Annotated in this window: 47 protein-coding genes, 1 rRNA gene and 2 pseudogenes (1 of these 50 cut by a window edge); 16 read left to right on the plus strand and 34 right to left on the minus strand. The window is 61.6% G+C overall.

Translation table 11 applies throughout. From position 1 onward, the window contains the following. Nucleotides 1-1,134, plus strand: the 3' portion of a protein-coding gene (locus BM416_RS24095; protein WP_092489702.1) for a glycosyltransferase family 4 protein. It extends 45 nt beyond the left edge of the window; the window shows 1,134 of its 1,179 coding nt (coding positions 46-1,179); its start codon lies off the left edge, out of view; its stop codon occupies nucleotides 1,132-1,134. 855 nt (nucleotides 1,135-1,989) lie between these two features. Here BM416_RS24095 and BM416_RS24100 read toward each other — a convergent pair. The 7 genes from BM416_RS24100 to rplU all read right to left on the minus strand — a co-directional run bounded on the left by BM416_RS24100 (nucleotide 1,990) and on the right by rplU (nucleotide 7,558). Next, complete coding sequence (locus tag BM416_RS24100; RefSeq protein WP_065925973.1) at nucleotides 1,990-3,093, minus strand: NADH:flavin oxidoreductase; 1,104 nt, start codon at nucleotides 3,091-3,093, stop codon at nucleotides 1,990-1,992. A gap of 147 nt (nucleotides 3,094-3,240) precedes the next feature. Further along, nucleotides 3,241-3,723 carry a glutathione peroxidase gene (locus BM416_RS24105; protein ID WP_065925972.1) on the minus strand — a complete coding sequence of 161 codons (483 nt, stop codon included), beginning with the start codon at nucleotides 3,721-3,723 and terminating at the stop codon, nucleotides 3,241-3,243. Between the two features lie 101 nt (nucleotides 3,724-3,824). Beyond that, nucleotides 3,825-4,289 (minus strand): CreA family protein, encoded by a 465-nt coding sequence (locus tag BM416_RS24110; protein ID WP_034100556.1) that lies wholly within the window; start codon nucleotides 4,287-4,289, stop codon nucleotides 3,825-3,827. 16 nt (nucleotides 4,290-4,305) lie between these two features. Beyond that, a complete protein-coding gene (gene proB, locus BM416_RS24115; protein WP_065939004.1) occupies nucleotides 4,306-5,424 on the minus strand; it encodes a glutamate 5-kinase in 1,119 nt (372 codons plus the stop codon). A 109-nt stretch (nucleotides 5,425-5,533) separates the two neighbouring features. After that, complete coding sequence (gene cgtA / locus BM416_RS24120) at nucleotides 5,534-6,757, minus strand: Obg family GTPase CgtA (RefSeq protein WP_015885843.1); 1,224 nt, start codon at nucleotides 6,755-6,757, stop codon at nucleotides 5,534-5,536. Nucleotides 6,758-6,951: 194 nt separating this feature from the next. Beyond that, a complete protein-coding gene (gene rpmA / locus BM416_RS24125; protein WP_003176049.1) occupies nucleotides 6,952-7,209 on the minus strand; it encodes a 50S ribosomal protein L27 in 258 nt (85 codons plus the stop codon). A gap of 34 nt (nucleotides 7,210-7,243) precedes the next feature. Continuing rightward, on the minus strand, nucleotides 7,244-7,558 hold the full coding sequence (gene rplU, locus BM416_RS24130; RefSeq protein ID WP_003176051.1) for a 50S ribosomal protein L21: 315 nt from the start codon (nucleotides 7,556-7,558) through the stop codon (nucleotides 7,244-7,246). A 239-nt stretch (nucleotides 7,559-7,797) separates the two neighbouring features. On the opposite strand from rplU, the gene BM416_RS24135 reads away from it, so the two are divergent. The 3 genes from BM416_RS24135 (at nucleotide 7,798) to BM416_RS24145 (ending at nucleotide 9,715) form a co-directional block, all read left to right on the plus strand. After that, nucleotides 7,798-8,766 carry a polyprenyl synthetase family protein gene (locus BM416_RS24135; RefSeq protein WP_027607652.1) on the plus strand — a complete coding sequence of 323 codons (969 nt, stop codon included), beginning with the start codon at nucleotides 7,798-7,800 and terminating at the stop codon, nucleotides 8,764-8,766. Between the two features lie 190 nt (nucleotides 8,767-8,956). Next, the gene (locus BM416_RS24140) at nucleotides 8,957-9,298 is read left to right on the plus strand and encodes a zinc ribbon domain-containing protein YjdM (RefSeq protein ID WP_003230858.1); all 342 of its coding nucleotides are present in this window, start codon (nucleotides 8,957-8,959) and stop codon (nucleotides 9,296-9,298) included. Between the two features lie 159 nt (nucleotides 9,299-9,457). Next, nucleotides 9,458-9,715, plus strand: coding sequence for a PA4570 family protein (locus BM416_RS24145; protein WP_057724031.1), 258 nt, complete (start codon nucleotides 9,458-9,460; stop codon nucleotides 9,713-9,715). 60 nt (nucleotides 9,716-9,775) lie between these two features. On the opposite strand, the gene BM416_RS24150 is transcribed toward BM416_RS24145, so the two are convergent. Next, the gene (locus BM416_RS24150; protein ID WP_003176055.1) at nucleotides 9,776-10,393 is read right to left on the minus strand and encodes a BamJ family beta-barrel-assembly machinery protein; all 618 of its coding nucleotides are present in this window, start codon (nucleotides 10,391-10,393) and stop codon (nucleotides 9,776-9,778) included. A gap of 261 nt (nucleotides 10,394-10,654) precedes the next feature. On the opposite strand from BM416_RS24150, the pseudogene BM416_RS31260 reads away from it, so the two are divergent. Together BM416_RS31260 and BM416_RS31265 are read left to right on the plus strand one after the other, a co-directional pair. Beyond that, nucleotides 10,655-11,719 (plus strand): annotated as a pseudogene (locus BM416_RS31260) (methyl-accepting chemotaxis protein); the annotation flags it as partial. Between the two features lie 261 nt (nucleotides 11,720-11,980). After that, a pseudogene (locus BM416_RS31265) lies at nucleotides 11,981-12,574 on the plus strand (methyl-accepting chemotaxis protein); the annotation flags it as partial. A gap of 606 nt (nucleotides 12,575-13,180) precedes the next feature. Here the strand turns inward: BM416_RS31265 and BM416_RS24160 are convergent. Genes BM416_RS24160 through BM416_RS24175 form a run of 4 tightly spaced genes read right to left on the minus strand, consistent with a single transcriptional unit; the run spans nucleotide 13,181 to nucleotide 17,266 of the window. Beyond that, entirely contained in the window at nucleotides 13,181-13,549 is a 369-nt protein-coding gene (locus BM416_RS24160) for a glyoxalase superfamily protein (protein ID WP_092489704.1), read from the minus strand. 29 nt (nucleotides 13,550-13,578) lie between these two features. Further along, the gene (locus BM416_RS24165) at nucleotides 13,579-15,042 is read right to left on the minus strand and encodes an N-acyl-D-amino-acid deacylase family protein (protein ID WP_092489705.1); all 1,464 of its coding nucleotides are present in this window, start codon (nucleotides 15,040-15,042) and stop codon (nucleotides 13,579-13,581) included. Nucleotide 15,043: 1 nt separating this feature from the next. Then, nucleotides 15,044-15,904: a MurR/RpiR family transcriptional regulator gene (locus BM416_RS24170; RefSeq protein WP_027607656.1), complete on the minus strand. Its 861-nt coding sequence runs from the start codon at nucleotides 15,902-15,904 to the stop codon at nucleotides 15,044-15,046. Between the two features lie 12 nt (nucleotides 15,905-15,916). After that, nucleotides 15,917-17,266 carry a GntT/GntP/DsdX family permease gene (locus BM416_RS24175; protein WP_256577586.1) on the minus strand — a complete coding sequence of 450 codons (1,350 nt, stop codon included), beginning with the start codon at nucleotides 17,264-17,266 and terminating at the stop codon, nucleotides 15,917-15,919. 247 nt (nucleotides 17,267-17,513) lie between these two features. Here BM416_RS24175 and BM416_RS24180 point away from each other — a divergent pair, with 247 nt between their 5' ends. Then, complete coding sequence (locus BM416_RS24180; protein ID WP_092489707.1) at nucleotides 17,514-17,894, plus strand: lysozyme inhibitor LprI family protein; 381 nt, start codon at nucleotides 17,514-17,516, stop codon at nucleotides 17,892-17,894. Between the two features lie 2 nt (nucleotides 17,895-17,896). Here BM416_RS24180 and BM416_RS24185 read toward each other — a convergent pair whose 3' ends face one another. The 5 genes from BM416_RS24185 to BM416_RS24205 form a co-directional block, all read right to left on the minus strand. After that, on the minus strand, nucleotides 17,897-19,342 hold the full coding sequence (locus BM416_RS24185) for a SulP family inorganic anion transporter (protein WP_092489708.1): 1,446 nt from the start codon (nucleotides 19,340-19,342) through the stop codon (nucleotides 17,897-17,899). 126 nt (nucleotides 19,343-19,468) lie between these two features. Then, nucleotides 19,469-20,362, minus strand: a complete 894-nt coding sequence (locus tag BM416_RS24190; RefSeq protein ID WP_092489709.1) for an NAD-dependent epimerase/dehydratase family protein — start codon at nucleotides 20,360-20,362, stop codon at nucleotides 19,469-19,471. Nucleotides 20,363-20,465: 103 nt separating this feature from the next. Continuing rightward, nucleotides 20,466-21,362, minus strand: coding sequence for a LysR family transcriptional regulator (locus BM416_RS24195; protein WP_065947220.1), 897 nt, complete (start codon nucleotides 21,360-21,362; stop codon nucleotides 20,466-20,468). 30 nt (nucleotides 21,363-21,392) lie between these two features. Then, nucleotides 21,393-21,983 (minus strand): NADPH:quinone oxidoreductase MdaB, encoded by a 591-nt coding sequence (locus BM416_RS24200; protein WP_027607662.1) that lies wholly within the window; start codon nucleotides 21,981-21,983, stop codon nucleotides 21,393-21,395. 118 nt (nucleotides 21,984-22,101) lie between these two features. After that, nucleotides 22,102-22,866, minus strand: a complete 765-nt coding sequence (locus tag BM416_RS24205) for a sulfite exporter TauE/SafE family protein (protein ID WP_092489710.1) — start codon at nucleotides 22,864-22,866, stop codon at nucleotides 22,102-22,104. 107 nt (nucleotides 22,867-22,973) lie between these two features. Between BM416_RS24205 and BM416_RS24210 the strand changes: the two genes are divergently transcribed. Next, the gene (locus BM416_RS24210) at nucleotides 22,974-23,870 is read left to right on the plus strand and encodes a LysR substrate-binding domain-containing protein (RefSeq protein ID WP_092489711.1); all 897 of its coding nucleotides are present in this window, start codon (nucleotides 22,974-22,976) and stop codon (nucleotides 23,868-23,870) included. On the opposite strand, the gene BM416_RS24215 is transcribed toward BM416_RS24210, so the two are convergent. Together BM416_RS24215 and kynU are read right to left on the minus strand one after the other, a co-directional pair. After that, entirely contained in the window at nucleotides 23,816-25,222 is a 1,407-nt protein-coding gene (locus BM416_RS24215) for an amino acid permease (RefSeq protein WP_092489712.1), read from the minus strand. The genes BM416_RS24210 and BM416_RS24215 overlap by 55 nt on opposite strands. A 162-nt stretch (nucleotides 25,223-25,384) precedes the next feature. After that, nucleotides 25,385-26,635 (minus strand): kynureninase, encoded by a 1,251-nt coding sequence (gene kynU / locus BM416_RS24220; protein ID WP_092489713.1) that lies wholly within the window; start codon nucleotides 26,633-26,635, stop codon nucleotides 25,385-25,387. 144 nt (nucleotides 26,636-26,779) lie between these two features. Between kynU and BM416_RS24225 the strand changes: the two genes are divergently transcribed. After that, entirely contained in the window at nucleotides 26,780-27,253 is a 474-nt protein-coding gene (locus BM416_RS24225) for an Lrp/AsnC family transcriptional regulator (RefSeq protein WP_003176072.1), read from the plus strand. Nucleotides 27,254-27,332: 79 nt separating this feature from the next. Here the strand turns inward: BM416_RS24225 and catA are convergent, their stop codons facing one another. Genes catA through BM416_RS24240 form a run of 3 tightly spaced genes read right to left on the minus strand, consistent with a single transcriptional unit; the run spans nucleotide 27,333 to nucleotide 29,734 of the window. Then, on the minus strand, nucleotides 27,333-28,262 hold the full coding sequence (gene catA / locus BM416_RS24230) for a catechol 1,2-dioxygenase (RefSeq protein ID WP_092489714.1): 930 nt from the start codon (nucleotides 28,260-28,262) through the stop codon (nucleotides 27,333-27,335). 41 nt (nucleotides 28,263-28,303) lie between these two features. After that, entirely contained in the window at nucleotides 28,304-28,594 is a 291-nt protein-coding gene (gene catC, locus BM416_RS24235; RefSeq protein ID WP_092489715.1) for a muconolactone Delta-isomerase, read from the minus strand. A 12-nt stretch (nucleotides 28,595-28,606) separates the two neighbouring features. Then, entirely contained in the window at nucleotides 28,607-29,734 is a 1,128-nt protein-coding gene (locus BM416_RS24240) for a muconate cycloisomerase family protein (RefSeq protein WP_092489716.1), read from the minus strand. A 114-nt stretch (nucleotides 29,735-29,848) separates the two neighbouring features. On the opposite strand from BM416_RS24240, the gene BM416_RS24245 reads away from it, so the two are divergent. Continuing rightward, nucleotides 29,849-30,724, plus strand: a complete 876-nt coding sequence (locus BM416_RS24245) for a LysR family transcriptional regulator (protein ID WP_092489717.1) — start codon at nucleotides 29,849-29,851, stop codon at nucleotides 30,722-30,724. Between the two features lie 45 nt (nucleotides 30,725-30,769). Here the strand turns inward: BM416_RS24245 and BM416_RS24250 are convergent, their stop codons facing one another. Further along, nucleotides 30,770-31,762, minus strand: coding sequence for an AraC family transcriptional regulator (locus BM416_RS24250; RefSeq protein ID WP_092489718.1), 993 nt, complete (start codon nucleotides 31,760-31,762; stop codon nucleotides 30,770-30,772). 312 nt (nucleotides 31,763-32,074) lie between these two features. Here BM416_RS24250 and antA point away from each other — a divergent pair, with 312 nt between their 5' ends. From antA to BM416_RS24270, 4 genes are read left to right on the plus strand one after another with little or no spacing between them, the layout of a single operon-like run. Continuing rightward, nucleotides 32,075-33,466 carry an anthranilate 1,2-dioxygenase large subunit gene (antA, locus tag BM416_RS24255; RefSeq protein ID WP_092489719.1) on the plus strand — a complete coding sequence of 464 codons (1,392 nt, stop codon included), beginning with the start codon at nucleotides 32,075-32,077 and terminating at the stop codon, nucleotides 33,464-33,466. Then, nucleotides 33,466-33,957, plus strand: coding sequence for an anthranilate 1,2-dioxygenase small subunit (antB, locus tag BM416_RS24260; RefSeq protein WP_092489720.1), 492 nt, complete (start codon nucleotides 33,466-33,468; stop codon nucleotides 33,955-33,957). The genes antA and antB overlap by 1 nt, the downstream gene beginning before the upstream one ends. Before the next feature lie 27 nt (nucleotides 33,958-33,984). Beyond that, on the plus strand, nucleotides 33,985-34,992 hold the full coding sequence (antC, locus tag BM416_RS24265) for an anthranilate 1,2-dioxygenase electron transfer component AntC (protein WP_092489721.1): 1,008 nt from the start codon (nucleotides 33,985-33,987) through the stop codon (nucleotides 34,990-34,992). Nucleotides 34,993-35,049: 57 nt separating this feature from the next. Beyond that, nucleotides 35,050-36,453: an amino acid permease gene (locus BM416_RS24270; RefSeq protein WP_027607675.1), complete on the plus strand. Its 1,404-nt coding sequence runs from the start codon at nucleotides 35,050-35,052 to the stop codon at nucleotides 36,451-36,453. Between the two features lie 106 nt (nucleotides 36,454-36,559). On the opposite strand, the gene kynA is transcribed toward BM416_RS24270, so the two are convergent. Then, nucleotides 36,560-37,417 (minus strand): tryptophan 2,3-dioxygenase, encoded by an 858-nt coding sequence (gene kynA, locus BM416_RS24275; protein ID WP_027607676.1) that lies wholly within the window; start codon nucleotides 37,415-37,417, stop codon nucleotides 36,560-36,562. Continuing rightward, complete coding sequence (gene kynB, locus BM416_RS24280) at nucleotides 37,414-38,064, minus strand: arylformamidase (RefSeq protein ID WP_092489722.1); 651 nt, start codon at nucleotides 38,062-38,064, stop codon at nucleotides 37,414-37,416. The genes kynA and kynB overlap by 4 nt, the downstream gene beginning before the upstream one ends. 300 nt (nucleotides 38,065-38,364) lie before the next feature. Between kynB and BM416_RS24285 the strand changes: the two genes are divergently transcribed. Further along, a complete protein-coding gene (locus tag BM416_RS24285) occupies nucleotides 38,365-38,709 on the plus strand; it encodes a cupin domain-containing protein (protein ID WP_003230905.1) in 345 nt (114 codons plus the stop codon). Nucleotides 38,710-38,773: 64 nt separating this feature from the next. Here BM416_RS24285 and mmsB read toward each other — a convergent pair whose 3' ends face one another. After that, the gene (gene mmsB / locus BM416_RS24290; protein WP_092489723.1) at nucleotides 38,774-39,661 is read right to left on the minus strand and encodes a 3-hydroxyisobutyrate dehydrogenase; all 888 of its coding nucleotides are present in this window, start codon (nucleotides 39,659-39,661) and stop codon (nucleotides 38,774-38,776) included. Between the two features lie 14 nt (nucleotides 39,662-39,675). Beyond that, a complete protein-coding gene (locus BM416_RS24295; protein ID WP_092489724.1) occupies nucleotides 39,676-41,193 on the minus strand; it encodes a CoA-acylating methylmalonate-semialdehyde dehydrogenase in 1,518 nt (505 codons plus the stop codon). 131 nt (nucleotides 41,194-41,324) lie between these two features. Here BM416_RS24295 and BM416_RS24300 point away from each other — a divergent pair, with 131 nt between their 5' ends. Continuing rightward, nucleotides 41,325-42,272 (plus strand): LysR family transcriptional regulator, encoded by a 948-nt coding sequence (locus tag BM416_RS24300; protein ID WP_065925944.1) that lies wholly within the window; start codon nucleotides 41,325-41,327, stop codon nucleotides 42,270-42,272. A gap of 144 nt (nucleotides 42,273-42,416) precedes the next feature. On the opposite strand, the gene BM416_RS24305 is transcribed toward BM416_RS24300, so the two are convergent. The 7 genes from BM416_RS24305 to rrf form a co-directional block, all read right to left on the minus strand. Continuing rightward, nucleotides 42,417-42,908 carry an outer membrane lipoprotein YfiB gene (locus BM416_RS24305; protein WP_065938979.1) on the minus strand — a complete coding sequence of 164 codons (492 nt, stop codon included), beginning with the start codon at nucleotides 42,906-42,908 and terminating at the stop codon, nucleotides 42,417-42,419. Between the two features lie 4 nt (nucleotides 42,909-42,912). After that, a complete protein-coding gene (locus BM416_RS24310) occupies nucleotides 42,913-44,175 on the minus strand; it encodes a diguanylate cyclase DgcN/YfiN (protein ID WP_092489725.1) in 1,263 nt (420 codons plus the stop codon). Then, nucleotides 44,172-44,738 carry a regulatory sequestration protein YfiR gene (locus tag BM416_RS24315; protein ID WP_092489726.1) on the minus strand — a complete coding sequence of 189 codons (567 nt, stop codon included), beginning with the start codon at nucleotides 44,736-44,738 and terminating at the stop codon, nucleotides 44,172-44,174. Before BM416_RS24315 ends, BM416_RS24310 begins: the two co-directional genes overlap by 4 nt. Before the next feature lie 12 nt (nucleotides 44,739-44,750). Further along, nucleotides 44,751-46,856, minus strand: coding sequence for an exodeoxyribonuclease V subunit alpha (gene recD / locus BM416_RS24320; RefSeq protein ID WP_092489727.1), 2,106 nt, complete (start codon nucleotides 46,854-46,856; stop codon nucleotides 44,751-44,753). Continuing rightward, nucleotides 46,853-50,527, minus strand: a complete 3,675-nt coding sequence (gene recB, locus BM416_RS24325; protein ID WP_092489728.1) for an exodeoxyribonuclease V subunit beta — start codon at nucleotides 50,525-50,527, stop codon at nucleotides 46,853-46,855. The genes recD and recB overlap by 4 nt, the downstream gene beginning before the upstream one ends. Beyond that, entirely contained in the window at nucleotides 50,524-53,973 is a 3,450-nt protein-coding gene (recC, locus tag BM416_RS24330; RefSeq protein ID WP_092489729.1) for an exodeoxyribonuclease V subunit gamma, read from the minus strand. The genes recB and recC overlap by 4 nt, the downstream gene beginning before the upstream one ends. Before the next feature lie 136 nt (nucleotides 53,974-54,109). Then, nucleotides 54,110-54,225 (minus strand): 5S ribosomal RNA (gene rrf / locus BM416_RS24335). Between the last annotated feature and the right edge of the window lie 125 nt (nucleotides 54,226-54,350).

A 54,350-nucleotide genomic window follows, 5' to 3' on the forward strand; every position in this document is an offset into this window, starting at 1 on the left:
CCGCCAGAGATCAACGGGGTGGCCAATACCCTTGGCCGCCTGTGCGAAGGTTTGCGCGCGCGCGGCCATCAAGTCGAACTGGTCCGCCCGCGTCAGGGCGCCGATGCCAGCCGGCCCAGCGATGATGGCTTGCTGCTCTGCCGCGGCTGGCCGCTGCCGGGTTACCCAGGCCTGCAATGGGGCCAGTCGTCGATGCACAAGTTGCTGCGCCGCTGGACACGCCAGCGCCCCGACGTGCTCTACATCGCCACCGAGGGCCCGCTGGGGCTGTCGGCGCTGCGGGCGGCGCGGCGCCTGGGAATCAGTGTGGTCAGCGGTTTTCACACCAATTTCCAGCAGTACTCCAACCAGTACGGCTTGAGCCTGTTAAGCCGTATGGTCACGCATTACCTGCGCTGGTTTCATAACCGCTCGACCTTGACCCTGGTGCCCAGCGCCAGCCAACGCCTGGAACTGGAGCGTCGGCATTTCGAGCGCCTGGGGATGCTGGCGCGCGGGGTGGACAGCCAGTTATTCCACCCGGCCAAGCGTGACAACGCACTACGGGAAAGCTGGGGCCTGGAAAACGACGATATTGCCGTGCTGCACGTGGGGCGCCTGGCCCAGGAGAAAAACCTCGGGCTGCTCAAGCGCTGCTTTGACGCGCTGCTGGCGACCTATCCACAGCGTCGGCTGAAGCTGATCATCGTCGGCGATGGCCCGCAACGCCCGATGCTCGAGCGCGACCTGCCCGACGCGGTGTTCTGTGGCACCCAGCGCGGCGAAGAACTGGCGCGGCATTACGCATCAGGGGATGTGTTCCTGTTCCCCAGCCTGACCGAAACCTTCGGCAATGTGGTGCTCGAAGCCATGGCCTCCGGGCTGGGTGTGGTGGCGTACGACCAGGCGGCGGCGACCCAGCATATCCGCCATGGTTACAACGGTGTGCTGGCCATGCCGGGTGATGAGGACGCGTTTTGCGATGCGGCCAGATGGTTGCTGGAAGACAGCGAACATTTGCGCAGGGCCCGCCTCAATGCACGCCAACATGCGAGCCGCCAGGGCTGGCCGGCGATTATCGAGCAGTTCGAGAACCAGTTACGCGATGTGTGCGCAGAACATTTGGCAGCTCCAACACTGCCTGACATTCGTTGAACGCTCTACGAATGACGTAGGCCAATTCCCCGTCCTGCCTGCCTACCCCTTGAATATTGGTTTCAACGGTAGGAATCCCTGCCTGAGATTGCCTGAATCGGCACGCCACAACAGGATATTTCCGGAACGTCGAGGGAATTATCACCACTGATATGACACCTGCCGTAAGAGGGGGTGTGTCCCTGTGAAACACACTCGAACGAGGCAGGTCATTCATGCTGAAAAACTAATAGAGAGCACTATGTCGACACTGATAAATGGATCAATGGCGCTGAGATTCCAACCCTTCAACCACTCGGCATGGGCATCCCCATCCGGAAGCGGTCACAACCACCAGAACCACGCAAACACTGGCTGGAACCGCCCGCAACCTTCGCGCCCGCAAAACAACTGGCAAACGGCGCAGAATGACTGGCAACACCCATCGCACAACCATGACAACCGCCCGCAGTCCACACGCCCGCAAAACGCCTGGCGGCCGGCGCAGAACGACTGGCAACGCCCACCGCACAACCATGACAACCGCCCACAGTCCACACACCCGCAAAACGCCTGGCAGCCGGCGCAGAACGACTGGCAACGCCCGCAGCCCACTGACCGCCTTCCACTACCTGGGGGTACGCGCCCAAACCAGGAGCAATGTTCCGTCAGGCAACCTCAATGGGCACGTTCCGACCAGACGGACAGCACTTCTAGCTTTAATCCATATGGACCAAGGACAAGGCAATAAGCATTAAGGCGAATGATGGTCTGAACACAAGCGGAAGGCCGGGTACTCAATACCCGGCCTTTTGCCTGAAACAGCGAAACCCTCACGCTCAGCCGTCGATAGTGAACGCAGGCCTGGGCTCCCCCCTACACCAGGGTCGTCAACGCCTCGCGACTGAACGGCAGAATGTCGCCTTCACGACCTTCACGCACCTTGACCGCCCAATCCGGGTCTACCAGCAGCGCACGACCAACAGCGACCAGGTCGAACTCGTCGTTGTTCAAGCGCTCCAGCAGTTTTTCCAGACTGGCCGGTTGCGCAACCTTGTCGGTGTTGACCATGAACTGCAGGAATTCACCATCCAGGCCGACACTGCCTACGGTGATCGTCGGTTTGCCCGTGAGTTGGCGGGTCCAGCCGGCGAGGTTGAGGTCAGAACCTTCGAACTCCGGCTCCCAGAAACGACGGGTGGAGCAGTGGAAAATATCCACACCTGCGTCAGACAACGGCTTGAGGAATTCACCCAAGGCCTCGGGGGTTTGCACCAGGCGTGCGGTGTAGTCCTGCTGCTTCCACTGGGAGAAACGCAAGATGATCGGGAAGTCCGGGCCGACGGCGGCGCGGGTGGCCTGGATCAGTTCGATGGCAAAGCGCGAACGGTTGGCCAGGCTGCCGCCGTATTCGTCGGTGCGCTGGTTGCTGCCTTCCCAGAAGAACTGGTCGACCAGATAGCCGTGGGCGCCATGGATCTCCACGCCGTCCATGCCGATGCCCTGGGCATCCTTGGCGGCTTGGGCGAACGCGGCAATGACATCCTTGATGTCCTGGGTGGTCATGCCGTGGACGACCACGTTGCCATCCTTGAGTTTTTCCATCGGGCCGTAGGCCGGCACACTGGCGTCAGGCTCGGTACCGATGCGGCGCACACTGCCCACGTGCCAGAGCTGCGGGACAATCTTGCCACCTTCGGCGTGCACGGCATCGACGACCTTCTTCCAGCCGGCCAGCGCCGCCTCGCCGTAGAAATGCGGGACATTCGGGTAGCCGTTGGAGGCCGGGTGACCGACCACGGTGCCTTCGGTAATGATCAGGCCCACGCCGGCAGCGGCACGGCGGCGGTAGTACTCGATGACCTTGGAATCAGGCACGCCACCTGGGGAAAACGAACGGGTCATCGGCGCCATGACCACACGGGTCGACAGCTGCAGTGCACCGAGCTGGAACGGTTTGAACAAGGCTTGGACAGGCATGGGAGCACTCCGCGGAAGACGAGGTTTATGATGCGGATAATATGGGGAGTGCAGAGCGCTGAACAGCACTATTGATTTGGGTGATTAAGGGGTATGAAAGCAGCAGCCAGCTTCAAATCTGAAACTTGAAGCTGGGCCTGCAGTTGCTCAATTCAGGGCTTTTTCGATGGCCTGCACGACCGTCGGATCATCCGGTGCAGTGCGCGGCGAGAATCGCGCGAGGACCCGGCCATCCTTGCCCAGCAGGAATTTCTCGAAATTCCAGGTGATATCCCCTGGAAACTCGGCGCCCTCGCCCGCCAGCAAACGGTACAGCTGGTGACGCTCAGGGCCGTTCACATCGAGCTTGCTGCCCAGGGGGAAGGTCACGCCGTAGTTCAGGCTGCAGAACTCGCGGATTTCCTCCTCGGTGCCCGGTTCCTGGCCAGCAAACTGGTTGCACGGCAGGCCAAGCACAGTAAAACCCTGGTCCTTGTACTGCTGATAGAGGTTTTCCAACGCAGCGTATTGCGGGGTCAGGCCACATTTGGAGGCTACGTTGACCACCAGCACAACGTGCCCCTTGAAGGGCGCCAGCGGCAGCTCTTGTCCGTCCAAAGCTTTGAGTTTCAGGTCGTGGAAAGCACTCATGACGAACTCCAGATTTCCCATGTTCTTAGCAAAGCAGCGCTTCGAGATTACAACCCGCAAGCCTGCAATCATAGACGCCGATTGCAAAACTTGCCTGCGGATTACTGAGCGGTCGGCCACGGCAGAATAGGAATCGCCGTCACCGCGTTCTGCGGGCTGCCTTCGATCAAGCGGTCACTGTAGACCAGGTACACCAGGGTATTGCGCTTCTTGTCGAGGAAACGCACCACCTGCATGGTCTTGAACACCAGCGAGGTGCGCTCCTTGAACACTTCGTCGCCGTCCTTGAGCTCGCCCTTGAAGCGAATCGGGCCGACCTGACGGCAGGCGATCGAGGCTTCGGCACGGTCTTCGGCCAGGCCCAGGCCGCCTTTCACGCCGCCGGTCTTGGCGCGCGACAAATAGCAGGTCACGCCGTCGACCTTGGGGTCATCGAACGCTTCGACCACAATCCGGTCGTTGGGGCCGACGAACTTGAACACCGTCGACACCTGGCCAACTTCTTCGGCCGAAGCCAGCAGCGGCATGGCCAACAGCAGGCCGAGCAATCCCTTCATCACGCGCATCGTGTATTCCCTTTGTTTAGACCAGGATCAGGTTATCGCGGTGAACCAGTTCCGGTTCCGCCATGTAACCCAAGAGTCCGACAATCGCGTCAGACGATTGTCCAATGATTTTCTGCGCTTCCAGGGCGCTGTAGTTGGCCAGGCCACGGGCGATCTCACGACCGTCGGGCGCCACGCATACCACCATCTCGCCACGGCGGAAGCTGCCTTGCACCAACTTGACGCCCACCGGCAGCAGGCTCTTGTTGCCCTGGGACAACGCCGACACCGCGCCATCGTCGAGCACCAGGGTGCCACGGGTTTGCAGGTGCCCGGCCAGCCATTGCTTGCGCGCTGCCAGCATGCCGCGTTCGGGCGACAGCAACGTACCGATGCGCTCACCGGCCTTGAGGCGATCCAGTACACGCTCCAGGCGCCCACCGACGATGATGGTGTGGGCCCCGGAACGTGCTGCCAGGCGTGCTGCGCGCAACTTGGTCTGCATGCCGCCACGCCCCAGGGCGCCGCCGACGCTGCCGGCCACGGCGTCGAGCGCCGGGTCATCGGCGCGCGCTTCGTAGATCAGTTGGGCATCGGGGTTGTGGCGCGGGTCGGCGTCGAACATGCCGTCGCGGTCGGTGAGGATCACCAGCAGGTCGGCCTCCACCAGGTTGGCCACCAGCGCGGCCAGGGTATCGTTGTCGCCGAAACGGATCTCGTCGGTGACCACGGTGTCGTTCTCGTTGATCACCGGGATGACCTTGAGCTCCACCAGCGCACGCAAGGTGCTGCGGGCGTTGAGGTAGCGCTTGCGGTCGGACAGGTCATCGTGGGTCAGCAGGATCTGCGCCGTGTGGCGGCCATGCTCGGCAAAGCTGGATTCCCAGGCTTGCACCAGGCCCATCTGGCCGATGGCTGCGGCGGCTTGCAGCTCGTGCATCGCGCTGGGTCGCGCGGTCCAGCCGAGGCGGCTCATCCCGGCGGCAACCGCCCCGGACGACACCAGCACCAACTCGACACCTGCTTCATGCAAGGCCACCATCTGCTCGACCCAGACGCTCATGGCTGCACGATCCAGGCCTTTGCCATCCGCCGTCAGCAGCGCACTTCCGATCTTTACGACCCAGCGCTGCGCACCTGTCACTTTGCTCCGCATCATCTTCAACCTTAGATTGAGGGCCGCGCGACCCAGCGCCGCCCATAACGTTATACCCGGATACCAAAACGCCGCTCCAGGGAGCGGCGTTCAAGTTTATCGCAACGGATCAGTCGCGCACGTAAATGATTTCCGGACCGTCTTCGTCATCCACGTCTTCTTCGTCCCAATCATCGTCGCCGATGTCATGGACCGACTTCACGCCGCTGCGGCGCAGGGCACGTTGGTCATCCAGGGCCTGCAACTGGGCACGGGCCTCGTCTTCGATCTGCTGATCGAGTTCGGCGAGTTCGGCCTTGAATACCGGGTCGGCCGCCAGACGGTCGGCACGGTCTTCCAGGTAGCGCATGATGTCGCGGGTCAAGCGCTCGGTGCCTTCTTTGGCGATCGCCGAGATCACGTAGACCGGGCCGGTCCATTCCAGGCGATCGACGATTTCCTTGACGCGCTCCTCGTGCTCTTCTTCGAGGATCTGGTCGCATTTGTTCAGCACCAACCAGCGATCGCGCTCGGCCAGGGCCGGACTGAACTTGGTCAGTTCGCTGACGATCACTTCGGCGGCGTCCGGTGCACTGGTGTCATCCAAGGGCGCCATGTCGACGAGGTGCAGCAGCAAACGGGTACGGGACAAATGCTTGAGGAAGCGAATCCCCAGGCCTGCGCCGTCGGAAGCCCCTTCGATCAGGCCGGGAATGTCGGCGATCACAAAGCTTTTCCAGCGGTCGACGCTGACCACGCCCAGGTTTGGCACCAGGGTGGTGAACGGGTAGTCGGCGACTTTCGGCTTGGCGGCCGACACCGAGCGGATGAAGGTACTTTTGCCGGCGTTCGGCAGGCCCAGCAGGCCCACGTCAGCCAGTACCTTCATTTCCAGTTTCAGGTCGCGCTGCTCGCCCGGCTTGCCGGGCGTGGTCTGGCGCGGTGCACGGTTGGTACTGGACTTGAATCGGGTGTTACCCAGACCGTGCCAGCCGCCCTGTACAACCATCAGTTTCTGGCCGGCCTTGGTCAGGTCGCCAATCACTTCCTGGGTCGCGGAGTCGATGATCGTGGTGCCGACCGGTACGCGCAGTACCAGGTCTTCGCCTTTTTTACCGGTGCAGTCGGTGCTGCCGCCGTTGGAGCCACGCTCGGCATCGAAATGCCGGGTGTAACGGTAGTCCACCAAGGTGTTGAGGTTTTCGTCGGCCATCATGTAGATGGAGCCGCCGTCACCGCCGTCACCGCCGTTGGGGCCACCGTTTTCGATGAATTTTTCGCGACGGAAACTCATGCAACCGTTACCGCCGTCGCCTGCTTTTACTCGGATGGAAACTTCATCAACGAACTTCATAACAAAACGCCTCTCGCCGCATGGACGAGCTTAAGAAACCAAGACATAAGACTCTTGCAAAAATGAGCGCAGCGACCTCAATCAACAGCCGCAAATCCAGCTGCTCGAGCCCATTACAAACAGCTTTGCAAGAGACTCACTCCACAAACGAAAAAGCCCCGTCGCAAGACAGGGCTTTTCCAGCGATCGCGCAATTAAGCGGCGACAACGCTCACGTAACGGCGGTTGAACGCGCCTTTTACTTCAAACTTGATCACGCCTTCGATTTTCGCGAAGAGGGTGTGATCTTTACCCATGCCAACACCGTAACCGGCGTGGAATTGGGTGCCGCGCTGACGCACGATGATGTTGCCCGGAATGATTTTCTGGCCGCCATACATCTTAACGCCAAGGCGTTTGGCTTCTGAGTCGCGACCGTTACGGGTACTACCACCAGCTTTTTTGTGTGCCATGAGTCAATTCTCCTAGTGAGGAATTAGGCTGAAATTAAGCCTGAATACCGGTGATTTTGATCTCGGTGTACCACTGGCGGTGGCCCATACGCTTCATGTGGTGCTTACGACGACGGAACTTGATGATGCGGACTTTATCGTGACGACCTTGGGAGATCACTTCAGCCACAACGGTAGCGCCAGCAACAACTGGAGCGCCGATGTTCACGTCATCGCCATTGGCGACCAACAGAACGCGATCAAAGGTAACGGATTCGCCGGTAGCGATTTCCAGTTTTTCGATCTTCAGGTATTCACCTGGGGCGACCTTGTATTGCTTGCCACCAGTAACAATTACTGCGTACGACATGGTATTTCTCCGATAATCCTGCTCACCCAGCGCTTTATAAGAAGAGGTATTGGCTGGCATGGCTGCATGGGATGGACGTCCCGAATGCAATTGCGTAAGGCAGGTGCTGCCCAGGAAGTTCAGGGTGCGCGATTGTACGCAAGGTAAATGGGTGTTGCAAGTGGCCGTCTATCGCGCCTTGACACCCGGGGGTCAGGGTCCTAGCATGCCGCGCAACCCTTCTGGAGCGACTGTCGCTGATGCAACCCCAAGCTTTCTACCGCGCGGTCGCGGACGATTTTAGCGCCGTCGACGGCATCATCAAGCAGCAGCTGACGTCTAAAGTGCCGCTGGTCTCCAAAATTGGCGACTACATTACGTCGGCGGGCGGTAAACGCCTGCGTCCTTTATTAGTGCTGCTGTGTGGCAAGGCCCTGGGCCGCGAAGGCGATGATCTGCGCCTGCTGGCCGCCACCATCGAATTCCTGCACACCGCGACCCTGCTGCATGACGACGTGGTCGACATGTCCGGCATGCGCCGTGGCCGCGAGACCGCCAATGCGATGTGGGGCAATGCCCCGAGCGTGCTGGTGGGCGACTTCCTGTACTCGCGCTCGTTCGAAATGATGGTCGAGCTGGGCTCGATGCCGGTGATGAAGATTCTTTCCCAGGCCACGCGCATCATCGCTGAAGGCGAAGTGCTGCAGCTGTCCAAGGTTCGCGACGCCAGCACCACCGAAGAAACCTATATGGAAGTGATTCGCGGCAAGACCGCGATGCTCTTCGAAGCCTCCACACACAGTGCCGCCGCGCTCTGTGGCGCGACCGCCGAGCAGGCCGAAGCCCTGCGTACCTTCGGTGATCACCTGGGCGTGGCGTTCCAACTGGTAGACGACCTCCTCGACTACCGTGGCGATGCAGAAACCCTGGGCAAGAACGTCGGCGACGACCTGGCCGAAGGCAAACCGACCTTGCCGCTGATCTACACCATGCGCGAAGGCACGCCGGAACAGGCGGCACTCGTGCGCAAGGCGATCCAGAAAGGCGGGATCGAAGACCTGGAGGCCATCCGCGCTGCCGTGGAAGCTTCCGGTTCCCTGGAGTACACCGCGCAACTGGCGCGTGACTACGTAGCCCGTGCGATCCAGTGCCTGCAAGCCCTGCCGGCCAGCGAGTACCGGGATGCCCTGGTTGAGCTGAGTGAGTTTGCGGTCGCCCGTACTCACTAAAACATACCTGCAAGACCAATGTGTGGGGGGGCTTGCTCCCGATGGCGGTGGATCGGCCAGTCGATATATCGGCTGGAACACCGTCATCGGGGCAAGCCCCTCCCACATTTGGATTTCATACAGCCTGCAACATCACAAAACCCTATATAATGTGCGACTTTTAGTCATCCCTGAATCTCAAGGAGCTTTAGTGAGCACGTTGCCACCCTGCCCGAAATGCAATTCCGAATACACCTATGAAGACGGCGCCCAGCTGATCTGCCCGGAATGCGCCCATGAGTGGTCCGCCAATGGCGAGGCCGAAGTGGCCGGCGATGAAACCGTGAAGAAAGACTCTGTGGGCAACGTCCTGCAGGACGGCGACACCATCACCGTGATCAAAGACCTCAAGGTCAAGGGCACGTCCCTGGTCGTGAAGGTCGGCACCAAGGTCAAGAACATCCGCCTGTGCGACGGCGACCACGATATCGATTGCAAGATCGACGGTATCGGCCCGATGAAACTCAAGTCCGAGTTCGTGCGCAAAGTCTGAACCTGCTGCATCCATCCCGCGCCCGCGCGGGATGGCGTTTTGCCCTCCCCGTTGACCCCTCGCAATATCCACACAGAAAAACCAGGAAACTGCCAATAGGCACTTGCTATTCTACGAATAAGAATTATTCTCATTGAAACCCATCAAGGAGATGTACCCATGACTTATTTGATAGATGCCTGGCTCGACCGCCCACACCCTTACCTGCGCATCCTTCATCGGGAAACCGGCGAAGTCTGTGCGGTGCTGGAAGAAGAAGCGTTGAATGAACTGCAGGACCAGGGTGACCTGGATGTCAACGGCCTGAGTTCGAGTGAACCAGGAGTGCTCAAGGAAGTGGTGCGTAATCTGTTTCTGTTCTGCTATGCCCGAGCGTTGCGCCCGGCGACGGAGCTCAGTGGCAAATTCCACCCATGAACACACCGGCAAAACACTGTGGGAACGAACGGACGCGTTCCCACAGGTAAGCAGCAGGTCTTACAGAACGTCGAGCAGTTCGACGTCGAATACCAGCACGCTGTGCGGCGGAATGCTGCCAACGCCTTGAGCGCCGTAAGCCAATTCGCTCGGCACGTACAGGCGCCATTTGCTGCCGGCATTCATCAGTTGCAGGGCTTCGGTCCAGCCGGCGATCACGCCGCCTACCGGGAATTCTGCAGGCTGGCCACGCTCGTAGGAGCTATCGAACACAGTGCCGTCGATCAAGGTGCCGTGGTAGTGAGTACGAACCTGGTCTTCACGGGTCGGTTTGGCGCCGTCACCAGCGGTCAGCACTTCAAATTGCAGGCCGGAAGCCAGGGTGGTGATGCCATCACGCTTGGCGTTTTCAGCCAGGAACGCCAGGCCAGCGCCTGCGGCGGCTTCAGCCTTGGCAGCAGCCTCGGCTTGCATGATTTCGCGGATGACCTTGAAGCTGGCGGCCATTTGCTCCTGGTCAACACGGCTTGGTTTGCCGGCGAATGCATCGGTCAGGCCAGCCAGGATCGCGTCCAGGCTCACACCCGGTGGTGGGTTGTCGCGCAGTTGGTCGCCCAACTGACGGCCGATACCGTAGCTGACGCGGGTTTCGTCGGTGGACAGATTAACTTCGGACATGAAGAGGCTCCGCTGTAGGGCAGCACTGGAAACAGTGATGTGCGCGCCGCCCTGAACTAAAAGGGCCAGCAGACTAGCACACAAGACCTGCTCGTGATGAGCCCTGCACGGTAGCGCGACACCGGGATCGCGACGCTTCGTCGCACACGCAATAAAAGCACTTCAGATTCACAGCCCGTCGCCGATACAGCGCTACACACTTTGGCTGGCTCAAATAACAACACCGTCCAGCAGACAGACATCACCTTTGCGGAGCATTAGATGAACAGCTGGTTCGGTAACATCAGCGTCAACCTCAAACTGGGCCTGGGCTTCGGCCTGGTACTGGTCCTCACCTCGATCCTGGCCTTCACCGGCTGGACCAGCCTGGGCAGCCTGATCGACCGCAGTAACTGGATGAGCGACATTACCCAGCTCAACGCGTCGCTGACCAAACTGCGCATCGTGCGCCTGCAATACATGTTGGCCAACGGCGATGAAGCCGTGGCGCAGAACGTGCAGACCAGCCTGGATGCCTTTGCTGCCCAGCAACAGAAACTCCTGGACAGCTTCAAGAGCCCGGAAAACGTCAAGCTGCTCAACGAGCAGAAAGCCATCATCACGGCTTATCAGCAATCCCTGAACAAAATGCGCGAGGCTTACCGTAACGGCAACGCTGCTCGCCAGGTCATGGGGGACAAGGCCGATATCGCCAACGCCCAGATCGATGCGCTGGACACCAGCGTGCAGCAGATGCCCGACAGCTCGGAGCGCTTCACTCAGTTCCAGGCGGTGACCAACGCCAAGCAAGCGTTCCAGTTAGCCCGCTACGAAGTGCGTGGCTACACCAATAACGTCAACCCGGACACCGAAGCCCGCGCTGCGGCACAAATCGAGAAAGCCATCGGCGGCTTGAAAGGCCTCAGTGTCGCATTCGGCGCCAGCCAGCAAAGCGCGCTGAGCGCCCTGGAAACCGCCCTGGGCGCCTATCGCACAGCCGTTCAAAACTACAAGACGGCCAACGCCAACATCGTGGCTGCCCGTGCCGAAATGACCACCCAAGGCGCCGACATCGTCACCATCAGCGACAAGCTCTACGACATCCAGCTGGATCGTCGCGACGCCGAAAGTGCCCAGGCCCGCAGCCTGCAGTTGATCAGCACGCTGCTGGCGCTGCTGGTGGGTATCATTGCGGCACTGGTGATCACCCGCCAGATCACCCGTCCACTGCAGGAAACCCTGGCCGTGGTTGAGCGCATCGCCTCCGGCGACCTGAGCCACAATATCCAGGTCACCCGTCGCGATGAGCTGGGCGTACTGCAACAAGGCATCCAGCGCATGGGCACCACCTTGCGTGAACTGATCAGCGGGATTCGCGACGGCGTGACCCAGATCGCCAGCGCCGCCGAAGAGTTGTCGGCCGTCACCGAGCAGACCAGCGCCGGTGTGAACAGCCAGAAGATCGAGACCGATCAGGTCGCCACGGCAATGCACGAAATGACCGCCACCGTGCAGGAAGTCGCACGCAACGCCGAGCAAGCCTCTCTGGCCGCCGCCGACGCTGACGGCCAGGCCCGCGCAGGCGATAAAGTGGTGGCCGAGGCCATCGCCCAGATCGAACGCCTGGCCGCCGAAGTGGAACGTTCCACCGATGCCATGGCGCACCTGCAACAAGAGAGCAACAAGATCGGCAGCGTGATGGACGTGATCAAGGCCGTTGCCGAACAGACCAACCTGCTCGCGCTCAACGCGGCGATCGAAGCGGCGCGTGCCGGTGAAGCCGGCCGCGGCTTTGCCGTGGTCGCCGACGAAGTGCGTGGCCTGGCCCAGCGCACGCAGAAATCCACCGAAGAAATCGAAGGCCTGGTCGCCGGCTTGCAGAACGGCACCCAGCAAGTTGCCAACGTGATGAACAACAGCCGCAGCCTCACCGACAGCAGTGTCGAACTGACGCGCAAGGCCGGTGTGTCCCTGGAAAACATCACCCGCACGGTGTCGAACATCCAGTCGATGAACCAGCAGATCGCCGCCGCTGCCGAACAACAAAGCGCCGTGGCCGAAGAGATCAGCCGCAGCATCGTGAATGTGCGTGATGTGTCGGAACAGACCGCCACCGCCAGTAATGAGACCGCTAAATCCAGTGTGGAACTGGCGCGACTGGGTAGCCAGTTGCAGCAGATGGTCAGTCACTTCCGGGTGTAAGAAATCAAAAAGCCGCCTCGGCATATACCGAGGCGGCTCCACCTCTCAGACGTTAGCAGTCATCGAAGCTGTCCCGCAGGAACTTCCATACGTGATAAGCACGTAGGCAGTTCACTACGAGGTTCCATGTACGTCGTGCAAACCTAGACATACTCGGCCCTCCGTAAGTTGGGCCTTACCTCCAGCACACTTACCGGAACATGTGGGCCTTTGGACGCACGTCAGTGCTCCTGTGAGGCGGCTGGGTTGATGGTCCTCCCGCATTAATCCGGCACGGATTGCAAGCCCGTGGCAGTCGGTCCAAAATTTGCGCGCGAACCCAGCCAACCTTCCTCACGATGAACACAGAACGCGGGTGATGCTAGCTCAGCCATCTACGCCAAGGTGTTACAAGTAACAACTAATCGCCCTCAAAAGTTGTTGCTGTTCTTTGCAATTGAAAACCAATAAAACCAGTTATCGTCAGCCCTTGTATAAAACCTTAAAGCAGCAGTAGTATTCTCCAACACGTCAGTGCTCCTGTGAGACAGCAACCCCAGCCGCAAACTGGGATTGCAATAAAAAACCGCCTACCAAGGCGGTTTTTTATTGCCTGCGATTTACCTCTCAGCCCTCGCCGTCCTCAACAAACACCACCCGATTCCCAAACGGATCCTTGATGCTCATCTCCCGCGATCCCCAAGGCGTTTCCTCAACCCCAGGCTTGGCGTAACGGTAATCCTTGCCCGCCAACTGCTGCTGGTACGTGTCCACCCCTTGCGCCTGGATCCGCAGCGCCGCGCCCGGCGAAGCATCGCCATGATGTTCGGACAGGTGCAGCACACAATCGCCCAGCGAAACCTGCAGATAGAGTGGATAATTCGCCTCGAAACGATGCTGCCAATCGACCTTGAAGCCCAGGAAGTCGACGTAGAATTCCAGCGCCTTGGCCTCATCGAAAATCCGCAGGATGGGGGTGACTTTTCCTAAGTGCATGGCAATCGCTCCGTGTATGAAAGCGCCCACTATAGAGTCGAAAACCCACCACGCAAATCCCCACTGCGCGCCAGGAAGCGCCCCGGTCGCTGACCGTTCGCCCGGCCATCTCTGTAGCTCAACACGCCGTTGACCCACACGCCATCAATGCCTTGCGCTGCACGCTGTGGCTCATTGAAATCCGCCACATCCCGCACCCGCAACGGGTCGAACAACACCAGGTCAGCCCAATGCCCTTCACGAATTTCACCACGCCCGGATAACCCAAAACGCGCTGCCGACAAGCCGGTCATCTTGTGCACGGCGGTGTGCAACGGGAACAACCCGACATCCCGGCTGAAATGTCCCAGCACCCGTGGAAACGCCCCCCACAAGCGTGGGTGTGGAAACGGATCTTCGGGCAACCCATCAGACCCCACCATCGACAATGGATGCGCAAGGATGCGTCGCACATCCGCTTCATCCATACCGTAGTACACCGCTCCCGCAGGCTGTAGACGACGAGCGGCGCCCATCAACGAGACGTCCCATTCGCCGGCAATGTCCTGCAAGTCGCGCCCCCCCACTTCCGGGTGCGGCGTCGACCAGGTAATGGTGATGCGAAACGCGTCGGTCACCTGCTTGAGGTCCAGGGTCGAAGAACTGGCCGCGTAGGGATAACAATCACACCCCACCGGGTGGGTTTTCGCCGCCGATTCCAACGCTGCCAACAGCTGCGGACTACGCCCCCAGTTCCCCGCGCCCGCACATTTGAGGTGGGAAATGATCACCGGTACCTGTGCGTGCCGACCGATCAGGAAAGCCTCGTCCATCGCCTCCAGCACCGGTTCGAATTCGCTGCGCAAATGGGTGGTGTACACCGCACCGAAGGCCGTGAGTTCTTCACTCAGTTGCAGCACCTCATCGGTCTCGGCATTGAACGCGCTGGCGTAGGCCAGGCCTGTGGATAAACCGAGGGCGCCGGCCTCGAGACTCTCGTGCAACTGCACACGCATGGCGGCGATTTCATCCGGTGTGGCGGTGCGATGCAGGTCGTCCATGTGGTTACTGCGCAGCGCCGTGTGGCCGATTAATGCCGCGACGTTAACCGCTGGATGAGCGCTTTCAACGGCCCTGCGATAGTCGCTGAAACGGGGATAAACAAACGCCGCAGCGCTGCCCAACAAGTTCATCGGGTCCGGCGGATCGCTGCGCAAACTCACTGGTGAGGCGCTGATGCCACAGTTGCCGACAATCACCGTGGTCACACCCTGGCTGAGCTTGGGCAGCATCTGCGGCTGGCGGATGACCACCGTGTCGTCGTGGGTGTGCACATCGATAAAGCCCGGCGCCAGCACACGGCCAGTCCCATCGATTTCATGCGAGGCCACCGCCGTCGATAAGTCGCCAATGGTCTCGATGCGCCCGTCACGCAGCCCCACATCGGCGACAAACCCTTCGGTGTTGCTGCCATCGATGATCAGCGCCTGACGAATCAGCGTGTCGTACGTCATATCAATCTCCAAGCGGCAGGCGGTCAGGGCCGCCGCGATAATCGTCGAGGGCCAGCTTGATCCGGCGCAGGCGTTCCTGGTTGTCGTCAGGCAGGGCCAGCGCCAGTTCGGTGGCGAGCAGGTCGATGGCCAGCAGCATGCCGTAACGCGCCGCCGTGGGTTTGTAGATAAAACTGGTTTCCGCCGGTTGCAGCGGCAGCAGCACATCCGCCAACTGCGCCAGGGGTGAGTCGGCCAGGGTGATGGCGACGATGCGCGCGTCGTAGTTGCGTGCCAGCGCCACCACATCGAGCAATTCAGGGGTGAGGCCCGTGAGCGAGCAGACAATCAGCGCGTGTTCCGGCCCCAGGGTTGCCGCCGTGACACGCATCATCACCGGGTCGTGGCTGGCGGCAATCGGGTAGCCCAGGCGAACCAGGCGCACCTGCAATTCATCGCTGCACAAACTCGACGGCCCGCCCATGCCGAACGCGTGGATCATCCGCGCCTTGCCCAGCAGGTTGACCGCATCGACAAAGCTGGCCTGGTTGAAACCCGACAAGTGCTGGCGCAACGTCGCTTCGATATCGCCGAGAATCTGCCGATGAAACGCCGACTGTTCAGGCAACCCCGCCGGGTCCAGGAAGCGGCTGCCGACGCCGCTGGCCTGGGCCAGTTGCAGGCGCAGATCGCGCAAGTCCCGGCAACCGACACTGCGGGCAAACCGCGATAAGGTCGCGGTACTGACCTCGGCCCGTTGGGACAGCTCTTCCAGGCTGGCCGAGGCGGCAAAGCCCACATCCTCCAGCATCAGCCTGGCGATACGCCCTTCGCCGGCGCTGAAGGAATCCTGGCGGGCGCGGATCTGGTAGAGGATGTCCATGAAGGCTCCGGGTTACAAAATACAGGACAGGCCGTAAGTCAGACCGAAGGCAACCACAGAGATCAGCGTCTCCAATACGGTCCAGGTCTTGAAGGTCTGGATCACCGTCATATTGAAGTATTCCTTGATCAGCCAGAAGCCGCCGTCGTTAACGTGGGAAAAGATCACCGAACCCGCGCCAGTCGCCAACACCAGCAATTCCGGATGCGGATAACCCAGGCCCAGGGCGACCGGGGCTACCACGCCCGAAGCCGTAGTCATGGCTACCGTGGCTGAGCCCGTCGCAATTCGCATCAGCGCAGCGAACAACCAGCCCATCACCAGCGGCGACAGGTGGAAGGCATGCGCCAGGCCGAGAATTTCGTTGGTAACGCCAGCGTCCACCAATATCCGGTTCAAACCGCCACCCGCGCCCACCAGCAAGGTGATGCTCGCGGTCGGCGCCAGGCATTCATTGGTGAACCTGAGGATCGACTCACGGTTGAAGCCCTGCGCCAGGCCCAGGGTCCAGAAACTCACCAGGGTCGCCACCAGCAGCGCGATCACCGAGTTGCCGATAAACAGCAGGAACTGGTTGAAGCCGCTGCCTGGGGTGGAGATCACGTTGGCCCAGCCACCGATCATCATCAGCACCACCGGCAGCAGGATGGTGCCCATGGTCAGCGTAAAGCTCGGCAAACGCTCACGGGGTTCGCGCTCGATGAACTGGCGTTCCAGCGGGTTTTCCGCCGGCAGGTGAATACGCGGCACGATGAATTTGGCGTACACCGGGCCGGCGATGATCGCCGTGGGTATACCGATGAGGATCGCATAGAGCACGGTCTGCCCCACCGACGCGTTATACGCCAGCACGGCCATCATCGCTGCCGGGTGCGGCGGCACCAGCGCATGCACCACCGACAGGCCGGCGACCATCGGCAGGCCGACCATCAGGATCGACACCCCCACGCGCCGCGCCACGGTAAAAGCGATTGGCACCAGCAGCACAAAGCCCACTTCGAAAAACAGCGGCAGGCCCACCAGGAAGGCGATGCACACCATGGCCCAATGGGCATTACGTTCACCGAAACGGTTGATCAGGGTGCGCGCCACCTGCTCGGCACCACCGGACTCGGCCATCATCTTGCCGAGCATGGTGCCCAGCGCCACGACCAGGGCGATATGCCCCAGGGTTTTGCCGACGCCGGCCTCGTAGGAACCCATGATGGTGTCCGCCGGCATCCCGGCCATCAGCGCCAGGCCGATGGACACCAGGGTGATGACGATAAACGGGTTGAGCCGGTAACGTGCGATCAGCACGATCAAAGCAATGATGGCGATGGCAGCGTATGCCAACAGCCCGAAGCCCGGTGATGCGGCCATGCGGTACTCCTCGGAAAGGGTCACGTCGAATTGGTTGTGAAACTCATAAATCATTACCGAGGAGCATTTTCAAATTTTATGAAAGTAACTTTCGCCCACAGATAAGCGCTGTCGCGTTGGGGTATGCCCAAGGGCCGTGCATGAAAATCCGGGGGGTGTTCTTACATGAAGATCAGAGAAGGCTGGAAACTCAACGAATACCCTTGAGTCATAGAATGCACATCCACCGATGCCAGGAAAATCGAGCATGATTCGCACCACACTCGCCGCCGGCGCCCTGCTTCTCGCCGTGTGCGGCACTGCCGCCGCTACCGACAACCCGGCGCTGAAAAAATGCATGGACGGCGCCAATACCACTGCCGACATGGTCAGCTGCAACGTCAAGGAAACCAAGGTGCAAGACACGCGCCTGAACAAAGCCTACAAAACCGCCCTCGCCGCCCAGGAAGGCAACCGCAGGCAGCAACTGCAGGACCTGCAGCGCCTGTGGATCAAGTACCGTGACGCCAATTGTGCCTTCGTCGGCTCGGCTACCGGCGGCACCATCGACCAGGTCAACGGCACCGGCTGCGTGCTGGACATGACCCAGACCCGCGCCCAGGAACTGGAAGACCTGGTCGGGCCATAAAATCAGTCGTGATGCACCCTCGCACGCTTGAGCAGCTTCTTGCAGCGTTCGGACAAATGCAGCACGCGCAAATGCTTGCCGGCCTTGCTGTAGCGCTCGCGCAGGGTCATCAGCGCGGCAATCGCCGAGTAGTCGACAAAGCTCAGGTGACGGCAATCCAGCGTCACCTGGGCGGGGTCGTTGGCCGGGTCGAACTGGTTCAGGAACGGCGTCGTCGAGGCAAAGAACAGCGTGCCGTGCAGGCGATAGAGCTTGCTGCCATCCGCTTCCAGATGCTCATCGGCGTACAGCTCACGGGCCTGTTGCCAGGCAAAGTTCAGTGCTGCGATCACGATGCCGCACAGCACGGCGGTGGCCAGGTCGGTGAACACCGTGATCACGGTCACTGCGATAATCACCAGCACATCATTGAGCGGCACCTTGTTGATCACCCGCAGGGACGCCCAGGCGAAGGTCTGCTGGGACACCACGAACATCACCCCCACCAGCGCCGCCAGCGGAATCCGCTCGATCAGCGGTGACAGAAACAAAATAAACAGCAGGATCATCACCCCGGCGAACACCCCGGAGAAACGTCCGCGCCCGCCGGAGCTGAGGTTGATCACGGTTTGCCCGATCATTGCGCAACCGCCCATACCGCCGAACAGGCCCGAGAGCATATTCGCAGCGCCCAGGGCCACGCTTTCGCGGTCGGGGTAACCACGGGTCTCGGTGATTTCGTCGGTGAGGTTCAGGGTCAGCAGGGTTTCCAGCAGGCCGACCATGGCCATCAGGAACGCATAAGGGGCGATGATGCCGAGGGTTTCCAGGGTCCAGGGGATCTGCGGCAGCGCGAAGGCCGGCAGGCCGCCGGCGATGTGGGCCATGTCGCCGAGGGTACGGGTCGGCAGGCCGAGCAGGTACACGGCCAGGCCCACGCCAAGGATCGCCACCAGGGCCGGCGGCACCGCACGGGTGATGCGCGGCAGCAGGTAGACGATGGCCATGGTCACCAGCACCAGGCCCGTCATCACGTACAACGGCATGCCGCTGAGCCAGCGTTCACCGTTCTTGAAATGTTCCAACTGGGCCAGGGCAATGATGATCGCCAGGCCGTTGACGAACCCCAGCATCACCGGGTGCGGCACCATGCGCACCAGCTTGCCCAGGCGCAACAGGCCGAACGCGACCATGATCAGCCCGCCCAGCAACACCGTGGCCAGCAGGTATTCCACGCCGTGCTGCACCACCAGCGCGACGATCACCACCGCCATCGAGCCTGCCGCCCCGGACACCATGCCGGGACGGCCCCCGAACAAGGCGGTAAGGGTGCAGATGATAAAGGCGCCGTACAGCCCCATCAGCGGGTTGAGGTGAGCCACCAGGGCAAAGGCGATGCACTCGGGCAGCAGCGCGAAAGACGTGGTGAGGCCGGCCAGGGCATCGGCGCGCAGACGGGTGAGGTTCATGAGGTACCAGGGCATTGCGGGGGATAAGGCGGGGAATGGTACGGAATTGAGCGCGGTGGGGCCAGATTTTTAAGGCAAGCACACACCCTGTGGTGAGCGGGCTTGCCACAACTAAAGGGCGGAAAACTAGACCATCTCCTGGCGAATCCACTCCACCACCGACGTACGCTTCGGCGCCCAGCCCAGCAACTCGCGGGCATGTCTGCCGCGCACGCGGCTGTTGGAGCCCAGGCCATAGTTGGCCATTTCATAGCCCCACTCGGCCTCAGCCTCGGCCAATGGCCAATCCTGCGGCCGGCCCAGGTTCAGGGCTTGGGCAATCGCCGTGGTCATGTCGATAAACGAAGCCTCGCCGCTTTCCACAAAGTAGAAGGTGCCCGGCACGTTGCGGGTCAGTGCCAGCAGGTACAGCGCCACCACGTCTTCAATGTGCACGTTGGACCAGATGTTCTGCCCGGTGCCCACATGGCGCACCACGCCGCTCTTGCGTGCCTGCTTGAGCAAGCGCGGCAGTTGCACGCTGTCGCGCTTCACACCCAGGCTGTGGCCGTAGATCAGGGTGTTGCAGATCACCGCTGAGTTCACGCCTTCTTTTGCGGCCGCCAGGATCAGGTTGTCGATGGCCACGCGGGCAGCCTTGTCGACGGTCGGCTCCGGCAGGCTGTCTTCGAAATAGATGACATCGCTGGACTTACCGCCCGACGCATCCCCCACGATGCTCGAGCCGCTGGTGTGCAGGAATGGCTTGTCCGAACCTTTCAGCGCGGCCAGCAGGGTTTCCACCGCGGCACGATGGTCGCTGCTCGCAGCATTGATCACTGCATCGGCTTTATGCGCTTGCTCGGTCAACACAGCAGCATCGTCGAGGGTACCGATCACCGGGTTGATGCCCAGGGCGGTCATTTCAGCGGCTTGCCCGGCGCTACGTACCAGGCCGGTAACCGTGTGACCGGCCTTGACCAGGCCGGTGGCGATGGAACCGCCGATAAAACCGGCTGCGCCGGTAATGAATACGTTCATGGAGAGTGCTCCTGACGGGGTAAGTGATGGCTCCATTGTTACGGACTGATCCCTGGCGAATAAGCCCGCACCGCCCAATTCACTCTTGCGTGAGGGTCACGAATCAGCACGCATACCGCGCCAGCTTGGCCTGGATAAAGTCCAGGAAGCACTGGATGCGCAGCGCCAATTGCGAGTTGCGGTAGAACACCGCGTGGATCGGTTGGCGATACCCGCTGTTGAACGCCTCCAGCACCGGCACCAGGCGCCCGGCATTGATGTCTTCGACGGTCATGAAGTTCGACAGGCAACAAATGCCCTGCCCTTCCAACGCCAACTGGCGCAGGGTTTCACCACTGGACGCGGCCACGCTGGGCTCGATCAGCCAGCGGTCACCTTCCACATGGCGCAGCGGCCAGTGGTTGAGGGTTTCGGTCTGGGTAAAGCCCAGCAGGGTATGGTCAGCCAACTCGGCGACCGTCGTCGGCGTGCCGTACTGTTTGAGGTAATCAGGGCTGGCGAGGATATGCAGCGGCGTACAACCCAGGGATCGCGCATGCAGGGTGGAGTCGGCCAGGGCACCGATGCGTATCGCAATATCGGTGCTCTGTTCCAGCAGGTCGATAATCAGGTCATCGCTGTTCAACTCCAGTTGGATCTGCGGGTACAAACGGCGGAATTCGGCGATGTAGGGCACGATCCCATGCAGCATGAACGGCACGGCGGCATTGATGCGCAGGCGCCCGGCGGGGTTCTTCTGACGTGACGACAGGCGCTCTTCCAGCTCGTCCATCTGCGCCAGGATCAGCTTGGCCTGCTCGAAGAAGTACTTGCCCTCCTCGGTCAGGTCCATGCGCCGCGTGGTGCGGTTGATCAGCGTGGTCTCAAGCTTGGCTTCCAGGCGCGACAGGGTGCGACTGACCGCCGATGGCGTCTGCCCGACCTGCTCCGCGGCGGCGGAAATCGAGCCGCACTCAATCACGCTGACGAAGATCTGTAGCTCATCGGATCGGGCTTTCACGGGTGGTCCTCGTTATCGGTGTACCGCAGCTTACACCGAGAGGTTGAACACCCGCGCCAGATGCTGTTCGTAGCGCGCCACATCCACCTCGATGGCCGGGCGTTTCATCACGTCCACGCACAGGAAGGTCGGCAGGCCGGTCATGCCGAGGAACTCGTTGGCTTTGTGGAACGGGAAGTACACCGCATCCACGCCCTTGGCTTCGAAGAAGTCGGTCGGGTCGTCGAAGGCTTGCTGCGGTGCATTCCAGGTCAGTGACAGCATGTAGTGCTTGCCCTGGACCAGGCCGCCGCTGCCGTATTTCTGCGAGGCGTCGGAACGGGTGCGACCATCGCTGGCATACAGGCTGCCGTGGCCTTCGGTGAAGACTTCGTCGATGTACTTCTTGACGATCCATGGCGCGCCCATCCACCAGCCGGGCATCTGGTAGATGATCACGTCGGCCCAGAGGAATTTGGCGACTTCTTCGGCCACGTCGTAGCCTTCGTCGATATGGGTGACCTTGACGTCGATACCGCCTCGGTCCAACACCGCCAAGGCGGTGTCATGCAGGGTGGCGTTGTAGCGGCCGTCGGAGTGGGCGAACTTTTTACCGCCGTTGAGCAGGAGTACTTTTTTCATGGGAGGCATCCAGAAGGTTGAAAATGTCTGGACGCAGACTATCCACCTCGGCCCTTCGGAATAAGCGGCCACCGGGCAAAATACCTTTGACTACAAGGCACGAATGGATCATGAATTGTTAACCGCCGATCAGCAAATGCCCGCCCAGCAGTGCCATGCCGATAAAAAATACCCGCTTGAACAGGACCGCACTGATGCGCTGGCGCAGCACTTGGCCCAGCCACATGCCCAGCAGCGCCGGCACCAAGGCCAGCAACGAGGCATTGATTGCGCCAGCGCCCAAGGTGCCGCGCCAGGCTAGACCGGCGGCCAGGGCCAGGGTCGATACCGTGAACGACAACCCCAACGCCTGCACCAGTTGATCGCGATTCAAACCCAGTGCCTGCAGGTACGGCACGGCAGGAATCACAAACACACCGGTGGCCGAGGTGATAAGGCCGGTGATCAGCCCGCACAAAGGGCCCACCCAACGCTCGGTCCGGGCCTTGACCTTGAACGTGGGCAGGAACAGTCCGCTCAGCGCATACACCAGCAACGCCGCGCCCAGTGCGCGCACCACCCATTGCCCGCCGTCCATCCCCAGCCACACCGTGCCCAGCCCGGTGCCGAGGAAAATCAGCAGCAACATCGGCCACAGCCGCTTGAGCAAAGCACTCAGGTGCCCGCCGAATGCCAATTGCCACAGGTTGGTGACGGTCGAAGGGATGATCAGCAATGCGGCAGCCTGCGCCGGTAACATAGCCAGGCCGAGCATGCCCATGGCGACAGTGGGCAGGCCCAGGCCGATAACCCCCTTGACCGTACCGGCCAGCAGGAAGGTGCCGATCACCAGCAAGGTAAGGGCGGGGCCGAGGTTCTGGTAAAACGCGAGGAAGGTATTCATGGGCAGAGTGTGCGACTTTTCGATGCGTTCTAAAATTCGCCATATACTGAGGCAGCCTCTTGTTTTGCGTGAGCCTGAGGCCAATCCAGTTACCCGAGCCATCAGCCATGCACTTTGACCTGATCGACCTGCGCCTCTACCTGCACACCCTCGACACCGGCAACATCACCGCCGGCGCGGCCCGCAGCCATTTATCCCTGGCCGCCGCCAGTGCCCGCATCCGGGCGATGGAGGCGTCGTTGGGCATCGAGTTTCTCCAGCGTGGACGTCGCGGCGTCACCCCCACACCGGCAGGCAAGGCCCTGGCCCGTCACGCCCGCCTGTTGTTGCAACAGGCCGAGCACCTGCAACAGGACCTGGCGGAATACGCCAATGGCGTCAAAGGCCAGGTGCGCCTGCTGTGCAACACCACTGCGCTCAGCGAATACCTGCCGGAACTGCTTGCGGACTTTCTGCGCGAACACCCCAACCTCGATATCGACCTGCAGGAATTGCCCAGCCTGCGCATCACCCAGGCCTTGCGCCAGGGCACGGCGGAGCTGGGGATCATCTCCGACGCCGTGGACACCCATGGCTTGCAGACCTTGCCCTTTCGCGACGACCCACTGGCGCTGATCATGCCGCACGACCATCCCCTGGCTGGCGGCACGGTGAGCTTTGTCGACAGCCTGCAATACGACTACGTGGGTCTGGCCGCCGCCAGCGCCCTCGCGGTGTACCTGGAAGAACAGGCACTGCACGCGGGCTTTCGTGTGCAGACGCGCATCCGCGCCGAGGGTTTTGACGGGCTGATTCGCATGGTGGCCCGCGGCGCCGGCCTGGGCATCGTGCCCCAGGCGGCGCTGGCGCGCTGGCCAGCGCCGCGCCGCTTCATCGCCCAACCGTTGCAGGAAGAGTGGGCTTGCCGCACGTTGCTGTTATGCGCGCGTTCGTTCGAGCAATTGCCGGGTTACGCCAGGGCCTTGTTCGATGCCTTGGCCCTGCCCTTGCGGAAAACCCCGTAATACACCGCCGACAGGATCAGCAGGAACGGCACGCCAAACACCAGGGTCATCTTGAACGCTTCGGTGAAGTACGTGGTGATCATCACCGCGCCCATCAGCACCAGCCCCAATAACGTGCTGTAGGGAAACAGGCGCAACTGGAACGACAGCTTCGCGCCGCCATGGCGCTTGCGATAGCGCCGGAAGAACAGGTGCGTGAGGAAGATCATGAACCAGGTGAAGATCGCGCCAAACATCGAGATCGCCATCATCAGGGTGAACGAACTTTCCGGGTACACCAGGTTCAACAGCGTCGCCAGGGCGATGCCCGAGCTGGACAACAGCAAGGCATTGAGCGGAATGCCGCTCTTGCTCAAGGCCCCCATGGACCTGGGCGCAAAGCCGGCGCGGGACAGGCTGAACATCATGCGCGTGGTGATGTAGAGCTGACTGTTCATCGCCGACAAGGCCGCGATCAGGATCACGAAATTCATCACCCCGGTGGCGCCGGGAATGCCGATGGTCTGCATCACCGTGACGAACGGGCTCTGGGCCTGGCCGGCCTGGTTCCACGGCACGATGGCGAGCATCAGCGCCAGGGTCAGCAGGTAAAACACCACCAGCCGCACGATGGTCGCGCGAAAGGCTTTCTTCACGGCCTGCTCCGGGTCCGCCGCCTCACCGGCAGCCACGGCAATCATCTCGACGCTCAAGTAGCTGAAGATCGACACGATCACGGCGATCCACATGCCGCTCACGCCATGGGGGAAAAACCCGTCGTGGGCCGTGTAGTTCTGCACCCCGTATTGCGGGTTGCCGGAGCCGAACACCACGTACACCGCGAGGAGGATGAAGCCGACGATGGCGCTGATCTTGATCGTCGAAAACCAGTATTCGAAGTTGCCGAAAGTCTTGACGCTGATGGCGTTGAGCAGGATCAGCACGCTGGAAAACGACACGATCCACACCCACTCCGGCACGTGGGCGAACCAGTACTTCATGTACATCGCCACCGCCGTGACCTCGGCCCCCACCGCCAGCACAATCGCCGCCCAGTAGGCGTAACGCACCAGGAACCCGGCCAGCGGGCTGATGTAGAACTCGGCATAGGCGCCGAAAGAGCCCGAGGTGGAATGGGCCACCGTCATCTCGGCCAGGCAGCCCATCAGCAGCAAGGTGATCAACGCGCCGATCGCGTAGCTCACCAGTACGCTGGGCCCGGCGTAGCCGATGGCATAGGCGCTGCCCATGAACAGCCCGGTGCCGATGGCGCCACCGATGGCGATCATGCTCATCTGGCCGGAAGTGAGCTGGCGCCTCAGGCCCAGTTCGCGGTGGGTGATCTCGGCAAAGCCGTGGTCGGGTGTGCTCACGTGGTGTGCCCCTTTATTATTGTGGTTGTACTGTCTAACCGTTGTTACAGATCTCCTGTGGGAGGGGGCTTGCCCCCGATAGCGGTGGATCAGCAAAAATTTAAGTAACTGACACACCGCCATCGGGGGCAAGCCCCCTCCCACATTTTCTCCGGCGTTTATTCAGGTGACGCTGTGGCGGACCTTGAATTGCGGCTGGTCCCAGGTGCCGTTGTCGAGAATCTCACCGAGTATTTCCACCGCATCCCACACCTCGGTAAAACTCGTGTACAGCGGCGTAAACCCAAAGCGCATGATGCGCGGCTCGCGGTAATCACCGATCACGCCACGTGCGATCAGGGCCTGGATCACCGCATATCCCTCCGGGTGTTCGAAGCTCACATGGCTGCCACGCCGAGCGTGTTCACGCGGAGTGATCAGCACAAGGTTGTGGGCGGCGCAGCGGCTTTCGACCAACTCGATAAACAGGTCGGTCAGCGCCAGGGATTTGCTGCGCAGGCGGGCCATGTCGGTCTGTTCGAAAATCTCCAGGCCGCATTCCACCATCGCCAGCGAGGTGATCGGCTGGGTGCCGCACAGGTAGCGGGCGATACCGGCGCTCGGCGCATAGCTGGATTCCATGGCGAACTGCCGGGTATGCCCGAACCAGCCCGACAGCGGCTGGTGCACCAGGTCCACCAACGCCGGGTTGACCCACACAAACGCCTGGGAACCGGGGCCGCCGTTGAGGTATTTGTAAGTGCAGCCAATCGCATAGTCAGCACCGGCCCCGTGCAGGTCGATGGGCACTGCGCCCGCCGAATGCGCCAGGTCCCAGATGCTCAGCGCGCCGCATTCATGGCTCAAGGCGGTGAGCGCCTGCATGTCGTACATGTAGCCGGTCTTGTAGTTGACGTGGGTGAGCATCACCACCGCCACGTCCGCATCGATGGCCCGGGGCAGTTCATCCGGGCTGTTGACCAGGCGCAGGGAATAGCCCTGTTGCAGCAACTCGGCGAGGCCCTGGGCGATATACAAATCCGTAGGGAAGTTGCTCGCTTCGCTGACGATCACCCTGCGCGCCGGCTCACGTTGGCGCTGCACGCTCAAGGCGGCGCTGAGCACCTTGAACAGATTGATCGAGGTGGTATCGGTGATCACCACCTCTGCGTCCCGCGCACCGATCAGCGGCGCCAGGCGGTTGCCCAGGCGCTGGGACAAGTCGGCCCAGCCGGCGCTGTTCCAACTGCGGATCAAGCCATTGCCCCACTCTTGCGCGATGACCGCCTGCGCCCGCTCCAGCGCCGCCACCGGACGCGCACCGAGGGAGTTGCCGTCCAGGTAGATAACGTCCTGCGGCAAGGCGAACTGCTGACGTAGCGGCGCCAGCGGGTCCTGAGTGTCGAGGGCTTGGCAATGGCTGCGAGGGGTCATGGGTTGTCCTGGTTTTTGTCAGTGAGGATGCAGCAAATAATGAACGAAGATTTAAAGAATTTTCGTGCAAAGTGGTGGGTAACAGGCTAATTAAGCTGTAGGAAATTCGAATTTAACCCCTAAATACACGGATTTATTCTAACCATGATCCTTGACGCCACCGACCTGCGCCTCCTGCATTTCCTGCAACAGGATGGCCGTATCAGCAACCAGGAACTGGCGGAAAAAGTCGCGTTGTCGCCCTCTGCCTGCCTGCGTCGTCTACGTCTGCTGGAGAGCGAAGGGATTATCAGCGGCTACCGTGCGGTGTTGAATGCCGAGCAGTTGGGGATTGAACTGGAGGCCATCGTCCACCTGTCATTGCGTCAGGATGTGGAGGATTGGCATGAGACGTTTATCAAGAAGGTGCAAGGCTGGCCGGAAGTGGCCAGCGCGTACGTGATCACCGGCGCCAGCAACTATGTGCTGCGGGTGCAGGCACGCAACCTCAAGCACTTTTCGGACTTTATCGTGAACCACCTGAACCGCACGGCGGGGGTGATGGATATCCGCTCGGAGATTGTGCTGCAGAAGATCAAGGATCGGGATGAGGTGCTTGATCTGGTTGTACGCAAATAGGAGCAGCACCATCGCTCGAATGTGGGAGGGGCGGTGCGACGATTCGACTTGCCCCCTCCCACATTTTTGACCGTGTTGATCAATCCTCCAACGCACGAACCCGCTGCATGCGTCTTTGCTCTACCGGCGCTGCCGCGGTCTGCAACTCAAAGTCAAAATCAATCTGTGCAAACCGCCCCTCCACGCCAAACTCCCGTGCCAGTTGCTGATCGTCACTGAAGCGAATCTCGGCAATCAATTCGTCCCGCGTCGCGTAGGCAAAATCATCATGCAGGTACGGGTCATCCGACAGGTTGATCTGGGTGGTCAAGTGCCGATACCCCGGCGCCGAGATGAAGAAGTGGATATGCGCCGGGCGCTGCCCGTGGCGCCCCAGTTGATCGAGCAACTGCTGGGTCGGCCCGGTCGGCGGGCAGCCGTAGCCCGACGGCACGATGCTGCGAAAGCGGTAGTTGCCCTGGGCGTCGGTCTCGATACGCCGACGCAGGTTGAATTCGGATTGCGTCGGGTCGAACCACGAATACGTACCGCCGGTATTGGCCTGCCACACGTCGACAATCGCCCCGGCCAACGGCTTGCCGTCGGTGTCGCGCACCTGCCCGCGCATAAACAACGGCACCGCGTCGTCCTTGCCATCGTCCAGCCGCGCCTCGTACTTCGACAGCGGCGCGCCGGCCACATACAGCGGGCCTTCGATGGTGCGCGGGGTACCACCGGACTTGCCGGCTTCCTCGTCGGCGGCGTCCATCAGCATATCCAGGTAATGCTCCAGGCCGAGCCCGGCGGCGAGTAGTCCGGCCTCCTGGTGCTTGCCCAGTTCGTTGAGGTAGTTGACCGCCTTCCAGAACTCTTCCGGGGTTACGTCCAGGTCTTCGATGATGTTTACCGTATCGCGCAGGATGCGGTAGATCAGCGCCTGGGCGCGCGGGTTACCGCCGTCAGTGAGGTTGCCGCTGGCTTCTTCGAGAAACCGTTGGGCATGGGCAGTCTGGGACAGTCGGATGGACATGGTGCGTTCCTCATCTTGTAGTTATCAGGGTGAAAACCGGCCTAGCGGTCATCTTCATGGATCGACGAAGGGTGCCGGCACAGGGCATTCACTTCGATGGCCATGTAGGGGTAAAGCGGCAGTTGCATCAGCAGGTCATGCAGTTCTTGCACGCTGTCGACGTCGAACACGCTGTAGTTGGCGTAGAGCCCGGCGATGCGCCATAAGTGGCGCCATTTCCCTTGCTCTTGTAAAAGTCGAGCAAAGGCCTTTTCGTCGGCCTTGAGGCTGGCGGCGCGCTCGGGGTGCATGTCGACGGGCAGGTTCACGGTCATTTTTACGTGGAACAACATGGGCGGCGCCTCTTAGTGTTTGTCACGACGGAAGAACGCCAGGCGCTCCTCATCGATGGCCAGGCCCAGGCCCGGCAAGTGGGAGACATGCAGCTGGAAATCGCGGTACAGCGGCGGCTCGGTAAGGATGTCTTCGGTCAGCAACAGCGGGCCGAACAACTCGGTGCCCCATGCCAGTCTGTTCAGCGTGAGGAAGGCATGCGCCGACGCCAGGGTGCCGATCCCCCCTTCCAGCATGGTGCCGCCGTACAGGCCGATACCAGCGGCCTCGGCAATCGCGGCAGTGCGCAATACCGCGCGGGGGCCGCCGTTCTTGGCGATCTTCAGGGCGAACACCGAGGCCGCGCTTTCACGGGCCAGGTTGAAGGCATCTTCGACACACTCGATGGATTCGTCGGCCATGATCGGCGCCGGGCTCGACAGGTTGAGCCGGACCATGCCGCCACGGTTATTGCGCGAGATCGGCTGTTCGATCAAGTCGATGCCGTGGTCGCCGAGCACCTTGCACGCCCGCAGGGCCACGGCTTCGTCCCAGGCCTGGTTGACGTCGACGCGCACGCTGGCACGCTCGCCCAGGGCCTTTTTGATCGCGATGACATGGGCCAGGTCATGGCCGACTTCACCGGCACCGATCTTCAACTTGAAGATGCGGTGGCGGCGCAGGTCGAGCATCTTTTCGGCCTCGGCAATGTCCTGGGCGGTATTGCCGCTGGCGAGGGTCCAGGCCACCGGCAGTGCATCGCGCACACGCCCACCGAGCAGTTCGCTGACGGGCAGGTTCAGGCGCTTGCCGAGGGCGTCGAGCAAGGCGCTTTCGATACCGGATTTGGCAAAGGTGTTGCCGCGAATGCTGCGTTCCAGGCGCAACATGGCCGCGTTGATATTGCTGGCGTCCTGGCCGATCAGCAATGGGGCGAAATGACGGTCGATGTTGACCTTGATGCTCTCGGGGCTCTCGTTGCCGTAGCTCAGGCCGCCGATGGTGGTGGATTCGCCGATGCCTTCGATGCCGTCGGCGCAGCGCACGCGGATGATCACCAACGTCTGGTTTTGCAGGGTGTGCATCGCCAGCTTGTGCGGGCGAAGGGTGGGAAGGTCGACGATAATGGTCTCGATCGACTCGATGGCGCAAATCGGCATGGCAATACCCGTTGGGTTCTTTATAGATTTACGTCGATTCTGTGCCGCATTTTTCCTGGCTTCCAATATAGAATTAGTCTCGATCAATACCCTTAAGGTATGAAAGGAGCCGTTATGGAACTGCGTCATCTGCGCTACTTCCAGGTGCTGGGGCAGACCCTCAACTTCACCCGTGCTGCCGAACGCCTGCACATCGCCCAGCCGCCGTTGAGCCGGCAGATCCAACAATTGGAAGATGAATTGGGCGTGATTCTGCTGGAGCGTGGCCGACCGCTGCGGCTGACCGAAGCCGGGCGGTTTTTCTATGAGCACGCCAATGTGTTGCTCGAACAATTGGCCACGGTCTGCGACAACACCCGCCGCATCGGCCAGGGCGAGAAGACCTGGCTGGGCATCGGCTTTGCGCCGTCGACCTTGTATGGCGTGCTGCCGGAATTGATCCGGCGCTTGCGCAGCCATGAGGCGTTGGAACTGGAACTGGGGTTGTCGGAGATGACCACCTTGCAGCAGGTCGAGGCGCTCAAGGCCGGACGTATCGACGTGGGCTTCGGGCGCATTCGTATCGACGACCCGGCCATCGTCCAGCGTGTGCTGGTGGAGGATCGGTTGGTGGCCGTGCTGCCCGCCGGCCACCCATTGCTCGATGCACCCGCGACCCTCGCCCAACTGGCCGCCGAGCCGTTTGTGCTCTACCCCGGCAACCCGCGCCCCAGCTATGCCGACCATGTGATCGCACTGTTCGACGCCCACGGCCTGAGCCTCAAGGTGGCGCAGTGGACCAACGAACTGCAGACCGCCATCGGCCTGGTCGGTACGGGCATGGGCGTGACACTGGTGCCGGCGTCGGTGCAGGTGCTGCATCGCGCGGATATCGGCTATACGCCGGTTGTGGAAGCGACGGCGACCTCGCCGATCATTCTCAGCCGACGGGTGAATGATCAGTCGCCGGGGCTCAGTCATTGCCTGCAGTTGGTTGAAGAACTGATCTGAAATCGCCCAGGCACCGCCCCTCCCACTGGTTGATCTTCATCAGGTTCAAGTACTGCGCATACGCATGCGTTGCAGCGTCTGGCTGGGGGATTCATCGAACAGTTTCCGATACTCCGCCGAGAACCGCCCCAGGTGGGTAAAGCCCCAGCCGAAGGCGATCTCGGAGATGGTGCGGATCGATCCATGCTCGAGGATTTCCTGGCGCACCGCACTCAGCCGGTGCTTCTTCAGGTAGGCCATGGGTGACAGGGCAAAGTACTTGCGAAACGCATCGAACAGCTTGAACCGCGACACCCCGGCAGCGGTTTCCAGGTCTTCCAGGTGCAGCGCCTCGCGGGCGTTTTCGTGAATGTACTGGCGCGCACGGATCAGGTAATGGGGCAGTTTCACCCCCAATACGTCGCGCAGTTCTTCCGAGTAATTGTTCGGCTGGGCGAGGATCAGGCCCTTGATCAATGAGCTTTCCAGGTCACGGGTGAACGCCGCCTGTTCATACAATTCGCTACGGCACTCCAGCTCCGCGATGAAGTAGCGCGCCATGCGCCACCACGACGCCGACGCCCCCTCCACCGCATCCATCACCGGTTCAAATTGCAGCGGCGCCTCGATCGGCCGTTGCAGCAAGCCCTCCAGGGACTCGCTCATCGCCGCCCTCGTGATCACCACCTGCAACTTGCGACAATCGCCGGAAATCGCCAGCACCTGGTGCTCGTTGGGCGCGATGATCACGCCCTGGTCGCGGTTGGAACTCAGGCGTTGGCCGTTCTTGCTCAGCTCCTGCTCCCCCACCAACGGCAGCGTGAGGCTGTAGCTGCTGAAGTGCTCGGCGTCTTCGATATCGATGGTCACGTCGGTGCCGTACTCGATCACCCCAAGGGTGGTGGCGCGGGACTTGAACACGTTGGCACTGTGATGAAAGCGCAGGCGCTCGGGCGTGCTCGTCGCCAGGCGGTGCGGCCCGCAAATGCCGGACATCCAGCTGCGGGCGCCTTCGAGATCGAAGCGTTGAATATGAATATCGCGTGTCTGGCTACTCATCAGTGTGCACCCACGGCGGTCAGGCGGTTGCGCGCTCTGGCGGCGCGTCGTTGTGGCTCCACAGCAAGTTCTACGCCACGCCGGCCCGATTGCAACCGGGTGGATAGCAACCGCCCACTATGTGGATAAACCGCAGGTGTTGACGCCCCTTGCCTCGCCAGACGGTAGCGCGTCGCGTCACCGCCCTGCACCACCGTGGGTATTTGCTGCCCAACTTTGCGGCCCACCTTCCCTCATTAAGCGGATAGCCCGCCACCTTGTCGCAGCCTCTTAATGGCTCACCTGTTCAGCCATTATCAAAAGGTGCCTCCCATGAGTGGTGCAAGAAGCGTCGAGCAATGGAAAAGCTTTATCGAGAGCTGCCTGGATTTTCGCCCGGCAGACGCCGTGTTCCGCATCGCCCGCGACATGTTCACCGAGCCGGAACTGTTCGATCTTGAGATGGAGTTGATCTTCGAGAAGAACTGGATCTACGCCTGCCATGAAAGCGAACTGGCCAATCATCATGACTTCGTGACGATGCGCGCCGGGCGCCAGCCGATGATCATTACCCGTGATGGCGAGGGCCGGCTCAATGCGCTGGTCAACGCCTGCCAGCATCGCGGCACCACCCTCACCCGGGTCGGCAAGGGCAACCAGTCGACCTTCACCTGTCCGTTCCACGCCTGGTGCTACAAGAGCGATGGCCGGCTGGTGAAGGTCAAGGCGCCGGGGGAATATCCGGAAAGTTTCGACAAGGCAACGCGCGGCCTGAAAAAGGCCCGCATCGAGAGCTACAAGGGTTTCGTCTTCATCAGCCTGGACGTGAATGGCCGTGACAGCCTGGACGACTTCCTCGGCGATGCCAAAGTGTTCTTCGACATGATGGTCGCGCAGTCGGCCACCGGTGTGTTGGAGGTGCTGCCGGGCAAGTCGGCCTACACCTACGACGGCAACTGGAAACTGCAAAACGAAAACGGCCTGGACGGGTATCACGTCAGCACCGTGCACTACAACTACGTGGCCACGGTGCAGCATCGCCAGCAGGTGAATACCGAGAACGGCAGCGGGTCCGCCAGCACCCTGGACTACAGCAAGCTCGGCGCCGGCGACGCCAACACCGATGACGGCTGGTTCGCCTTCAACAATGGCCACAGCGTGCTGTTCAGCGACATGCCCAACCCCAGCGTGCGCTCCGGCTACGCCACCATCATGCCGCGCCTGGTACAAGAGCACGGCCAGCAGAAGGCCGAGTGGATGATGCACCGCCTGCGTAACCTGAATATCTATCCGAGCCTGTTCTTCCTCGACCAGATCAGCTCGCAGCTGCGCATCATTCGTCCGGTGGCGTGGAACAAGACCGAGATCATCAGCCAGTGCCTGGGGGTGAAGGGCGAATCCGACGCCGACCGCGAAAACCGTATTCGCCAGTTCGAGGACTTCTTCAACGTCTCGGGCATGGGCACTCCGGACGACCTGGTGGAGTTCCGCGAAGCCCAGCGTGGTTTCCAGGGCCGCCTGGAACGCTGGAGCGATATTTCACGCGGCAGCCATCGCTGGGAGACCGGCCCCACGCCGAACAGCGAAGCCATCGGCATCTCGCCGGCCATGACCGGCACCGAATTCACCCATGAAGGCCTGTACGTCAACCAGCACCGCAACTGGCAGCAGTTCCTGCTCAAGGGCCTGGATCAACAAGCGCTGACACTGCGGGAGGTGGAATGATGAATGCGCCATTGCAGTATCGGATCGAGCAGTTTTTCTACCTTAAGTCCGAGCTGTGCGACGCCCAGGACTGGGACGCCTACGTGCAGTTGTTCGACCCCCAGAGCGAATTCCACCTGCCGCAATGGGACTCGGAGCACGTCTACACCCGCGACCCCAAGCGCGAGATGTCGCTGATCTACTACGCCAACCGTTCGGGCCTGGAAGACCGCGTGTTTCGCCTGCGCACCGGCAAGGCGGCCTCCGCTACACCGATGCCGCGCACCTTGCACCTGATCAACAACGTACGCATTGCCGAGCAGCCGGACGGCACGCTGGAGGTCCGGTTGAACTGGCACACGCTGTTCTATCGGCTGGCCATATCGGAGCAGTTCTACGGGCATGCCACCTATCGCCTCAGGCCCCATGGCGACAGTTGGCTGATCACTCGCAAGCATGCGCTGCTGCTTAACGACACCATTAATTCGGTGCTGGATTTCTATCACCTTTGAAGCACATCACGCGTGGAGTTTCCGTGAATGAATCACAAAGTGGCCTTCAGTTTTGCCGACGGCAAGACTCTGTTTTTCCCGGTGGGCGCAAATGAAATCCTGTTGGATGCGGCGCTGCGCAATGGCATCAAGATCCCCCTGGATTGCCGCGAAGGCGTATGCGGCACCTGCCAGGGCCGGTGTGAATCGGGGGATTACACCCAGGACTATGTGGACGAGGAAGCCCTCTCCAGCCTCGAACTGCAACAGCGCAAGATGCTCAGTTGCCAGACCCGGGTGAAGTCCGACGCGGCGTTCTACTTCGACTTCGATTCGAGCCTGTGCAATGCGCCGGGGCCGGTGCAGGTGCGTGGCACGGTGAGCGAGGTGCAGCAGGTGTCGGCCAGTACGGCGATCTTGACCGTGCGGTTGGACACGGCGCTGGATTTCCTGCCGGGCCAATATGCGCGCATCTCGGTGCCCGGCACCGACTGTTGGCGTTCCTACTCGTTCGCCAACCTGCCGGGCAACCGGCTGCAATTCCTGATCCGCCTGCTGCCGGATGGGGTGATGAGCAATTACCTGCGGGAACGTTGCCACGTCGGCGATGGGTTGCTGATGGAGGCGCCACTGGGTGCGTTCTACCTGCGCCATGTCAGCAAACCGCTGGTGCTGGTGGCCGGCGGCACCGGATTGTCGGCGTTACTGGGCATGCTCGATGAACTGGCCGCCACGGGCTGCGAGCAGCCGGTGCACCTGTACTATGGCGTGCGCGGGGCCGAGGATTTATGTGAAGCGCAGCGTATCCATCAATACGCCTCGACAATCCGCGGCTTTCGCTACACCGAAGTACTGAGCGCACCGTCACCTGAATGGCCCGGCAAGCGCGGCTACCTCACCGAGCATTTCGACCTGGCCGAATTGCGCGACGGATTGGCGGATATGTACGTGTGCGGCCCTCCGCCAATGGTCGAATCCATCCAACAATGGCTGTCGGATCAGGCACTTGATGGCGTTCAGCTGTATTACGAAAAGTTTACGCAGAGTAATATCTGACTCCTCAGCACTTCTGAGGGGTTCTACCCCGAGAAAAACAAGTAGAAGGGAACGTTAATGGCGGATGACATGGTTAACCCGGCAGGCCTCAAGCGTGGCCTTAAGAACCGGCATATTCAGTTGATCGCCTTGGGCGGGGCGATAGGCACGGGGCTGTTCCTCGGTTCGGCCGGGGTACTCAAGTCGGCAGGGCCGTCGATGATCCTGGGCTACGCGATCGCCGGTTTCATCGCGTTCCTGATCATGCGCCAGCTCGGCGAGATGATCGTCGAAGAACCGGTGGCCGGCTCGTTCAGCCACTTCGCGCACAAATACTGGGGCGGTTACGCGGGCTTCCTGGCCGGCTGGAACTACTGGGTACTCTACGTGCTGGTGGGCATGGCCGAGCTGACTGCGGTGGGCAAGTACATCCAGTTCTGGTGGCCGCAGATCCCGACCTGGGTCAGCGCCCTGGTGTTCTTTGTCGCGGTGAACCTGATCAACACCCTGAACGTGAAGTTCTTCGGTGAAGCGGAGTTCTGGTTTGCGATCATCAAGGTGGTGGCGATTGTCGGCATGATCGTGCTCGGCTGCTACCTGCTGTTCAGCGGCACCGGCGGCCCGCAAGCGTCGGTCAGCAACCTGTGGAGCCACGGCGGGTTCTTCCCGAATGGCGGCATGGGGCTGTTGATGTCCATGGCCTTCATCATGTTCTCGTTCGGCGGCCTGGAGCTGGTGGGTATCACCGCTGCCGAGGCCAGTGAGCCCCGCAAGGTGATCCCCAAGGCGATCAACCAGGTGGTGTACCGGATCCTGATTTTCTACGTCGGCGCATTGACCGTGCTGCTGTCGTTGTACCCATGGGATCAACTGCTGCAAACCCTCGGCGCGTCGGGCGATGCCTACAGCGGCAGCCCGTTTGTGCAGATCTTCTCGCTGATCGGCAACGACACCGCCGCCCACATCCTCAACTTCGTGGTGCTGACCGCGGCGCTGTCGGTGTACAACAGCGGCGTGTACTGCAACAGCCGCATGCTGTTCGGCCTGGCCGAGCAAGGCGATGCGCCGAAAGCGCTGATGAAACTCAACAAGCAAGGCGTACCGCTGCGAGCCCTGGCGATCTCGGCGCTGGTGACGATGCTGTGCGTGGTGGTCAATTACGTGGCACCGCAAAGTGCCCTGGAGCTGCTGTTCGCGCTGGTGGTTGCCTCGCTGATGATCAACTGGGCGCTGATCAGCATCACCCATATCAAGTTCCGCAAGGCCATGGGTGAGCAAGGGGTAACACCGTCGTTCAAGACCTTCTGGTTCCCGTTCAGCAACTACCTGTGCCTGGCGTTCATGCTGATGATCATCAGCGTGATGCTGGCGATCCCGGGGATTCGCGAGTCGGTGTATGCGATGCCGGTTTGGGTGGGGGTTATCTATGTGGCCTACCGGTTGCGAGTGAGTAAGACGAAAGCGGTCGCCGCTGCGCAGTAATATCCATGTGGGAGGGGGCTTGCCCCCGATAGCAGTGTGTCAGTCACTTATGTGTCCACTGACCCTCCGCCATCGGGGGCAAGCCCCCTCCCACATTTGATTGCGTTTACAGCGTGGAGCGCACTCGCCACAGCTCGGGGAACAGCACGGTATCGAGCATCTTGCGCAGGTAACCCACGCCCTCGGTGCCGCCGGTGCCGGGCTGGAAGCCGATAATCCGCTCCACCGTGGTCACATGCCGGAAACGCCATTGGCGGAACGAATCCTCCAGGTCGATAAACTTCTCGGCCAATTGATACAAGTCCCAATACCGGCTCGGGTCGCGATACACCTCACGCCACGCCGCCTCCACCGACTCATCGTGAACGGTCGCCGCCGTCGGGTCGCGCTCGGCACGCTTGGGGTCAATCGCCAGGCCCGCCTTGACCATCAGGTTGATCGCCTCGTCATACAGCGACGGCGTAGCAATCGCCACCTGCAACGCCTGCAACAACTCAGGCCGATGGGCATGGGGGCGCAACAGCGCCGGGCTCTTGTTGCCGAGGATAAATTCGATCTCGCGGTACTGGAACGACTGGAACCCCGACGACTGCCCCAGGAACGGGCGAATCGCCTTGTACTCTGACGGTGTCATGGTCGCCAGCACCGCCCAGGCGTGCACCAGTTGATCGAAGATCCGCGATACCCGCGCCAGCATCTTGAATGCCGGCGGCAGCTCGCCCAGGCGCACGTGTTCGCGGGCGGCCTTGAGTTCGTGGAGCATCAGCTTCATCCACAGCTCGGAGGTCTGGTGCTGGATGATGAAGAGCATTTCGTTGTGGTCCGGCGACAGCGGGTGCTGGGCGCTGAGCACTTTGCCCAGGTCCAGGTAGTCGCCATAGCTCATGGACTCGGAAAAATTCAGTTCGGCGTTATGCCATTCTTCCGGTGGCTGGTAGTCGGCAGAGAAAGGACATTGGCTCATCGCGTGGGCTCCTTGAGCGGACGGAGAATGGCACGGACCGGGCTGGCGTCCAGGTTGGCGAAACGCAGCGGCAGGGCGATCAGTTCGTAGTCGCCCTCCGGTACGTCGTCGAGCACGATGCCTTCAAGGATCGCCATGCCATGCCGCGCCACGGCGTTGTGGGCATCCATGGTCTTGGACTGTTGCGGGTCCAGGGAGGGCGTGTCGATCCCGATCAGGCGCACACCCAGGCTGGCCAGCAGTTCAACGGTCTGCGGGGCGATGGCGGTGAAGTTCGAATCCCATTCGGTCAGCGGTGCTTGTGGATAAGTACGCAACAGCACGCGCTCCGGCAGGTTATCCACACGCCCGTCCAACTGATGGGGCTGGACCAGCGCACCGCTGTCCAGGCAATGCAGTACCCGGCACGGGCCCATGTACACCTCCAGCGACACTTCGCCAATCGGCGCTCCGTCGGCGCTGTAATGCAGCGGCGCATCCACATGGGCGCCGGTGTGCGGCGACAAGGTGATGCGCCCGACATTCACCGGGCACTCCGGGCCGAACTGCCACACACGCTCTTCCTGGAACGGCGTATCGCCCGGCCAGGTCGGGGTTGCCATGCTCAAGGGCGGGCTGATATCCCACCACGTTTTTATTGAGGTCATTCGAAGGCTCTCGGCGGTTACTGGGGTGAATGATACGAGGGCCAGACGTGAATTTTCTTGCGAATTCGTGCGCCGAGAGTGACTTCTTTCGCACTTACTGCGAGGAAACGACTGATTCACGCTCAAAAGTGTCGACTGACCCGGCGCCATCGGGGGCAAGCCCCCTCCCACATTGACTGCACATGGCCTGAGGAGTCGTGTTCACCTGCGCTTCTGGGCATCCCGATGTCGAGTTCAGACCACTGGCGCAACGCCCCAGGCCTTAGGGTGGATCTTTCCATTCCCTGCCTCGGAGTCATCATGTCCAAGCCCATCACCGTACTGCGCGACACCCACCCCCTGCCGGTCCTGGATGCCTGCAAATGGGAAAAGCTCGAAGGCGACCCGCACACCGTCAACCTCAACGCCTACACCAGCGAAGACGGCAGCAAGATCATGGGCACCTGGATCTGCACGCCGGGCAAGTGGTATGTCGAATATGTGAAATGGGAATACTGCCATTTCCAGGAAGGCTACTGCGTGATCACGCCTGAGGGGATGGAGCCGATTCACTTGCGGGCTGGGGATATCTTTGTGGTGGAGCCAGGGATGAAGGGGACGTGGGAGGTGGTCGAGACAGTACGTAAGTATTTTGTGTTTGCTTGAGCCGCCTCTTCCAGTGAACTGATTTTTTGTGGTGAGCGGGGCAAGCCCGCTCGCCACAGTCAGTTTATTCGGGTTTGCGATAGCTGTTGATGATCGCCGAAAAGTCCTTGCCCCCTTCGCCGCGCTGACTCATCGATTGATACAACTGCTGGGCCACCGCACCGAGGATCACCGGTTGCTTGGCCTGGCGCGCCGCTTCGGTGGCCAGCCCCAGGTCCTTGAGCATCAAATCGGCGCCGAACCCGCCGGTATAGCCACGGGACGACGGCGCGGTTTCGATCACGCCCGGCCATGGGTTGTAGGTGTCGGAACTCCAGCAACGCCCGGTGGAGCTGTTGATGATCCCGGCCAGCACCTGGGTATCGATGCCCAGCGCGTCGCCCAAGGCCATGGCTTCGCTGACGCCGACCATGCTGATGCCGAGCAGCAGGTTGTTGCAGATCTTGGCGATTTGCCCGGTGCCCACATCGCCGCAGTGCACGATGTTACGGCCCATCTGTGCCAGCACCGGTTGCAGGGTGGCGAACAGTGCCGGGGTGGCGCCGACCATGAAGGTCAGGGTCCCGGCCTGCGCCCCGCCGGTGCCGCCGGAGACCGGTGCGTCGGCCATCACCACGCCTTGCTTGGCGGCAGCAGCGGCGACGTCGCGCGCGGTCTGTGGGTCGATGGTGCTGCAATCCACCGCAGGCACGCCGTTGCCGATCCCCGCCAGTACACCGTCTTCATTCAGCCAGACACTGCGCACATGGGCGGCGGCGGGCAGCATGGTGATCACCAGCTCGGCGCCTTGGGCAGCGTCACGCGGCGAGTCGCTGATGTTGCCGCCCAATTCGGCGAGTTCCTTGAGCACCGTCTGGTTCAGGTCGAACAGGTTCAGCCCATGGCCGGCCTTGATCAGGTTGCGGGCCATCGGCGCGCCCATGTTGCCCAAGCCGATAAATGCAATCTTCATGGTCGTCTCCCGAATCAGCGCAGGTTGATGGTGGTGTTGACGCCATCGTTGACCGTGTCGTCGTCGAACCAGCGGCTGGTGACGGTCTTGGTCTGGGTGTAGAACTGCACCACTTGCTTGCCGTACGGGCCGAGGTCGCCGAGCTTGGAGCCACGGGAACCGGTGAAGCTGAAGAACGGCACCGGCACCGGGATCGGGATGTTGATACCGACCTGGCCCACATCGATTTCGCTCTGGAATTTACGCGCCGCCGCCCCGCTCTGGGTGAACAGGCCGGTGCCGTTGCCGAACGGGTTGGCGTTGACCAGCGCAATCGCCTGGTCGAGGGTGTCGACTTCCAGCACCACCAGCACCGGGCCGAAGATTTCCTGGGTGTAGATCTGCATATCGGTGGTCACGCCCGAGAACAGGGTCGGGCCGACGAAGTTGCCGTGCTCGAAGCCCGGCACCTGGATGTCGCGGCCGTCCAGTTCGAGCTTGGCGCCCTCTTTCACGCCGCTTTCGATCAATTCCAGGATGCGGGCCTTGGCGCGCTTGGAGATCACCGGGCCGACATCCGTGCCCGCTTCGCTGCCGGCGTTGACCTTGAGCTTTTGCGCCAGCGCTTTCAGATCCGGCAGCCATTGCTTGGCCGCGCCCACCAGCACCACCACCGAGGTGGCCATGCAACGTTGGCCCGCCGCGCCGAAACCGGCACCGACGAGGGCATTGAGGGTATGTTCACGGTTGGCATCCGGCAGCACCACGGCGTGGTTCTTGGCGCCCATCATCGACTGCACGCGCTTGCCGTGCTTGCCGGCCAAGTCGTAGACGTGAGTGCCGACGGCAGTCGAACCGACAAAGGACACCGCCTTGATGTCTTTATGGGTGCACAGCGCATCCACCACGTCCTTGCCGCCGTGCACCACGTTGAGCACACCCGCCGGTACGCCGGCTTCCAGCGCCAGCTCCACCAACAGCAGGGTCGACAGCGGGTCCTGTTCGGACGGCTTGAGGACGAAGGTGTTACCGCAGGCGATGGCCATCGGGAACATCCACAGCGGAATCATTGCCGGGAAGTTGAACGGGGTAATGCCGGCACACACGCCGATGGGTTGGCGCAGGGTGTAGGTATCGACGCCACCGGCGACGTTCTCGGCGAACTCACCCATTTGCAGGGTGCCGATGGAGCAGGCGTGCTCCACCACTTCCAGGCCACGGAAAATATCGCCCTCGGCATCGGCAATGGTCTTGCCCTGCTCGGCGCTGAGGACCACCGCGATACGCTTGGAGTGTTCGCGGATCAGGGCTTGCAGCTTGAGCATGATGCGCATGCGCGCGCCGATCGGCGTCAGCTTCCAGGTCTGGAAGGCTTGATGGGCGGCGTCGATGGCGGCATTGACTTCATCGGCCGTGGCGAACGGGACTTTGGCCAGCACTTGCTGGGTGGCCGGGTTGACGATGTCTTGCCAATGGGTGGTCTTGGACTCGACCCACTCACCATTGATCAGCAACTTGACCTGTTGCACGGAAATATCGGCAGATGCGTTCATGTGGTCTCCAACTCTTATATTTATACAGAGACAAGGCGCTTGAATCGCCTTGAAGAATGAGGCGTTCGGACTGTTTTTGGAGTATAGATGTGCAAATCTCTAATAAGAACGCACATAAAAGCCGGTCCAATATGCAAAAAAACATCACATCACTGGGCTCCCTGAATTGGGATGACCTGAAGTTTTTCCTCGAAGTGGCCCGCACCCGCAAGGCCAGCGTCGCCGCCAAGCGCCTGGCGGTGGACTACACCACCGTGTCGCGGCGCATCAGCTCATTGGAAGTGTCCCTCGGTACGCTGCTGTTCGAAAAATCCCGGACCAACGGCTTCGTCCTCACCCCCGAAGGCCAGCGTTTGCTGGGCTACGCCGAGTCCATCGAAAGCACCCTGCACATGGCCTGCGAACAGGTGTCCGGCTCCGGCGTGGCGCTGTCCGGCCATGTGCGCATGGGCTGCACCGAAGGCTTCGGCAGCTTCTTCGTCACCCCGCAGTTGAGCCACTTCGTCGACACCTACCCCGCCATCTCGGTCGACATCCTGCCCCTGCCCCACTTCATCAGCCTGTCCAAGCGCGAAGCCGACATCGTCATCGCCCTGGAACGCCCGGAACACGGGCCCTACGTGTGCTGCAAACTGTGCGATTACAAACTGCAGCTGTACGCGACCCAGGAATACCTCGACCAACACCCGCCTATCCACAAACCGGCAGATTTGGCCGAGCATCCGTTTATCAGCTATGTGGATGATCTGGCCTTCAGCTCGGAGCTGCTTTACCTGGCGAACGTAGTGCCCGGCGCCAGCGCGAGTTTGCGCAGTACCAGCGTGATTGCGCAGTACGTGGCGGCGCAGCAAGGGCGGTCGATGGCGATCTTGCCGTGCTTTCTGGCGGCGCAGGATCCACGGTTGCTGCCGGTGTTGGGGGAGCAGATTGCGATCACTCGCCAGTTTTGGATGTATTGCCGGGAGGATCTGAGGAAGTTGAAGCGGATTACGTTGTTGTGGGATTACATCAGGGAAGTGACGGAGCAGAACCAAGGGTTGTTGATGGGGGAGACGCGGGAGATGCGGTTTGCGGATTAAGGGCCAGCAACGATAACTCCCCTTAAATTGCAGGAGGTTCCTAGAGAATCTCCGGCCAATTAATCGAACACCGTTCGAATGTGGGAGGTGGCAAGCCCTCTCCCACATTTTGATTGGGTTTCAGATTGAAATCGGACTGCCGGCTCAGTCCGCGATCACCACAATCGACACCCGCCGATTCTCGGTACGCCCTGCCGCTGTGTCGTTGGCGGCCACCGGTTTACTGCTGCCCAGACCACGCAACTGAATGTTTTCCTCTTTCATGCCCACGCCCTGCAGCACCGTGGCCACGCTTTTCGCGCGGCGCAGGGACAGTTGCTGGTTGTAGGTTTCCTTGCCCGAGCCGTCGGTGTGGCCATCGACGCGTACGCGCTCGATGCCTACACCCAGCAGGGCCTTGCCGATGCGCTGGACGATGTCGGTGCTGGGTTGGTTAAGGGTTTCGACGTCACTGCCAAACAGCACTTTGCCGGACAGGCCGAACGCCCAGCCGTCATCGGTAAGCTCGAAGCCCTGTTGCTTGAGGACGGCGACTTGCGCCGGGGTCAGGCCTTTGGGAGGCGCCGTCTGGCAACCGCCCAGGGCGAGCAGTGCCACCAGCAGGGTGATAAACATAAAACGCGCGGTCGAGAACAAGGAATCAACTCCTGTGTTGAACGTTGACGACGGGGCTCTCCGGCTCCGCCGTTTGCTGGCCCCCCGAGGACAAACGCTTGGCCTGGTACATCGCCGCATCGGCGGCATTGAGCAAGGTGCCGGGTGTGACGCCATGTTCGGGGTAGATGGCGATCCCGATACTGAGGGAGGTCAATACCTGGGTGCTGCCGGGCACGGCAATCGGCATGTCCATGCTGGCGATGATTTTTTCGGCGATGCGCTGGGCGTCTTCGACCTTGTGCAGCGGCGCCAGCAGGATGGCGAACTCGTCACCGCCCAGGCGCGCCACCAGGTCATCTTCACGCAATTGCGCACGCACCCGCTCGGCGACAGCCACCAGCACGGCATCACCTGCGGCATGGCCGAAGCTGTCATTGATCTCTTTGAACCGGTCGCTGTCGAGGTACAGCACGGCCACCTGCTCCTTGGCCTTGGCGGCGCTGCGCAGCGCGCGAATCAGGCGGCCTTCGAAGTACGCGCGGTTGGGCAGACCGGTAAGGCTGTCGTGGTTGGCCTTGTGGGCGAGGGTTTCGTTTTCGCTTTGCAGATGGTTTTGCCAGGCTTCCATCTCGCCGAGCAGGGCATTGAAGTCGCTGCCCAGGCTATCGAGTTCGGCGATGCGGGCCGGCGGCACGCGGCGGTCGAAGTCACGCTCGCTGCGGGCGGCGTGGGCCACGGCGGCGAGGCTTTGCAGCGGCTCCGTAATGCCACGCAACAGACGCCGCGCCAAGTGCAGGGCGACCCAGGCACTGAGGACGGTGCAGATCAGGATCCCCGCCAGGCCGCTGAGCAGGAAACGCAGCAGGCTACCGCCGTGGCCGGTCAGGTGAATACTGCCGATGGTGCGCCCCTGGTGGAGGATCGGCTGGCTGATGGGCTGTTCGAGCAGGGTATGCGCCAGCGCCAGTTCAACCCGGGAGAGCATGCCGGTTTCCGGGCGTTCCCAGTGCGCCAACAGCCGGCCACTGCTATCGAACACGTCAGCCTGGGCGACTTCTTCGGTGGAGGCAATCAGGCTGAGGGCTTCGGTGGCGGCGCCGCGGTCGTTGAACACCACGGCCGCTTCCACGGTGTAATTGATGGAGCGGGCGATCAGGTGCAGGTTGTGTTCGGCGTAGACCCGCAGCGCCAACACGCCGAGCAGGGTCAGGGAGACACTGGCCAGCGTTACCGCCACCAGCGCCAGGATCATGTGCCCTCGACCGATGACGGAACGCAGGGTAGGTCGTACGTTCACTGCTCTCATGAGGCGGGCGCCCGGCGCCGTGACAGTTGCAACACGCTGGGATGAATGCGCACGCCGCTGCGCGCCACCGAGTCGAGGTTGACCTCAAACGACACTTGCTCATCGCTTACCCGCAGGCAGAACAGGCTGCCCACGGTGCATTGGTCGCCGCCTTCGCTGATGCTGAGCACCGGGTGGCCGATCAACGAGGCAAACAGGCGGCTGCGTTCGTCATTGCTGAGTTTGCCGATGTACACGGCGTCGCAGGCGTTGACGATATCGGGATGGTCGGCCAGCAGGCGCCGCACCACGACCGGACGGCCGGTGGCCTGGATGGTGCCTTTGATCAGGTCGTCGGTGTATTGGGTCGGGCCGACGATGCACAGGCGCAGTTGCGCAGGCTCTACTGGCCAGCGGGCATAGCTGAGGATACCGAGTACCACCTGGGTGACCGCCTGGGCGCGCTGGTCAGCCGGGCCTGGGGCCTCGGCAAATACGCGGGGCGCCAGCAGGCATAGAATCGCCACCAGCAGCAAGCGTCTCCAGCTCAAACTAAGCTCTGTGGGCGAGACGGCCAGGTTCATGCAACGATTCTCTCAGGTGTTTTCGGGGTGATGCCGCAACGATAGCACAGCGTCAGATATTTCTGACTCCTGACCCAACTCCAGCATCAACCCACTCAAGCGTTTGACCTTGCGTCGTACGGCCTCTTCAAACACCCCGCCCCGGGGTTCGATCAGGCTGAACCAGCGCTTGGCGCGGGTGATGCCGGTGTAGATCAACTCTTTGGTGAGCACCGGGTTCAGCGCGTCCGGCAGGATCAGCGCGGTGTGGGTGAACTCCGAGCCCTGGGATTTGTGCACGGTCATGGCGTACACGGTTTCCACATCATTGAGACGGCTGGGCAGGACAAAGCGCACGCCACCCTGGCCATCGTTACGTGGGAAAGCCACCCGCAGCACCTGGGGGCCGCCGTCGCTTTCAGGCAGTTTGAGGGCAATGCCGATATCGCCGTTCATCAAGCCCAGGCCGTAGTCGTTGCGCGTCATCAACACCGGACGGCCTTCGTACCATTGCTCATCCCCCTCGATCAGCCGCACTTTGCGCAAGGCGGCCGTGATGCGCAGGTTCAGCCCTTCCACCCCCCAAGGCCCCTTGCGCACGGCGCAGAGCAGTTGGAACGCATCGAAGGCTTGCAGCAGTTGCTGGGCCCAGTGGGTCCAGGCGAGGTCATCGCGCGGGGTGTCGACGGTGGGGCGCGCGCTGTGCAGCAGGTTGAGGTAATAGCGATAACCCTGGGCGCCGTCGCCCTGCCCGTCCAGCACCAGGCGCTCCAGGGCGTGGTCGTGCTCACCTTTGAGGCTGACGCAGAACAGGTCGCTGTGGCTGCGCGCGGCCAGCAGCTTGCGCGCCTCGTCGGCGTTTTGCTGGTTGACCCAGCGCGCCAGTTGGCCGATGCCGCTGCCTTCGCCGAAACGCCGTGAGTAGCGCAACATCACCACTTGCTGAGCCAAGGGATGGCTGCCATCGAGGTCTCCGTGCAGGCCACTGGCGCTGAGGTCTTCGCCGCTGACGGTTTGCAGCCATTGGCGGGTGTCGGGGCTGTACCAGCCAGCTTCGGCGTCGCGGCACAAATCACCGAGTACGGCGCCGGCCTCCACCGAGGCGAGTTGGTCCTTGTCGCCCAGCAGCACCAGGCGCGTGTGGGGCGGTAACGCATCCAGCAGGTTAGCCATCATTTCCAGGTCGATCATCGAGGCTTCGTCCACCACCAGCACATCCAGGGGCAACGGGTTGCCAAGGTGATGGCGGAAGTGCCGAGTGCCCGGGCGACTGCCCAGCAAGCGGTGGACCGTGGTGACCTGGGTCGGGATCTTTTCCTTCACGCTTTGCGGCACTGTCAGCGACAGCACTTGCTGGCTGATGGATTCGGTCAAGCGCGCCGCGGCTTTACCGGTCGGCGCGGCCAGCCGGATGCGCAACGGGCTGCCGGACTCTACGGCCGGCGCCTGCAACAGCGCGAGCAGGCGCACCACCGTGGTGGTCTTGCCGGTGCCGGGGCCGCCGGTGACGATGCTGAATGCACCGCGGGTGGCCAGGGCGCAGGCGAGTTTCTGCCAGTCGATCACGCCATCGGGCGCCGGCTGGTCAAACAAGCCATTCAAGCGCTGGGGCAAATCGGCGGCGACGCGTTCCTGGGTGGCGAGACGCAGGCGCAAGGCGCTGTCGATACGTCGTTCGTAAGTCCAGTAGCGGCGCAGGTACAGGCGTTTACCCGACAGTACCAAGGGACGACTGTGTGCCGATTCGCTGCCGTCCACCGCCAGGGCGACCAACGGACTGGCGGCCAGGGCGTGGCACCAGTGGGCGCCATCAAGGCCGTCGAGCAATTGCGACGGCAGCAGCATGGCGCCGCTTTGCAGGTCGCCTTCGGGCGGCAGGGACAGGGCAAAATCCGGCGCGTTGAGGGTTTCGAACAGGTCCAGGCACACATGGCCGTGGCCGAGTTGGTGGCTGGTCAGCGCCGCCGCCAGGAGCACCAAGGGGTCGGCATGTGGATCGAGCTCGTGCAGGAAGCCCACGAACGCCTTGTCCAACGCCCGCAGCCACCCCCGGTCAACCCAACGCTCCAGCAGGTGCACCAGGTCGGCGGCGCGGCTCAAGGGCGCTAACGCCTCAAGCGGTAACGGCGACAGGCTCATAACAACACTCCTTGTTCCCAGGCAGGCTCAACCTTGGGCGGGATGGGCTTGCCCTGGAACAGCAGGTCCAGCCCTTCGATCAGTTCCCGTGGCGGCCGGGTGAAAAACGCCCCTCGGCTGACAGCCTGGGTGCCGCGCAGGAACAGGTACAGCGCGCCGCCGACATGCCGGTCGTAGTCATAGTCCGGCAGGCGCGCCTTGAGTTGACGATGCAGCGCGAGCAGGTAAAGCACGTATTGCAGGTCGTACCGATGTTCGAGGATCGACTGTTCCATGGCGTCCTGGGTGTAGGCCGAATCGTCAGGGCCGAGCCAGTTGGATTTGTAGTCGGCCACGTAGTAACGGCCGTCATGTTCGAAGGTGAGGTCGATAAAACCCTTGAACATGCCGTTGAGCAGCACTGCTTCGGCGGCGACGCGGGACACACCGTTGTGGGTGTACTGGCACACCAGCTTGTCGAGGGCGAGCACGTCGACTTTATGGCTGGCGAACCAGAACTCCATTTCAATCTGGTAGTGCTGCAGGTTGCTCAGGGCGACCTGGTCGTTATCCACCGGCAGCGGCGTATGCAGCAGATGGCCCAGCCAGTCGCTGAGGGTGACGATCCAGCCTTCCCAGTTGCGGCGATTGCAGCGCGCGCCTACGGCTTGTTCGATCGCTTGCGAGGTCACGTTGAAGCCTTCTTCCCCGGCCCACTCCAGCAGGCCGTGAAGGAAGGTGCCGGGGTTCGGACCGCGTGGGAAACGGTGAATGTCTGCGCCGGACGCCGCCACGTCACGCGGTGCATCGGGATCGAGACGTTCGTCATCGAACAGCTTTTGCGCCTGTGGGCTTTCGGGCGCTTCAAGGTGGGCGACGCTCATGCTGTCGCCAATGCGCAAGGCACTGTAGGACGCGATCCACCAGTTCTCGGCGGCCTTGCGCTTGGGTAACAAGGGCGCGAGCAAATGGGCAGTGTTGCGCGGCGGGTGGAACAGGATGTCCTGGGCGTCGGGCACTGGGGCGTAGTGGATGGCCGGGCAGCCGTCCTGCAGATCCAACAGCCAACGCGCGAGGCCGGCGGATTCACTCAACGACGCACCGGCGCCGAGCAAGTAACCCAGCGCCGACAGGTGCAGTACCGAGCTGCTGCTGTTGCCACGCTTGAGGTCGGCAACGCCCAGCCAGCAGGCATGTTTGGCGCGGGTCAGGGCCACGTAGAACAAACGCAGGTCTTCGGCCAGGCGCTCATCGTCGGCCTGGGCGATCAACTCGGCGGTCGGGCGCAGGCTGACATGGGATTTGCCGTGTTCGTCGTGGTAATGCAGCGGCAGGCGACTGCCGTCGACCGGCTTGGCCGAGCAGATGAAAGGCAGGAAGACCAGGTCGTACTCCAGGCCCTTGGATTTGTGAATGGTCACCACCTTGACCAGTTGCTCGTCACTTTCCAGGCGCAGGATTTGCTCTTCGCCGGCCTGGCCGGACAACGCCAGGTGTTCGGCCAGGTGGCGGATCAACGCCTGTTCGCCGTCCAGTTCCGACGCGGCTTGTTGCAACAACTCGCTGAGGTGCAACAGGTTGGTCAGCACACGTTCGCCGTCGCTGCGGACGATCAGGGTTTGCGGCAGTTTGAAGTCGTGCAGCAGGCGACGCAGCATCGGCAACACGCCTTGGGTGCGCCAGATCGTGCGGTAGCCTCGGAACTGCATCACGCGGCTTTCCCACGCCAGTTCGTCCTGGTTCAGACGCTCCAGTTCCGGCAGTGACAGGTTCAAGGTGACGCAAGCCAGGGCCGCCCGCAGCGGCCGCTCGACGTCCGGCTCGGCGCAGGCCTTGAGCCAGGCGAGCAGGTCGTGGGCTTCCTGGGCGGCGAAGACGGAGTCCTTGTCGGACAGGTACACGCTGCGCACGCCACGGGCTGCCAACTCGGCGCGTACGGCCTGGGCTTCCTTGCCGTCGCGCACGAGGATGGCGATGTCCGACGGCAGTACGCCTTGGAAGCTGTCGTCCGCTTGCAGGAAACCGGCCGTACCTTGCTGCCCGCCGTTGAGCAGCTCGACAATCCGGGTGGCACAGGCACCGGCCAGTTGTTGGCGGTACACCGCGTTGGAAACCGGCTGGTCGGTGGGCAGGTGCCACAGGTTCATTGCCGGCAACGTTTGGCCGTCGACCTGCAGTTTTTCCTTACGGCCTTGGGATAGCACCGGATGGAACGGCACCGGGTTGTCGCCGTTCGACTCCCGGAACAGGAACGCGCCGCGGCCGGTTTCCGCGCGCAGGAACACGTGGTTCACCGCGTCGACCATCGCATGGCTGGAACGGAAGTTGGTGCCCAGGGTGTGGTGACGGCCGAGCGTGGATTTGCGCGCGCGCAGGTAGGTGTAGATATCGGCGCCGCGGAAGGCGTAGATGGCTTGCTTGGGGTCGCCAATCAGGAACAGGCCGCTGTCGAGGTGGTTCTCTTCGATGCGGTAAATACTGTCGAAGATGCTGTATTGCACAGGGTCGGTGTCCTGGAACTCGTCGATCAGGGCCACCGGGAACTGCTCGCGGATCACACTGGCCAGACGCTCGCCGCCATCGGCCTGCAGGGCGGCGTTGAGGCGGATCAGCATGTCGTCGAAGCCCATTTCGGCGCGACGGCGTTTTTCTTCTTCGAAACGTTTACCGACCCAACCGGCAGCGTGTTGCAACACAGCGGCGTCGGGGGTTGGCAGCGCGTCGAGGGCGGCCTTGAGGCCGGCCATGGCGTCGATGCCGGGGTGTTGCGGCGGGTCGCCCTTCCAGGCTTCGGCCATGCCGTCGGGGGTGAGGCGGGTGAAGCCGGTGCCGATGTCCAGTTGCTCGAGGGTTTCGTCAGCGGCCCAGGCGCTGATCTTTTCGAACCAGGGCTCGAAGTAACGCGCTTGCATCTTGCGGCCGTGAACGGCTTTGGCGGCTACGGCTTGCAGGCAGATATCGCGTAGCTCGGCGGCCCATTGTTGCCAGGGAGCCTTGATGTTTATCAACGCTTCACGGCGTTCTTGCAGGCAAGCGTTGATCAACTCGGCGGGGTCGCGGGTTTCATCCGTCGGCCGTTCGCTGCCGAACAGTGCGCGCACGCGTGGCATCAACGCGGCCGGGCCGCCCCAGTTGTTGCGTACCCAGTTGAGTGCGTCGTCGTGCATCGGGTAGCAGAACAGTCGCCAATAATCGCGAAGCACTTCGCCGAGCAGGTCACTGTGGTCGGTTTCCAGGGTCTGGATGAACAGGCTGCCGCTGTCGAACGCGTGTTCGCGCAGCATGCGCTGGCACCAACTGTGAATCGTGGAAACCGCCGCTTCATCCATCCACTGGGCGGCGATGTCCAGGCGGTTGGCGCAGGCGGGCCATTGCTCGGGGAGGTATTGCGCACGCAGGTCGGCGATCAGCGCGTCGGGCTGTTCAATCTCCTCGCGGAAGAAACGTGCAGCTTCGGCCAGGCGAATGCGGATGCGCTCACGCAGCTCTTTGGTGGCGGCATCGGTAAAGGTCACCACGAGGATTTGCGGCGGCAGCAGTTCACGGCCGAAACCGGACTCGTCGCCACCGTGGCCAAGGACCAGACGCAGGTACAAGGCGGAGATGGTGAAGGTTTTGCCGGTGCCGGCGCTGGCTTCAATCAGCTGGCTGCCATGCAACGGGAAGGCCAGGGCCAAGGGTTTGCTGCTCATGGGCCGGCCTCCTCGCCTGTGAGTGATCGCCACGGGGCGTTGATGAGCGGTCGATACAAGGTTTCGCACCAGCCTTCGAACTCTTCGCTGGCGACCAGGGCGGCGTAATCGGGGAACTGTCGGGTGAGCGCCGGGGTTTCGCGACGCTCGCCGTCGGTGGTCAGGCCGTCGCCTTCATAGGCTTTGCTCGCGGCGGCGTGGGCTTTGACCGGATCGGTCTGGCTGAGCCAGGCGAAGGCGGTCTTGACGGCTACCGGCAGCGGTTCTCTCATGCCGCTGTGCCAGGCCAACAGCAGGTTGCCGAGGATTTCCCGGGCGATGGGCTGATCCAGCGGGGCCAGTAGCAACGTATCGTCGCTGGCCACCAACCCCGTGCTCAACGACAGACCGCAGGCGCAGGCCACCACATGATTGACCCAAGGACGAATCAGTCGATGCCATTTGCGTGTTTTGATCGAGCCGATGCTATTGGGGATGGTGGTGACACTCAGCAATCCGCCATCACTGCGTCGATGCAGGCCGCTGATCCAGCCTTCCAGCGCTATACCTTGATGCTCGAAACTGATCGGCTCTGCGGCAGTGTGTGGCGTTGGCCAGAGCGCCAGCAACTGCTGGTAGCGTTGCAACAAGTCGGGCAGGGGCTCAATGAGTTCGTTGCGCAGGCACTCGCCGAAACCGACCATCGGCAACAGGCCACTGCCTTGCAGCCGCAGGGCCTGGGCGTTGAGGGCCTGGTCGAGGTGTTCGGGCTGGGACAGCGCAGCGTTCAACAGGCTGTCGCTCAGGTTGTAGCGTTGCAGCGCGTCAAGCACGAAGGGTTCTTCATCGGCCAAGGGTACTTCAGCGGCTTCGAAGAACACTTTCAGACGCTGGCTGAAGAAGTGTTTGACCGGGTTGCGCAGGAAGTCCTGCAACTGGCCGAGACTCAGGGGCTCTTCCTGTTGGTGCTGCGCCAGTTGATCCTCTTTGGGGACGTTATCCACAGCTTGGTGGAGTAACTGCCATTCGCGGGCGTAGCTGAACAGCACATCACCTTCGTGGAAATAGCGGGCGCTGAAGGGTTGGAGCGGGTGTTCCTGGGTCATCGCGTCCAGTAGCGGTGTTTCTTGTGCGTTGTGCCAGCCACTGGCGATATGGTCGCGCAGTTGGCCGATGAGTACAGAGGCCGGGCGCTCGCTGTTATCGCGGATGCTACGGCCGACCCAGCTGATATAGAGCTGGTCGCGGGCGGACAGCAGGGCCTCGAGCAGCAGGTAACGGTCGTCTTCGCGGCGCGAACGGTCGCCGGGACGGTAGTCGCTGCCCATCAGGTCGAAATCCAGCGGTGGCTGGGCGCGTGGGTAGTCGCCATCGTTCATGCCGAGCAGGCACACCAGCTTGAACGGGATCGCGCGCATGGGCATCAGGGTACAAAAATTGACAGCTCCGGCGAGAAAACGCTGGGACAGACGTCCTTGGTCAAGGCCGGCCAGCCAGGCTTCGCGGACTACGGTAAGCGGTAACTCATCCTGCAGACCAACGGACTCGCAGGTTTCCAACCAGGTTTCCCTGAGTTGCTCGAGCTGACCCAACAGGTAGTCGTCGTGCTCGCTGCTGGGTAGGAAGAAGAGTTGCATCAGGCGTTGCAGACGCTCGCCCCATTCGTGGGGCGGCGCGGGTTGTGACAGCGCTTGATGGGCATCGCCGAGGGCATCGAGCAAAGCGACCAGGGGGCCGATCAAGGCCGCATCAAGTCCGCCGATTTCGTCGTAGGGCTCAATGCCTTCGCAGGCTGCACCGGTGCCGACGGCGTAGCCTAGAAGCATACGGCGAAGGCCAAATCGCCAGCTGTTTTGTTCCAGTTCACTCGGCAGACCGAGTCCCGCACGTTGCTCGGCGTTGAGGCCCCAACGGATGCCAGCGCCTTCGATCCAGCGGTGCAGCGTGGGCAGATCGCGCTCCTTGATGGCGAAGCGTTCGCGCAAGGCCGGGACGTCCAACAGATCGAGAATCTCGCTGACGGGGAAGCGGCTGTCAGGGAGTTTGAGCAGGTGTTCAACGGCGATCAGCAGGGGATCGCGGCCGCGCTGGCCTTGATCGGTGAGGGTAAAGGGGATGAAGCGGGGATCGATTCTGTCCAGTTGACCGAATACCGCGCGGATATGGGGCGCATAGCTGTCGACGTCGGGGACCATGACGATGATGTCCCTTGGGCGAAGCGTGGGGTCGGCGCTGAAGCGTTGGAGCAATTGGTCGTGGAGAATCTCCACTTCGCGTTGGGCGCTGTGGGCAATGTGGAAGCGGATGGATGTATCACGCTCCAGATCGACAGCCGGCCATTGTTCCCGAGTCTCATTGAGCGGGCGCAGTTCGAGGATATCGTCCTGAAGCTGGTTGAGCAGTGTGGTGGGCTCGCTGTCGCTGAACAGGTCGATTCGACCATCGCGAAAAGCGGCGCGGTAGCTGTTGGGATCGTCGTAACTGTCCAGCAGGCTGATGTAATCACGACCTTGTTTGCCCCAGGCGGCCAACAGCGGATGGGCGTGTTGGTGCAGGGTTTGTGGGTCGATGGTAACGGGCATGCCGGCTTTGCGCGCCTGGCGTTTGTATTCGTTACGCAGCAGGTCTTTGTCGGCCACGATGTCGGACCAATGGTGGCGACACGGGTTGTGCACGCACAGCAGGACTTGGCTGAAACGGGCCAGGCCGGCCAGCGCCTCCAGCGCTTGGGCGGGCAAGGAAGAAATCCCGAAGACAATCACCCGGGAAGGCAACCCCTTCGGTGCTTGCTCAAGCGCGTTGATACGTTCAATGAAGCGCTGGTGTACGCCGGCGCGGCTTTCGGCCATGCCCTCTTCACCGACGTCCAATAACAGCGCACGCCATAACTCGGCCTGCCAGCAGTTGGCCGGGTTGAGTGGCTTTGATTCGCCTCGACCGTTACGCAATTGATGGCGGCCGGCAGCCCAGTCTTCCAGCCAGTCAGCGCGGTAGACCTGGTATTGGTCGAACAGGTCAGCCAGTCGTTCCGCCAGTTGGTAGCGTTTGCGCAGGTCGGAGTCGTGGGTCAAGAAACGTTGCAACGGCTCGAAGTGCTGTTGATCGATGAGTTCCGGGAGCAGGCGCATCAGGCGCCAAGTGAGCGGGGCTTTATCGAGCAGGGATTTTGGAGGGATTTCGTCACGTCCCAGGACCATGCGATAGAGCTGCCACATGAAGCTGCCGGGGAGCTGTACATCGATGGCGGCGGCAATTCCGCAGCCTCCCATATCGTCGTCTTGCGGGTCTTCAGCCAAGGCCAGTTTGAGCCACTGGGCAATGCCGTTGCTTTGTACCAGGGCGATTTCGTTTTCCAAGGGCGCCAGCGGATAACGGCGCATCCAACTCACCACCAGGCTGCGCAGTTCGTCCAAGCGGTTGCCGTGAACCACCATGAATCCAGCGCTGAGGGACGTCGCATCCGGCATAACGGCTTCCTTGGGAAAAGCAAAATCGAGGGCATGGACTTTAGCACTGAAGACCCTCCCGAGGCGCCTCTTCGCACTTTTCGAGCGCGCAAAACAAAACCCCATCTGCTCTCGCAAATGGGGTTTCGGAATTTAATCTTGACGATGACCTACTCTCACATGGGGAAACCCCACACTACCATCGGCGATGCATCGTTTCACTACTGAGTTCGGGATGGGATCAGGTGGTTCCAATGCTCTATGGTCGTCAAGAAATTCGGGTACTGAGTCGTGACCAGCTGGCCTCGCTTCAGCAAATTGGGTATGTGACAGCTGTCGGTGTTTTGTGAAATCTCGAACTTTCGGTTCATTGCGTCTTCACACACCGCAATCTGGCC

It is taken from the genome of Pseudomonas sp. NFACC42-2, assembly GCF_900116055.1.
GTDB lineage: Bacteria > Pseudomonadota > Gammaproteobacteria > Pseudomonadales > Pseudomonadaceae > Aquipseudomonas > Aquipseudomonas marginalis.

What these genes read in the sequence shown, in the direction of transcription:
- kynU (WP_092489713.1), bottom strand. Translation starts at nt 26,635, where the DNA reads ATGACCCCTCGCAGCCATTGCCAAGCCCTCGACACTCAGGACCCGCTG.
- BM416_RS24110 (WP_034100556.1), bottom strand. Translation starts at nt 4,289, where the DNA reads ATGCGCGTGATGAAGGGATTGCTCGGCCTGCTGTTGGCCATGCCGCTG.
- recB (WP_092489728.1), bottom strand. Translation starts at nt 50,527, where the DNA reads ATGAGCAGCAAACCCTTGGCCCTGGCCTTCCCGTTGCATGGCAGCCAG.
- kynA (WP_027607676.1), bottom strand. Translation starts at nt 37,417, where the DNA reads ATGAGCCAATGTCCTTTCTCTGCCGACTACCAGCCACCGGAAGAATGG.
- BM416_RS24225 (WP_003176072.1), top strand. Translation starts at nt 26,780, where the DNA reads ATGATCCTTGACGCCACCGACCTGCGCCTCCTGCATTTCCTGCAACAG.
- BM416_RS24100 (WP_065925973.1), bottom strand. Translation starts at nt 3,093, where the DNA reads ATGCCTGTCCAAGCCTTGTTCAAACCGTTCCAGCTCGGTGCACTGCAG.
- BM416_RS24160 (WP_092489704.1), bottom strand. Translation starts at nt 13,549, where the DNA reads ATGCACTTAGGAAAAGTCACCCCCATCCTGCGGATTTTCGATGAGGCC.
- BM416_RS24135 (WP_027607652.1), top strand. Translation starts at nt 7,798, where the DNA reads ATGCAACCCCAAGCTTTCTACCGCGCGGTCGCGGACGATTTTAGCGCC.
- BM416_RS24300 (WP_065925944.1), top strand. Translation starts at nt 41,325, where the DNA reads ATGCAAAAAAACATCACATCACTGGGCTCCCTGAATTGGGATGACCTG.
- cgtA (WP_015885843.1), bottom strand. Translation starts at nt 6,757, where the DNA reads ATGAAGTTCGTTGATGAAGTTTCCATCCGAGTAAAAGCAGGCGACGGC.
- catC (WP_092489715.1), bottom strand. Translation starts at nt 28,594, where the DNA reads ATGTTGTTCCACGTAAAAATGACCGTGAACCTGCCCGTCGACATGCAC.
- recC (WP_092489729.1), bottom strand. Translation starts at nt 53,973, where the DNA reads ATGCCGGATGCGACGTCCCTCAGCGCTGGATTCATGGTGGTTCACGGC.
- kynB (WP_092489722.1), bottom strand. Translation starts at nt 38,064, where the DNA reads ATGACCTCAATAAAAACGTGGTGGGATATCAGCCCGCCCTTGAGCATG.
- BM416_RS24105 (WP_065925972.1), bottom strand. Translation starts at nt 3,723, where the DNA reads ATGAGTGCTTTCCACGACCTGAAACTCAAAGCTTTGGACGGACAAGAG.
- BM416_RS24240 (WP_092489716.1), bottom strand. Translation starts at nt 29,734, where the DNA reads ATGCCGATTTGCGCCATCGAGTCGATCGAGACCATTATCGTCGACCTT.
- BM416_RS24310 (WP_092489725.1), bottom strand. Translation starts at nt 44,175, where the DNA reads ATGAGAGCAGTGAACGTACGACCTACCCTGCGTTCCGTCATCGGTCGA.
- BM416_RS24270 (WP_027607675.1), top strand. Translation starts at nt 35,050, where the DNA reads ATGGCGGATGACATGGTTAACCCGGCAGGCCTCAAGCGTGGCCTTAAG.
- BM416_RS24180 (WP_092489707.1), top strand. Translation starts at nt 17,514, where the DNA reads ATGATTCGCACCACACTCGCCGCCGGCGCCCTGCTTCTCGCCGTGTGC.
- catA (WP_092489714.1), bottom strand. Translation starts at nt 28,262, where the DNA reads ATGTCCATCCGACTGTCCCAGACTGCCCATGCCCAACGGTTTCTCGAA.
- BM416_RS24250 (WP_092489718.1), bottom strand. Translation starts at nt 31,762, where the DNA reads ATGAGTAGCCAGACACGCGATATTCATATTCAACGCTTCGATCTCGAA.
- BM416_RS24315 (WP_092489726.1), bottom strand. Translation starts at nt 44,738, where the DNA reads ATGAACCTGGCCGTCTCGCCCACAGAGCTTAGTTTGAGCTGGAGACGC.
- BM416_RS24295 (WP_092489724.1), bottom strand. Translation starts at nt 41,193, where the DNA reads ATGAACGCATCTGCCGATATTTCCGTGCAACAGGTCAAGTTGCTGATC.
- mmsB (WP_092489723.1), bottom strand. Translation starts at nt 39,661, where the DNA reads ATGAAGATTGCATTTATCGGCTTGGGCAACATGGGCGCGCCGATGGCC.
- antB (WP_092489720.1), top strand. Translation starts at nt 33,466, where the DNA reads ATGAATGCGCCATTGCAGTATCGGATCGAGCAGTTTTTCTACCTTAAG.
- antC (WP_092489721.1), top strand. Translation starts at nt 33,985, where the DNA reads ATGAATCACAAAGTGGCCTTCAGTTTTGCCGACGGCAAGACTCTGTTT.
- BM416_RS24210 (WP_092489711.1), top strand. Translation starts at nt 22,974, where the DNA reads ATGCACTTTGACCTGATCGACCTGCGCCTCTACCTGCACACCCTCGAC.
- BM416_RS24190 (WP_092489709.1), bottom strand. Translation starts at nt 20,362, where the DNA reads ATGAACGTATTCATTACCGGCGCAGCCGGTTTTATCGGCGGTTCCATC.
- rplU (WP_003176051.1), bottom strand. Translation starts at nt 7,558, where the DNA reads ATGTCGTACGCAGTAATTGTTACTGGTGGCAAGCAATACAAGGTCGCC.
- BM416_RS24170 (WP_027607656.1), bottom strand. Translation starts at nt 15,904, where the DNA reads ATGGACATCCTCTACCAGATCCGCGCCCGCCAGGATTCCTTCAGCGCC.
- rpmA (WP_003176049.1), bottom strand. Translation starts at nt 7,209, where the DNA reads ATGGCACACAAAAAAGCTGGTGGTAGTACCCGTAACGGTCGCGACTCA.
- BM416_RS24150 (WP_003176055.1), bottom strand. Translation starts at nt 10,393, where the DNA reads ATGTCCGAAGTTAATCTGTCCACCGACGAAACCCGCGTCAGCTACGGT.
- BM416_RS24145 (WP_057724031.1), top strand. Translation starts at nt 9,458, where the DNA reads ATGACTTATTTGATAGATGCCTGGCTCGACCGCCCACACCCTTACCTG.
- BM416_RS24285 (WP_003230905.1), top strand. Translation starts at nt 38,365, where the DNA reads ATGTCCAAGCCCATCACCGTACTGCGCGACACCCACCCCCTGCCGGTC.
- BM416_RS24165 (WP_092489705.1), bottom strand. Translation starts at nt 15,042, where the DNA reads ATGACGTACGACACGCTGATTCGTCAGGCGCTGATCATCGATGGCAGC.
- BM416_RS24205 (WP_092489710.1), bottom strand. Translation starts at nt 22,866, where the DNA reads ATGAATACCTTCCTCGCGTTTTACCAGAACCTCGGCCCCGCCCTTACC.
- BM416_RS24245 (WP_092489717.1), top strand. Translation starts at nt 29,849, where the DNA reads ATGGAACTGCGTCATCTGCGCTACTTCCAGGTGCTGGGGCAGACCCTC.
- BM416_RS24175 (WP_256577586.1), bottom strand. Translation starts at nt 17,266, where the DNA reads ATGGCCGCATCACCGGGCTTCGGGCTGTTGGCATACGCTGCCATCGCC.
- recD (WP_092489727.1), bottom strand. Translation starts at nt 46,856, where the DNA reads ATGAGCCTGTCGCCGTTACCGCTTGAGGCGTTAGCGCCCTTGAGCCGC.
- antA (WP_092489719.1), top strand. Translation starts at nt 32,075, where the DNA reads ATGAGTGGTGCAAGAAGCGTCGAGCAATGGAAAAGCTTTATCGAGAGC.
- BM416_RS24200 (WP_027607662.1), bottom strand. Translation starts at nt 21,983, where the DNA reads ATGAAAAAAGTACTCCTGCTCAACGGCGGTAAAAAGTTCGCCCACTCC.
- proB (WP_065939004.1), bottom strand. Translation starts at nt 5,424, where the DNA reads ATGCGGAGCAAAGTGACAGGTGCGCAGCGCTGGGTCGTAAAGATCGGA.
- BM416_RS24185 (WP_092489708.1), bottom strand. Translation starts at nt 19,342, where the DNA reads ATGAACCTCACCCGTCTGCGCGCCGATGCCCTGGCCGGCCTCACCACG.